Below are 57,671 nucleotides of genomic sequence, written 5' to 3'. Positions count from 1 at the left end.
CCACTGCCGCTCGAAGTCGCGGAAGTCCGGCGGCGGGCCGAGCCTGCTGCCTGCCTCGGCGAGATAGGTCATGCACAGCAGCGGCCAGACGGCGTCGGGCCCGCCGGCGTCGAGCCGCGCGGCGAACTGGCCGGCGGAGTTGATCGCCAGCCGCGCGTCGGGGCCGCCGCACAGCGAGAGGATCATCGCGGTCGCGACGAAGGCCGCGGTCTCCCGGTCGTCGATGTGGTCGACGGCTTCGCGTACCCGGGCGGGCGCCAGATCCGGGTCGCAGTGGAACTCCGCGTGCGCGAGCTGGAGCAGGATCGCCATCCGTTTGCGTTCGCTGAGCCGTTCTTCCAGCGCGCGGAGCAGGAATCGGACCGCGAGCCCGGCGTCCCCGTTGACCACCGAATAGCGCGCGGCCAGCCGGAGGATGTTGACCGCCCAGGGGATCCTGATCGCGGTCGCGGCCAGCAGGTGGGTCGCGATGCGCTCCGGCGGGGCGCCGGCGTCGTGCAGGAGCCGCGCGGCCCGGGAATGGTTGACCGCCCTGGTGGCGAGCGGCATGTCGGCGAGCACCGAATTGCGGACGAAACGGTAGGTGAGGGTGGGTTGGTGGCTGTTGGCCAGCAGGTGCACGCGCACCATCGTGTCGATGGCTTCCAGCGCGGTGATCTCGTCGACCCCGGCGAGCTGCGCGAGCAGATCGAAACTCGCGTCCTCACCGAGGATCGCGACGGCTTCGAGCATCTTCGGCGCGGCGGTGTACTCGTGCATGCGGACGCGCAGGACCTCGCCGATCATCGGCGAACCGGCGGTGTCCAGGTCCATGCCGGGGATCATGCGGCGGCGCAGCGCCCCGAGCAGATACGGGTTGCCGCCGGTCACCTCGTGGCATTGTTCGGAAAACCGGCCCGGGGCGAGGCGGAGGAACTCGGCGACGTGGCGCGGCCCCAGTCCGCGCAACCTGATCGTCGCCGGGGTGCAGCCGGACATCTCCAGCAGGGCGACCTCGCCGGTCTGCAGATGCCCGATCAGCGAGGTCAGCACGATCATCACCGGCAGGTTCTCGACGCGGTGACGGATGTAGGCGAGGCATCGCATCGACCACGGGTCGGCGAGGTGGATGTTGTCGATGCCGAGGAAGACGGGTCCCTGTTCGGCGGCGTGCCGGACGGTGTGGAAGAAGGCGTCGAGCGACTCGGTCTGTTCCTGTTCGTTCCGGGGACGGCGGTCCGGCAGGGATTCGGTGGCGTGCGGTGCCCGCGGCCGCGGCGAACCGGCTTCGGCGGGGGCGTGGGTGAGCCCCTCGACCAGCTGGCGGCCGACACCGCCGCTCAGATGGGTCTCCAGCCGGGACGCGGCGGCGATCGCGACGGTGAAACCCGCCGCCTTCGCCAGCTCACCGGCGGCGGTGAGCACCGAAGATTTGCCCATGCCGAACTCGCCGACCACCACCGCACTGGTGGCGCGCCCGTGAAGAGCGGCCCGGAACAGCCCGGTGATCGTGTCGAGTTCGCTGTCGCGACCCAGTAACCCGGCGGCGCGGCGCTTCGGTACCGAAGGCCCGCCGAAGGGACTCTCGGGATTTACTTCGGTATGCACCGTAGAGACCTTCGTGTCGGCTTGCGGCAGACTACTCGAACGAGAGCGGTAGTGGGAGTAGTCGCTGGTCGCGGCCCTTGTCCGGGGCGCGGTCCAGCTCGTCGTCGAGGGGAGCCGGGGACACGATGCCCGTATGCGAGGCACCCCGCCGGTACCGGCCGCAAGATCGATGCGACGACAGCATGGCCGCGACGACGCACACCAGGATGACCACGACCAGGTTGGCCGCGACCATCGACAGCCGCCCGCAGCGCCGCACCAGGAAGGCGCCGGGCCGCCGCGCGGCCCTGGTCCCGCCTCCCGGCGACAGGTAGCGCAGATCGGCCTTCGCCAGCGCGTCTTCGACCGACGTGAACTCCGCGACCTGGTGGCCGCAGCGCTCGCAGCCCTTCAAGTGCTTTTCGAAGGCGTATGCCTCGGCTTGATCGAGCACACCGAGCACATAGGCCGCGACATCGGTGTGTTTCACCTTTCGCTTCCTCATCGCGAACCCAGCTCTCCTAACGACCGTCGCAATGTCCTCATAGCCGCGTACAGCCGTGATTTGACCGTTCCCTCGGGTATTCCCAAAATCACCGCCGCCTCCCGGACGGTATGTCCGGTCAGATACGTCTCGTAGATGACCGCCTGATATTTGCTGTCCAGATATCGTAGCGCTTCGGAAATGACGAGCGCGGACAGTGACTGATCCGTCCGGTCCGCTATTTCGGCGTTTTCCGAATTTTCCAGCTCCACCTCCTGTGGGCGGGCACGCCGGTTTCGCCAGCCGTCGATCACGATCCGCCGGGCGACTGTGAGCAGCCAACCGCGCAGCATTCCGGGCTCGCGGTTCAAGGTGTCCGAATGCTGCCAGGCGCGGATCAGCGTCTCCTGAACCACGTCTTCGGTCCATTGCTGGTCATGGTTCGTCAGATACATGACCTGACTGAACAAAGTGCCTCGAAAGTCCTTGTACAGCAACGAAATCAGCTCGTCGGACGGGTCGCCGGACATGTCGGTATCCTGACGATCGCGACTGAACTGGCACCCTCTGCCCACTGCTTCCATAAAGCTCGCAACCTCCCAGCGGTGGAGGATTTTCACAGGTCGGACCACCGTAGCGCAGACTATCGGCTTAAGCCATGTGCAGTAGTGCTCCAATTACAATTGGTTGCCCGGTACGTATGGCGGCGATAAACGGTTCTAAATATGTCGTGTGATGCACATCACACCGTCCCGGATGGGTAGAGATCGAACCGCTCAGTCCGGTTCCCCGTACTCCCAGTGAGGCACTTTGCGAACGGGGACGGGTGAAATGATCTTTCGACTGCTGGGATTGGTGATCGCCTGCATGGTGATATGGGTGGGAACTCCCGCCCAAGCCAGTGCAGAAATCGACGCTCATGATCGGGAACTGCTCGTCCGGGTGCGCCAGGCCGGATTATGGGAAGGCCCCGTGAGCCGGCAGGCCGAGCAACGCGGGAACGGGCAGCGGGTGCGCGAGGTCGGTCGCAAACTCGCCGACGACCACGACCGCCTCGACGCCCAGGTACGCGAACTCGCCCCGCGGGTCGGCGTCACCTTGCCCAGCGAGCCCACCGAGGAACAACGGTCCTGGGTGGACGAGATCACCGGTTCCGCCGGAGCCGACTTCGACCGCGCCTACGTCAACCGTGCCCGCGCCGCGCACGGCAGCATCTTCGGCCTGGCGTCCCAGGTCCGGGCGGCCACCCGCGACGACGTGATGCGCTCCTTCGCCCAGACGGCCGTCGACACCGTCATGCGGCATATGACCCTGCTCGAAAGCACCGGCATCGCCGAGACCACGTCGCTGATGGTGGTCTCCACCGACGGCAACACCCTCGACGGAGGCGACGTCGTGCTCGGCGTGATCATGGTCGGGATCGCCGGGGGCGCCACCTTCGCCTTGGTGCGGCTCCTCGGTTCACCGGGAAGGCGCGCATGACGGCGCCACTTCTCGCGGTCATCCAGGCCCCGTCCCCGCACGACAGCGGGGTGCGGGACATCGCCACGTTGTCGGCCCGGTTCGCCTACGTGACGATGTGCCTGACGCTGGCGTGGGGCGTCTTGAGCGCCACAGGCTGGATCCGGCGCGTCACCGGCCATGAGGCGTTGCGCGGCGGTCACGTCGTCCTCGCCACGTTCACCCTCGCCACCGGCGTGGTCCACGGCCTGTCCTATCTCTTCCTCGACGACGAGTCGTTCAGCGTGCTCATGGTGCTGATCCCGTTCGCCGGCGGCGGTTTCGCCCGGCACGCGGCCGGCATCGTCGGGCTGGAACTGTTCCTCGCCGTTTCGATCACCGCCGCGCTGGGCCGCCGGGTGAGCGGCCTCAGCGTGGTCAGCCGCGGCTGGCAGCGGTTCCACCAGGTCAGCTACTTCTCGGTGGGCCTGCTGGCGATCCACTCCTGGCTCGGCGCGGCCGCCAACGGGAACCTCGCGAGTGTCTGGCTCGGCGGGATCACCGTGCTCACCCCGGCCCTCCTGCTCACCGTGCTCCGGGTGCTGCCGCCCCCGGTGCTGGTCCGTCTCGGCCTGCTCGACGGCGAGGGCGGCCGGGCGAAACCGATCCGGGTCACCGTCGACGACAAGAAATGCCACCGCTACGCCATCTGCCAGGCCGAAGCGCCGCAGGTCTTCCAGCTCCAGGGAGACGGCCAGCTGCGCTACCTCCGAAAACCCGGCTCCAAACAGGTGCCGCAGGTCCAGGCCGCGGCCAGAGCTTGTCCGATGCGAGCCATCCAACTGCAAGGGGCGGGTCAATGAGCGAACGGATCGTCATCGTCGGCGGCGGGCTGGCCGGGCTGCGCTGCGCGGAACGGCTGCGGGAACTGCGGTTCGACGGGGAACTGGTGATCGTCGGCAACGAACCGGACCTGCCCTATCACCGCCCGGCGCTGTCCAAGCAACTGTTGACCGGCGGTACCCACCCCGCCGAGATGATGCTCGCCCGGCTCGACGAGATCGACGCCGAATGGCGGTTCAACACCCCGGCGACGCACCTGCAGCCGGGCCGCCAGGTCGTCCACCTGCCCGGCGCGGAGGAACTGACCTACGACGGGCTCGTCATCGCCAGCGGCGTCGAACCGCGGCGGCTGTCCGGTGTGCCGCACGGGCATCCGCGCGTGGTCGTCGTGCGCACCCTGGCCGACGCCGCCGAACTGCGGGACAACCTGGCCGCCGACAACGGTCCGGTCGCGGTGATGGGCAGCGGCTTCATCGGCTGCGAAGTCGCCGCGAGCCTGCGCGAGATGGGCCGCGAGGTGACCATCGTCGGCCGGTCCGCCACGCTGCTCGGCGAGGTCGTCGGCAAGCACATCGGGCAGAAGCTTTCGGCGCTGCACCGGTCGAAGGGTGTCCGGCTCGCGCTGGGCGCGTCCATCGACACCTGGCAGACCACGGCCACCGGGCTGCGGCTGCACTCCTCCGACGGCTGGATCCTCGACGTCTCCTGTGTCGTCGTCGCCGTCGGCACCGTGCCGTCGATCTCCTGGCTGCGCGGCGCCAAACTGCCGCTCGACGACGGCGTCGTCTGCTCGCCCACCTGCCATGTGCTGGGCCAGAACAACATCGTCGCCGCCGGCGACGTCGCCCAATGGCCCAACCTCCGCTTCGACGAGACACCCCGGCGGGTCGAGCACTGGCTCAACGCCGTCGAGATGGGCCGGGCCGCCGCCGAGAACCTCCTGGCCGGGCCGCAGGCCGCACAGCCCTTCGCGCCGGTGCCGCGGTTCTGGTCCGAACAGCACGGCATGCGCATCCAGGCGGGCGGCATCCCGAAGCTGGGCACCGACACCGTCGCGCTCGCCTCACCCATCGGCGGCGAGAAACCCGTCACCGGCTTCGTCCGCAAGGGACGCCTCGTCGGCGTCGTCGGCCTCGACAGCCCGGCGGCCGTCCTCCACTGGACCAACGAGATCGCCGAACAGAACCCCGTGAGCCACCCGGGAGAAACGGAGGCGCCTGATGCGCCGATCGCGGTTGACCATGCTCGTCGTCGTGGCGGCGCTCGTCGTGGGCGCCGCGATGTGGTGGCAGGCGGTTGACTCCGACGACCAGGCCGCGCTGACGGCCGGCGCCCCGGTCACCGAAGCCCTCCCCAGCCCGCGCACCCCGCCGTCGACCACGCCTCGGCGGACCAGCACGAGCCCCCAGGCCCCGACGTCGTCCACCCCGGACGACGTCGGGGCCGGCGAGCCGCCCGCGCAGCTCACAGCCGTCTACATGACGAAGATGGGACAGGCCGTGATCGACGGCGCGGGAGCCGTCCTCTTCCGCTTCGGGCACGACAACCCGCACAAGGCCAAGTCGGCGTGCCTCGGCGAATGCGCCGAGGTCTGGATCCCCATCACCACCGCCGGCACCCCCGAGGTGACCGGCATCGACCCCGCACTCGTCAGCACGATCAAACGCCCTGAGGGCGCCAAACAGGTCACCCTCGCGGGCTGGCCCCTCTACAAATTCGCCAACGCCCGGCCCGGCGAATGGACCGGACAGGGCACCGACCACGCCTGGTTCGTCATCAAGCCCGACGGTGAACGCAACCTGAACTGCCTGCCCGCGCCCGTGCAGTAGGCTTCGCCGTCGGACGAGTCGGCAGGGCGGCCGCGAGCCGGGAAACCGGTTCGAGGAAAGTCCGGACTCCACAGGGCAGGGTGGTTGTTAACGGCAACCCGGGGCGACCCGCGGGACAGTGCCACAGAAAATAGACCGCCCCCGTTCGCGGGGGTAAGGGTGAAACGGTGGTGTAAGAGACCACCAGCGTCCTGGGTGACCAGGACGGCTAGGTAAACCCCACCCGGAGCAAGGCCAAGAGGGAGCCGCGAGGCTCCTGCGCAGACGACCGAGGGCTGCCCGCCCGAGTCTGCGGGTAGGCCGCTCGAGCCCGCCGGCGACGGCGGGCCTAGATGGATGGCCGCCACTCGCGGAGCCGCAAGGCGACGTGAGGACAGGATCCGGCTTACACGCCGGCTCGTCCGTACTCTTGCCGAGCGCTGACGGAGGCATCCCGCAGGGCACAAGCCCCGCGAGATGCCTCCGTCAGCGTGAAGGCGCCTCGTCGCGCTGACTGACGCGAAGGGGCCTTTCCCTGCATCACAAGGGTGCTGTTGGCGAATTGGTGGCCGGGGCAAATGTGCGTCGATGGACGTCACCCGTGTTTGGACGGCGAACTCGCGTGATCAGACGGCGAACTCGGCCGTGGCCGGATTCCGCCGCGAGTTCCGTGTCCCATCACGCGTGATCGCCGTTCAATCACGATTGTTCGCCGTCCAAACACGCGTGTCCTCCCTCAGCTCACGCGGCAACCAGGGGATCTTCCACTCGGCCACGAATAACCAACAGCTTCATCACATGCGCGGAAAGCCCCCTTCACCTCAGGCCCGGCGGGGCGGTAGCAAAGGTCCCTTGCTCCCGAAAGCGGCTCCTTCGGGCACTGCGGCCGATGCCTACTTGCGGGTAGGGTGCCCCCTATGGGTGAAGCGAGTCGGGTCACGGGACGGTTCCGCGGGACGTTCGATGTACTGCATTCCCTCACTTACTTCGCGCCCGAGACGGAAGCCGCGCTCACCGACGCGGGGCTCCGGCCGGGGCGCATGTGCTACTTCGCCGGAAGGGCGGCGCCGATGGGCGCGGTCGGACCGGGCGTCGTCGCCGCCACCTTCTACAACTTCAATCCCGAACTGGTCGCCCGCTACATCCCGCGCGCGTGGACGCTGGCCACCCCGGACCGGATCATCGAGGCCCGGTACGAAGCCGTCGACGCCACGCTGACCAGGCTGCTCGGCAAGGACGTCCTCGACTCCGAAGAAGTCGTCGAAGCGGCCGCGCTCGCCCGCGAGGCGACCGCGGGCTGCGAGGTCGGCGGCCGCACGCTCTTCGCCGGGCATGCCGACCTCGACTGGCCGAGCGAACCGCATCTCGCCCTCTGGCACGCCATCACGCTGCTGCGCGAGCACCGCGGCGACGGCCATATCGCGGCACTCCTCCTCAACGGTCTCGACGGGCTGTCCGCCTTGGTGACCCACACCGCCACCGGCAAGGGCTTCCTGCCGGCCGCGGCCAAGCTGTCCCGCGGCTGGAGCGACGAGCAGTGGGACGGCGCGGCCGCCACCCTCCGCGAGAAGGGCCTTCTCGACGCCGAGGGCGGCCTCACCGAGGCCGGGACCACTCTCCGCGAGCGGATCGAAGCCGCGACCAACGAGTCGTCGACCGGTCCTTGGGCGCATCTCGGCGAGGAGAAGACCCGGCGGCTGCACGAGTTGTGCGGCCCGCTGAGCCGTCGAGCGGTCGAGGCCGGCGCGTTTCCCGCGAATGTGTTCTCCCCGGGCCGTTAATCACGCTATGTAGTGAAAATGCGTGTTAAGTCTTCGCTTTGGGTAACGGACCTATGACTTTCCCTTGATCGGCATCCATGATTTTTGTCGAATCCGAGTTCACTCAGCGGACTCGCGGATAGCCACCGAACGAGTCATGCCACACTGGTCACGGCCGGATTACAGTCCGCCGACCCGTACTCACAGTGAGCAAGCACCTCGCAACCGGGTGAGTCCGGCAGCACACTGCGAAATACGGGTGGCCGGGGTTAAACCAGACGACCCTTGCAACGATGATGGAGACCGAGGATGGTCGTGGTGCTGTGCCTCGCTCTGTGAGAAGTAGACAAACCGATATCTACAGAGCGCGCTTTGACCGCTACCCCTCGTGACGCCATGATGTTCCCAGCACCACCGAGCCAGAACCGCGCGAACCCCCTCTCCGCGCACCGGGAGTAATGCGATGATGACCTTGACCACCCTTGACACGCTGGCCCAGGGCGGAGAGCTCGGCACCGGCAACGTCCGCACTTGGCTGATCGACAACGTCATCCCTCTGGTGCTCCTCGCCGTCGCCCTCCTGCTCCTATGGCTCGGTGGCGGCAAGGGGGACAACGCGGGCGTCATGCGCCGTCTCGCCGGTGTCGTGATCGCGCTGGCGATCATCGGTCTCGCGGTGAGTGGTGCCGGAGTCAACGTGGGCCAGTGGATCGCCGGCCTCTTCACGGGCTGAGGCAGGGCTCGCGTTGCGTATCCGAACCGATGACGAGGTTTACCGGGTCGACGCCGTATGGCTCGGCCCGCCGAAAGCGACTTTTCCCTGGAGAGCCCGCTACGTCGCGTGGCTCATCGGTATCCCGGTCTTCCTGCTGGTGCTCACCGCCGAACGGTGGGCGGGCTGGAGCTTCGGGTTCTTCTCGACCGCCTGGGCTTTCGTCGCCACAATTGTGATCACCAGGTTGATCACGGCCAAGATCAGCCACGAGCGCCCGCTGGGCGCCGTGGCCGCGATGGCGGCGAAAGAGCTCAATTCACCTAGAGAACGGACCACGGGTACGGGTGGCGCCGCCAGCGCATCCCGCGTCCGGGTACGGGCGACCCGCCCGTTGCCGAAGCACCGCAGGAGACGGCAGTACCAGCACCACGGCTACGGCGGCGGCGCCGGAGCTCAGGGAACACCACGAGCGCGTCGGAGCCGTCCTGCGGCTCAGGCCGGGAGGTAGTCGTTGTTCGGTCGCGGCGGAAGCCGAGGAAAACGTGATCGTGACTTGCAGCAAGGGGCCTGGAACCCGCCCCAGCAGGTCCGCTCCGCGCAGCCCAAGAACACCGGCGGCAAGGGAAGGCGGCTGCCCGGCGAGGCGGCGATACCTACCTATACCCCGTCGATCGCCGCTCGAAGCATCGACGGGCACCTGTTACGCACCGGTTATGAGGTGTACGCCTGGTACCGGCTCGCACCCCAGCGCTGGTCGTTCCGCTCGGACTCCCAGCGCCGCGACCTGATCGCGGCCATCGCCGGCCAGTACGCCGAACTCCAGGGCCGCTGGCTGCATCTGCGCGTGACAAACCGGCCGTATCCGATCCGGATGTGGGCCGAGGCCCACGTGCACAACGCCGTCGGCCGTCCCCACGACGTCCAGGGCGCACTCTCCTTCGACGACTACCTCATCGGCGAGCAGCAGCAGCTGATGGGGCGCTCGATGGCCGAGAAGGAGGTCTATCTCGGCGTCCAGGTGCAGACCCGGCGGATGATCGACCGCGCGGTCGAAAGCGCCGCCCCGGTGCTGCGCAAGATCCTGCCCGAGGCCGTGGACGCCGAACTGGCCGCGCTGGACTCCGAGGTCGAGCATCTCGACCAGGTGATCGGCTCGGCAGGCCTCGAAGGCCGCCCGGTGCACGCCGAAGAGATGTCCTGGCTGATGCACCGCTCGTGCTCGCTGGGCCTGCCCGCGCCCCGCAACATGCCCGCCGTCCCGGGCGCCGCCTGGGAGCCCGAAGACCTCGCCAGCTTCACCGACGCGGCGGACTTCCACTCCGAGCCGTACGCGCCGACGGTCACCGTGCGCGGCCGCACCGGCTCGAACGCCGGGGTGTCGCGGCACCTCGCGGTGCTGACGGTCGGCCAGATGCACGGCCTGCAGATCCCCGAGGTCGACGACCCGTGGATCCAGCACGCCGACCGGCTGCCCGCCGCGGTCGAGGTGTCGGCGCGGATCTACGTCCGGCGCCCCGAGGAAGTGGCGGGGGAACTGCAGCGCCAGATGAACAAGGTGCGCTCGCAGGTCAAGCACTACACCGACGAGCACGAACTGGAGCCGCCGCAGTCACTGGCGCGCCAGGCGGGCCGGGTGCTGGAGATCGACGACGAGATGACGTCGGGCTTCACCGCGCTGGCCACCCGGGTGCGGTCGTGGTGGCGGCTGGCGGTGTCCGGGCCGACCGAGCGCGACGCGCTGCGCCTGGCCCAGCAGCTGCTCGACCTCTACAAGCCCAAGATCGCCGTCGAGCATCCCGAGGCCCAGTACGCGCTGGCCCGGGAGTTCATCCCCGGCGAGCCGCTGGCCTCGACGGCGTACATGCGCCGCGGTTCGGTCGTGTGGGCGTCCTCGTCGGTGCCGACGGCGACGGCCGAGGTGGGCGACCGCCGCGGCATCCTGCTCGGCGAGACCGTGACCGCGACCCGGCGCCCGGTGGCGTGGGACCCGTGGATGGCGCAGGAGATCCGCGACGGGTCCGGCCTGACCGCGATGGTCGCCGGCCTCGGTGGCGGTAAGTCGTTCCTCGGCGGCGGCATCGTCTACAAGACGCTCCGCGCGGGCGCGCACTGGACGATCCTCGACCCCTCGGGCCCGCTGTCGAGGCTGTGCGACCTGCCCGAACTGAAGCCGTACGCGCGGAACATCAACCTGCTCAACGCGCAGCCCGGCATCCTCAACCCGTACCGGGTGGTCGCCGAGCCGCAGATCGAACATTTCATGGACGAGGAAGACCCCGAGCGCTCCTGGCGGCGGGAGAAGGCCCTCGCGGGCGCGACGCGCCGCCGTCTCGTGCTCGACGTCCTCACCGGCGTCCTGCCGTACGAGGTCTCGCGGATGGCGCAGACCCGGATCGTGCTGCTGCGCGCCGTCCGCGCGGTCGGCGGCCGGTTCGAGGCCGACCCCGGCCAGGTCATCGACGCGCTGCGCCGGGACTCCAGCGAGCACCACGAGCACGCCGTCGTCGTCGCGGACTTCCTCGACGAGATGCGCGAGCGGATGGCGCTGCTCATCCCGGAGGACGACGCGGACCCGTACGCCGAGACCCGCGACGACCGGATGACCGTGCTGACCATGGCGGGGCTGACCCTGCCCAAGGACGGCGTCCCGCGCGAGTACTGGACGGACGCGGAATCGCTCGGCGTCGAGATGCTGAACCTCGCGGCGTGGCTGACCCAGCGATCCGTCTACGAAAAGCCGAAGGAACTGCGCAAGGGCGTCTGGATCGACGAGGCGTTCTTCCTCTCCGAGGTCCCGACCGGTCGCGTGCTGATGAACCGCTTCGCACGTGACTCGCGTAAGTGGAACGTCCGGGTGCTGCTGTCCTCGCAGATCCCCGCGGACTTCCTGAAGATCCAGGGTTTCGTGGCGCTGCTGGACTCGGTGTTCGTCGGACGTCTCGACGACGACGACGCGCAGGCCGACGCGCTGCGCCTGCTGAAGGTCCCGGTCGGCGTCGGCTACGAACAGGTCGTCGCGGCGCTGGGCCGTCGTCCCGGCTCGTCACGCGATCTCCAGCGGGACGTCGAGCCGCGCCAGTTCATCTTCGGTGACGGCGCCGGCGGCGTGGAGCGGATCCGCGTCGACTTCTCCGGGCCGCACCTGGAACACCTGCGCCGGGTCATGGACACCACGCCGGGATCGCCGGACGCCAAACCGTCGAAGCCGGGCAACGAACTCGCGGTCCCGGCGGAGAAGCAGTTCGTGGCGTCGCCGCCGGAGGAGGACGACTTCGAGCTGGAGGAAGACCTCGAGCTCGCCGCCGAACTCGAGGTCGGGCTCACCGACGAGCAGATGCTCGGCGCGCCCGACCCGCTCGCGTCGGAGACCGGCGAGGTACAGGGCTCCGCCGTCCAAAATGGACACAACGGGGAGAACGGGAACGGGGCACCGGGCGAGCAGCACGCGCGCGCAGGCAAGGGTGGCAACGGCCGGGACGCCGCATGAACACGGTGATCACACTGGCGTGCGTGCTCGCGTTCGCCGCCGGATGGCACGCGCTGCGCCGCCGCCTGAAAGAAGGACCGCGGCCGGGCAAGACCAGACCGAGCCGCCGCGCGACCATGTTCATCGTCATGCTGATCCTCGGTCTGCAGGCCGTGGCGACCGCTCCGGCGGCGTCGGCCGCGGCCTGCGGTGAGGCCCCGAACCCGGAACGTCCGGGCGCGGGCATGGTGGGCGCCATCGATCCGCCGCTCGGGCACGGTGAACCGGGCAGCGCCTACATCGACTACAGCTACGCGGGTCTGGTCTGGGAGACCTTCCAGACCGACTGCAGCCCGATGGCCGGTATCGCCTCGCCCAACTCGACCATCGACACCTGGGCAGGCAGCCAGCTGTTCAACATCGGCAAGAACATCGTCGGTGCCACCAACTCGCTGCACTACACCGTTCTCGAAGGCGGTCTGCTCAACCCGATCTACAGCGCGGTCAAGTCGGGTGCGGAGAAGGTCTACAACAACATCTACACCCAGTTGTTCGGCCTGGTCGCGCTGATCCTGTCGATCATGATGTTCCGCAACATCTGGCGCGGCGATCTGGCCGCGGTCAGCAAGAAGGCCTTGTACGCCTTGGCGGGTGTCTGGCTGGCGGCGTCGTCACTGGCGTTGTTGCGGTACTACGACCCGATCGACAAGGCGATCGTCCAGACCACGACGAACATCCAGGCCGGTTTCGTGGATCCGGACTCGGACCGCATCGTCCGGGACGTGCTTCCCACGGATCTGCACACCCAGGTCGTCTACAACAACTGGCTGCGCGGTGAGTTCGGCACGCCCGACTCCCCGCAGGCCAAGCAATACGGTCGCCCCTTGCTCGACGCCCAGGCCTTCACCCGCAACCAGCTGGTGGCCGGGGACGACGCCAATGTCACTGTGGTCGACAGCAAAAAGGCCGCGTACAAGGACATTTCGACGAAGCTCGGCCCGGCCACCGGGTACTTCACCGGTGAAGACGGCAGCCGCACCGGTGCGGGTTTCCTCGGCCTCGGCCAGAGCCTCGTCTACTCGCTGTTCCAGTTGCTGGCCAAGGCCTCCGTGCTGCTGGCGCAGGTCCTGATCCGGGTGTTCACCCTGACCGCGCCGCTGATCGGGCTGGTCGCGCTGATTCAGCCGGAGATCCTGCGCCGCGTGCTCAAGGTGGCGGGTGCGGTGGCGTTCAACCTGGTCGTGCTGTCGGTGCTGGCCGGAGTCCACGCGGTCCTGCTCCAGGCGATCTTCAACGCGGGCAACAGCCTCTCCATGCTGACCCAGATGGTGATGGCCGGGCTGATCACCGTGCTGCTGTTCATGGTCGGCCGCCCGGTACGACGGCTGTGGCAGATGGTCGAGATGTCGGTCGGCATGGTCGGCGGCGCGGCGCCCACGCCACGCGGCGGGATGTTCTCCCGCTTCCGTAAGAAGAGCAACGAGCCGACCGCGCAGGACGCGTTCTGGCAGAACGTCCGTGACACCGACGACGTCGTCGACGGCGACCTGCGCGGTCCCGTGGGCGCGACCATCGGCGGCGGCCGGTTCCGTCCCGAGGCGACGATCTTCGCCAGCTCCCAGCGGCTCGACAACGGCTCCGGCGCGATCCGGCCGGCGGCCGCCTGGTCCGGCGCGCCGTGGCCGGGTTCGGTTGGCGGTGGCGGCGGGATGCCCGCGCTCCCCGCGGGCGGCGGTGGCGGCGTCCCGATGTACGGCCAGTACAACCCCTCGGCCGGCGGCCCCGGTGACTCCATGTTCACCTCGGGCGGGCGGATCCCGATGCAGCAGCCCAGCCGCCGGGTCGACACCTCGCCGGTCGCCGACCGGCGGTGGAGCGACGAACCGGAACCGGTCGTGGTGCCGTCGCGGATGAATTCCGCCGGCGGCGGCTACACGATCCCGGACCACTCCGGCACCGTGCCGGTGCAGCCAGGGCCGTCGACGCCGCGTCCTCGCCGGGTCGATCCCGAAGTGGTCGCCGGCAAGCCGGTCTTCGTGTTGTACCGGCCGTCGCGAGGGCTCGAGGTCCGTGACGAGGTCCGGGACACCGATCACGTCATGGGGCGGTGACCCATGCCGATCAGGACCAATCGCGGGCGAACCGCGGTCTATCGCAGGCTGTGGGGGTGGCCGCTGCGCTCACCCCGGCATCTCATCGGCACGCTGGTGATCGTCGCGGTGCTGTTCACCGCGCTGGGGATCCTCATGCCGAAGGTCATCGGCAAACCGGGGGACACGATGGTCTCCGGGCCGGGTTCGTCGGCGACGATGACCTCGCGTCCCGGCGTGGCAGCGCCGGTGACCGGGACGTCGACGTTGCCGCCGAGGCTGTCCAGCCCGCCGCCGCCGTCGTCCGTACCGCCTGATCAGGACGGGATCCGGGTTGCCAAGGAGTGGGTGACGGCATGGGCGAACCATCCGGACGGCACGACGACCGAGCAGTGGCTGAAGGGGCTGGAATCCCGCACCGACGTCGAGTACATGGCGGAGCTGTCCTCGGTGGATCCGGCGAACATCGCCGCGACCAAGGTCGTCGGGGAACCGCGGGTCGTCACCTCGGCCCAGGACTCGATGACGGTGGACGTCCAGACGGACAAACCCAAGGTCGAGGTCTCCGTCGTCAAGACGAACGCGGGATGGCGGGTCACCAAGTTCACTCAGGTGGATTGACCCGATGAAGATCGGGATCATCGTCGGCGTGCTGATCGCCGCGGTCTTCGCCGCGGTGGTCACCACGGGCACGGTCGCGAAGGTGGTGACCGACCACACGCAGGCGCAGATGGGCGGCATCACCAACGTGTCCTGCGACGCCGCGATCGGCCCGACCCTGCCCGGCCAGGGCGATCGAGGTGCTTCCGACGCGCAGAAACTGGACGAGGAGCAGCGCGGGATCGTCGCGCTGATCGTCGACATCGGTAAGAAGCGGTCGCTTTCGCCGCGTGCCTGGCAAGTGGCCATCCAGGCCGGCATGACCGAGTCCAAGCTGCGGAACCTGGTCTACGGCGACCGCGACTCGCTCGGCATCTTCCAGATGCGGCCCTCGATGGGCTGGGGCACGGTCGCCCAGGTCACCGACCCGCCGTACCAGGTCAACAAGTTCTTCGACGTGCTGCTCGCGGTGCCGGACTGGGAGAACATGCGTCCCGGCGACGCCGCTCAGCGTGTCGAGCGCTCCGGCTTCCCCGACCGGTATCACAACTGGGAGCCGATGGCGGCGACCCTCGTGCAGAACGTCGGACAGGTCGTCGACGCGGTCGGGTGCGGCCAGACTGTCGGCAGCGTCGTGCCGCCGAGCCAGGCCGCCGCGCAGGCCATCAAGTTCGCGCTCGCCGAGCAGGGCAAGCCGTATGTGTGGGGCGCCACCGGGCCGAATTCCTACGACTGTTCCGGGCTGATGCTGCGAGCCTACGAGTCGGCCGGAATCATTCTTCCGCGTGTTTCCCGGGACCAGTACAAGGCGGGCGGGATGCTGCCGGTCCGCCAGGCGCAGCCGGGTGACCTGCTGTTCCTCGCCACCGTCCCGTCGAATCCGGCGACCATCCACCACGTGATGATGTACCTGGGCGAGGGCAAGATCGTCGAGGCGCAGCAGACCGGGGTCCCGGTCCACATCCGCGACTTCTCCTTCGACGAGTCCGAAGTGGTCGCGCAGGCGGTCCGTCCTGGCGTTTAGCATGGTGAGAGCGATGGTTTCGCGACCGCGAGACCATCGGATTCACCCGAAGTGGTGGCCTGTCCACAGGCAAGCGGCCGCACACTGACAGAGGATGAACAACGTGGCACGGAAATTCGGAAGGAAAGGCAAGCCCGCGGCGGCCCACGGTCCGGAGACCGACCCCCGGGATCTTTTCGGTGCGGCTCAGCCCGCGAGGCAGGCGGCCAGGCCGGCGTCGAGCACGCCGCTGGCGGACCAGCTGAACCAGGGCTGGCCGGGAGTCGACCCCGGTTACGTCGTGCTGCCGCGTTCGCTGGCCGAGGGAATGTCGCTGCCGTGGCAGCAGCAGATGGCCGCTCTGCTGGCCCAGTTCCACCATGAGAACGCCCGGCTCGCCTGGCCGATCTACCGGGTCGTCCCTTCGCGCTACGAAAAGCTCATCGACCTCGACGAGGAGCAACTGGCCGAAGCCGGCTACCTGGTCGAGATGGACACCGAAGGTGAGATGGTCTACCGCGAGCGCAGCGGGCGGAAGATCGACGACCCGGCGAACACGACGGTGCTCGTGTCGTGCCTCGACCCGATCCGCAAACCCGCGCAGCGGCAGGCCCCACCGCCGTCACAGGCCGCCGCCCCGCCCGCGCCCGGGCAGCCTCCGCGCGCTCCGGCGCCGATGAACATCGGGCCCGCCCCGGTGTGGCGGACGGTCCCTCCGGCCGCCGGGCCACCACCGGCGAGTGGTTCTGCCACCGGTGCTCAGGCGCCGCCACGGTCCACTCCGCCAGCCCCGCCTGTCTCACCGCCGCCTGCGTCGTCGAACCCGCAGCCGCCTGCCGCTCCGGCGACCCCTCCGCCGCCTCCCGCGGTGAGCGCGCCTCCCTCGACACCGGAAGTCCAGTCCCCGGCGCCGCCGGCCCAGGCGGAACCGCAGCCTGAACCGGCGCGGGCCGAAACCCCTCCTCCACAGGTCACGCAGCCCTCCGCGGCGAATCCGCCGATGGCCTTACCCCAGCCTTCACGGCCGCCGGTGACGCCGCCCGCGACCAGCCCGGCCGCCGGGCCGCAACCGGTGTCGCCGCCTCAGGGCATTCCCGTGTCACCCGATCCGCCCACCCCGCCCCGGGGTGTCCCGCTGGGTCGCGGCTGGTTCGACGAACTCGCCGATAATGTCCCGGAGAGCCCGAAAGTGGATCCGCCCGAGGGTGGCGGGTTCGGCCCGACCGGCGAGCCCACGGAGATCCCGTACCGCTACCGCAAGTGATGACAGAACGTCCGGGTGGTGTCACGCTGGACCCATGTCGAGCGACCCGAACCCGGACCAAGGCTGGTACTACAACACCAAGACGAACAAGGTCGAGCATCTGGAACGCGGCCGGAGTATCGACCTCCTCGGCCCGTACCCGGACCAGGCGACGGCCCAGCGTGCCCTGGACATCGCCAAGGAACGCACGCGCCAGGCCGACGCCGAGGACGCCAAGTGGAGCAATGACTGAGCTTCACCCGCCGCACCAGCGGAGCAAGGGACCTTTGCTATCACTCTCCCAGAGAGAGTGATAGCAAAGGTCCCTTGCTCTCTTCACGGCTGAAACCGCAGGTCAGGCGTCCTGTCGGTCCCGCGCCTGCCCGAGCACGAACTCCGGATCCACCTGAGCCGAGAGATCCTCACCGGCTCGTCCGCTGCCCCAAGCGCGTGCGTTCCGAAGGTGGAATTCGACGCCTTGGCGCTGGTACCGCGCCCAGTCGCGCTGTTCGGCGTCGACGCTCGCGAGCATCGAGGCCAGTGTCCCGAGGTTGTGCGCCTCGAGTTCGGCGATCGGGCGCGCGCGGCCGCGTTCGGCGGCGCGGACGTGCCGCGAGTTCTCCATCCAGCCCAGCAGCGCGTCGCCGACCTCGTCGCGCAGGAACTCGATGTCCTCGTCCTCGGTCACCTTGTTGCCCACGACGACCAGCCGCACGCCGAAGTCCCGCGCGTAGTCGGCGTACTGCCGGTACACGCCGACGCTGCGTACGGTCGGCTCGCACACCAGGAAGGTCACGTCGAACCGCGTGAAGAGGCCGGACGCGAAGGCGTCGGCACCGGCGGTCATGTCCATGACCACGTACTCACCCGCGTCGTCGACCATGTGGTTCAGCAGCAGTTCGGCCGCGCCGATCTTCGAGTGGTAGCAGGCGACCCCGAGGTCGTCCTCGTCGAACTGGCCGGTGACACCGAGCCGCACACCGCCGAACTCGCGGAAACAGGCCTGGAAGATCGGATTTTCCTCGAACGGCCGGACCAGCCGCGACCCGCGCCCGGGCGGGGTCGTCTTGATCATCGAGGCCGCGTCGGCGATCCGCGGGTTGTCGCCGCGCAGGTAGTCCTTGATCAGGCCCATGTTGTCGCCCAGCGTCGGCCACGCGATGGCCTCTTCCTCGCTCGCGCCGAGCGCGACGGCGAGGTGCTGGTTGATGTCCGCGTCGATCGCCAGCACCGGTTTCCCGGCACCGGCCAGGTACGCGGTGAACAGCGACGCCAGCGTGGTCTTGCCACTGCCGCCCTTTCCGACGAACGCGATCTTCACGCTTCGGCCCTTCCTGTCGTTTTGAAAAGGGTATCGGTTTTCATTTCTGTCCGTAACGTACACCCGACCGGCCCGCACCCGAACGGGCGATCAACGGCGCCGGATCGGGATAGGGTTGTGTGGTGCCTCCACTCGTGATCAGGACACACACGGCCGGAGGGGACTTCGGTCACCTGCGAGCCGAGTTCGTGCTGCCGGAGTCGTTCGGCCCCGACGTGCTCGCGGAAGCGGAGGCGGCGGTCGTCGATCCGCTCGAGTCGGCAGGGGAACGCGAAGACGCCACCGGTCTGCCCTTCGTCACCATCGATCCGCCCGGTTCCAAGGATCTCGACCAGGCCGTGCTGATCGAACGCGTCGACGGGGGCGGGTACCGGGTCCACTACGCGATCGCCGACCTGGCCGCGTTCGTCCCGCCGGGCGGCGCGCTCGACAAGGAGGCGCGGCGCCGAGGGCAGACGCTCTACCTGCCCGACGGCAACGTCCCGCTGCACCCGCCGGTGCTGTCCGAGGGCGCGGCGAGCCTGCTGCCGGGGGAGACCCGGCCCGCCGTGCTGTGGACGATCGACGTCGACGCCCAGGGCGAGCCGACCGCGACCCACGTCCGCCGGGCGCTGGTCCGGTCCACCGAGCAGTTCGACTACGAGACCGTCCAGGCCTCGATCGACGCCGGCGATCCGCATCCGTCCGTCGCCGCCTTGCCGGAACTGGGCCGCCTGCGGCGGGAACTCGCGGTCCGGCGCGGCGCGGTCGAACTGCAGTTGCCGGAGCAGGAGATCAGCGGGGATCCCGACGGCGGCTGGGCACTGATCCAGCGGCCGCGCAACGACGTCGACGCGTGGAACGCCGAAATCTCGCTGCTCACCGGGATGGCGGCGGCGAAGATCATGATCGACGCCAAGATCGGCGTCCTGCGCACCCTGCCCGCGCCGGAGGCCGAAGCGATCGAGTGGCTGGGGCGGTCCGCGCACGCGCTGAACATCGACTGGCCCGAAGGCAAGACGGTGTCGGAGTTCCTGGCCGCGCTCGACCCCGGACAGCCCGCCTCGATGGCCCTTTTCGCCGACACCACAAGGCTTCTCCGCGGCGCCGGGTACACCGCGTTCGACGGCGAACTACCGGAACTGACCACGCACGCCGGGATCGGCGGCGCGTACGCGCATGTCACCGCGCCGATCCGGCGGCTGGTCGACCGGTTCGCCACCGAGATCTGCCTCGCCGTAAGCGCCGGCCGCGAGGTGCCGGCGTGGGTGCGGGCGGCGCTGTCCGAGGTGCCGGAACTGATGACCGCGTCCGACACGCTGGCGGCCAAGGTCGAGCGGGCCTGCATCGACCAGGTCGAGGTATGGGTGATGGCCGAGCACATCGGCGGCGAGTTCAGCGCGATCGTGCTGCGGGCGGAGGAGACGAAGGCCGAGATCCTGGTCGAGGATCCGCCGGTGATGTCGAAGTGCACCGGCGAGAAGCTCCCCGAAGGCGAGCGGATCCGCGTCCGGCTCACCGCGGTGGACGTCGACAAGCGAAAACTGTCCTTCGAGCGGGCATGAAGGCTTTGCATCTGACCGACGACCTCGGCGAGGAGGTCCCGCTGCGTGCGCCGGCGTCGCGGGTGGTCTCACTCGTGCCGTCGCTGACCGAGGCCGTCGAAGTGAGCGCGCCGGGCAGGCTCGCGGGTGCGACGGACTACTGCACCCATCCGGTCGAGCTGGACGTTCCGCGGGTGGGCGGCTCGAAGTACCCGAACGTGGACAAAGTGCTCGAACTCGAGCCTGATCTGGTGCTGGCCAACTCCGAGGAGAACCGCCCGGACGACGTGGAACGCCTGCGCGCCAACGGGATCCCGGTCTGGGTGATGGAGGCGTCGGCGACGGTGCCCGGTGCGCTGGGCTCGCTGCGGCGGATCCTGACCCAGGCCTACGACCTCGCCGAGCCGGACTGGCTGGTCGAGGCCGAAGAGGTGTGGCGGGAGACGCGGCCGGAGCGGTTCCGGGCGGTGGTGCCGGTGTGGCGGAAGCCGTGGATCGTGCTCGGCAGGGACACCTTCGGCGGCGACGTCCTGCATCGTGTCGGAATCGGCAATGCCTACTCGGAGAGCGAAGAGCGCTACCCGCGCCCGAAGCTCGACGAACTCCAAGCGCGCTTCGCGGACGGAGACGCGAACCTGCTCGTACTGCCCGACGAGCCGTACGAGTTCACGGCGGACGACGGTCCCGAAGCGTTCCCCGGCGCGAAGTACGTCCTGGTCTCCGGGCGTCACCTCACCTGGTACGGCCCTTCGCTCGTCGAGGCCCACACCCACCTCACGCAATTCGTCCTCTAGTTGCGGTAGTTCGCGCCACGAACCACCGCAACTAGAGGACGAAACGCGAGGGTTCAGAGGGTCAGGCCGGTCAGGACGGTGACGCGCTCCTCGGTGAAGTCGGCCATCGCCGAAGCCGGGCCTTCCCGGCCGACGCCGGAGTCCTTCACCCCGCCGTACGGCATCTGGTCGGCCCGGAAGCTCGGGACGTCGCCGACGAGCACGCCCCCGACGCGCAGCTTCGCCGACACGTCGAACGCCGTCGGCAGGTCGCGGGTGAACACGCCCGCCTGCAGCCCGAAGCGCGAGTCGTTGATCCGCCGCACCCCGTCGTCCACCGACTCGACGCGCGTGAGCGACACGACCGGCCCGAAGACCTCGTCGGCCATCACCGCGGCGTCCTCCGGCACGTTCGCGAGCACGGTCGGCTCGACGGTCGCGCCGTCGCGCTTGCCGCCGGTCAGCAGTTCGCCACCGGCGTCGACGGCGGCCGCGACCCACGACTCGACCCGCTCGGCCGCGGCGGTGTTGATCAGCGGCCCGACGTCCACACCGTCCGTCCGCGGGTTACCGGTCCCGAGCGCGCGCACCTGCTCCAGCACCTTCGCGCGCAGCTCGTCGTAGACGTAGGCGTGCGCGTACACACGCTGCACCGAGATGCACGACTGTCCGGCCTGGTACATCGCGAACGTCGCGATCCGCTGCGCCGCGAAGTCCAGGTCCGTCCAATCCGGACAGACGAGAACCGCCGCGTTGCCACCGAGTTCGAGCGCGACGTGCTTGCGCGGGACGCTGTCGCGGATGCCCCAGCCGACCGGCACGGAACCGGTGAACGACACGACCGGCAGCCGCGGGTCGGCCACCAGCTTGGCCGATTCCTCATTGCTCACCGGGAGAATCGACCAGCTTCCGGCGGGCAGGTCCGTCTCGGCCAGGATCTCGCCGAGCAGCAGCGCGGTCAGCGGCGTCGCGGGCGCGGGCTTGAGCACGATCGGCGCACCGACCGCGATCGCCGGCGCGACCTTGTGCGCCACCAGGTTCAGCGGGAAGTTGAACGGCGTGATGCCCAGCACCGGGCCCTTCGGCACGCGGCGCACCAGCGCGAGCCGTCCGGTGCCACCCGGGTCGGTGTCGAGCCGTTGCAGGTCACCGGAGAACCGGCGCGCCTCCTCGGCGGCCCAGCGGAACGTCGACGCCGCCCGTCCGACCTCGCCGCGCGACCACTTCAGCGGCTTGCCCGACTCGGCCGTGATGAGCTGAGCGATCTCTTCGGACCGCTCACCCAAGACTCGGGACACGTGGTCCAACGCGCCGGCCCGGACGTGCGCGGGCAGCGTCGCGAACTCGCCGGAGACGTCGTGCGCGGCCTGGACCGCGGTCTCGATGTCCGAAGTGGACGGAACGTGGTGAGAGCCCGCCTCGCTCCCGTCGAAGGAATGGCGGACGACGGCGGTCTCGCCGCTGGTGACCGGCTTTCCGGCTACCCAGTATGGAAAAGTGGTCACAGCGAAGCCTCCGTGCGGACAGCGTGCTCGAGAACGGACAGGCCCTCGTCGAGCAGTTCGGTGGACAGGGACAGCGGCGGCAGCAGGCGGACGACGTTCCCGTAGGTGCCGCAGGTGAGGACGACGACGCCGGCCTGGTGGCAGGCCCGCGCGACGCGTTTGGTCAGATCGGCGTCGGGTTCGGTGGTGCCCGGCTTCACGAACTCGGCGGCCAGCATCGCGCCGCGTCCGCGGACGTCGCCGATCACGCCGGTCTCCTCGGCCAGGGCCCGCAGTCGCGGCAGCACTGCGTTCTCGATGCGCTTCGCCGACGCCGCGAGGTTCTCCTGCCGCATGGTCTCGATCGAGCCGAGCGCCGCGGCACACGCGATCGGGTTACCGCCGTAGGTTCCGCCGAGCCCGCCCGGCGGCACGGCGTCGAGCAGTTCCGCGCGGCCGGTGACGGCGGCGAGCGGGAGCCCGCCCGCGATGCCCTTCGCGGTGGCGATCAGGTCGGGTACGACCTCCTCGTGCGTGGAAGCGAACCACTCGCCAGTGCGGCAGAAGCCGGTCTGCACCTCGTCGGCGACGAACACGACACCGTTTTCGGTGCACCAGCGGGAAAGCGCGGGCAGGAAACCGGGTGCTGGCTCGATGAACCCGCCCTCACCCTGGACCGGTTCGAGCACGACCGCGGCGACCTGGTCGCCGCCGATCTGCTTCTCGATCCGGTCGATGGCGATGCGCGCCGCCTCGGGGCCGGACAGGCCGTCGCGGTACGGGTACGACCCCGGCACGCGGTAGACCTCGGGCGCGAACGGGCCGAAACCGTGCTTGTAGGGGACCGACTTCGCGGTCAGCGCCATCGTCAGGTTGGTGCGGCCGTGGTAGGCGTGGTCGAACACGACGACCGCCTGGCGGCCGGTCGCGGCGCGGGCGATCTTCACCGCGTTCTCGACGGCCTCGGCGCCGGAGTTGAACAGCACCGAACGCTTCTCGTGGGTGCCCGGCGTCAGCTTGTCGAGTGCTTCGCACACCTCGACGTAGCCCTCGTAGGGCGTGACCATGAAGCACGTGTGGGTGAACTGCCCCACCTGCTCACGGACGCGGTCCACGACGGCGGGGGCGGCGTGGCCGACGTTGGTGACCGCGATGCCGGAGCCGAAGTCGATCAGCACGTTGCCGTCGACGTCGGTGAGCAGGCCGCCCTCGGCCGAGGCGATGTAGACGGGCAACACCGAACTCACGCCCGCGGCGACGACGCCGGCGCGGCGGTCCTGCAGGGCACGCGAGGCGGGGCCGGGGATCTCGGTGCGCAGCCTGCGCTGGGTTTCGGTGGTGACGGTCACGGCCAACTCCTGCGGTCGCGAGGGACGGGGATCACCCTCCAGGATGAGAGCCGCGCCGGTCCGAGTCAGCTCGACATCTTGTCGATATCGGGGCGTAGAATTGGACAACATGGCACTGACGTTGCGCGCACTCTCGGCCGAACGGTCGCTCGGCCTTCGCGTGCGTGCCGCCGAGGCCGAACTGGACCGGCCGATCGGCTGGGTCCACCCGACGGAACTGACCGACCCGCAGGCCTTCCTCGAAGGCGGCGAACTGCTCCTGACCACCGGCCTCTCCCTCGACGAGGAAAACTCGCCCGGCTACATCCGGAGACTCGTCGACGCCGGCGTGGCGGGGCTCGGATTCGGCGTGGGGCTGAGCCACGACACCATTCCGCAGTCCCTTGTGGACACTGCCGCGGACGTCGGGCTTCCGGTACTCGAAGTGCCGAGGAAGACGCCGTTCATCGCGATCACGCGGGCGGTTTCCCGAGCCGTCGCGGCCGACGAGTACGCCTCGCTCGTGCGCACCGGCAAGGGGCAGCAGGAACTGACCCGGACCGCTGTCGGCAAGGGCGGTCCGGGTGGCGTGGTGCGCAAGCTGGCCAAGCTGATCGACGGCTGGGTGCTCCTGCTGGATTCCGCGGGTGCTGTCACCGAGGCTTCGCCGGCCTCGGCCCGGCACTCCGCCGACGATGTGCGAGAAGACCTCGCCCGCTTGCGTGCGGGCACGCTGGTGACGGCGGTGGGGGAGTACGAGGTCGTGCTGCAGACGCTCGACACGCGCGCGCGTGGCGTGCTCGTGGTCGGCACCCGTGAGTCTCTCGACGCCGCGGAGCAGCACATCGTCAACACCGCGGTGTCGCTGCTTTCTCTTGCGCTGGAACAGAATCGCGAGCATGTCGTCGCGCTGCGGCAGCTGAGGTCGGGGCTCTGCGATCTGCTCGCGGCGGGCCGGACCGAGCTCGCGGTCAGGACGATGAAGACCTTGTGGGGTGGCGTTCCGGAGGCACCGTGGTCGGTCCTGGCTGTCGCCGGGCCCGCCGGAGCGCGTCGTGCGCTCACCGACGCGCTCGATGCGGAAGCACTGGGGGAGAAGGTGTTCTTCGGTGAGTCGGGATCGTTCGTGATCGCGCTGGGAGCCGTGGAGACCGTTACCCGGCTGGCGTTCCGGGTCGGTGGACTGCATACCGGGGTCTCCGATCCGGTGTCCATAGTGGACTTTCCGGTAGGACTACGCCAGGCGAGACAGGCGGCGGAAGCGGCGAAGTCCGAGCGGGCCCAGGTCGTCCGCTACGCCGACCATGCCGGGCGAGGGTTCCTGGAAATGGTCGATTCCCAAGCGGCGCAGGCGTTTTCGGACAGCCTGCTGGCGCCTTTGCGACAGCACGACGAAACCGGCCGGGGCGAACTGGTCGCTTCGCTGACGTGCTGGCTCGAACACCACGGTCACTGGGATCTGGCGTCGGCGCGGCTCGGCGTGCACCGGCACACCCTGCGCAATCGCATGCGCAAGGTCGCCGAGCTGACCGGCCGCGACCTCGATTCCCCTGGTGTGCGCGCCGAATTCTGGCTCGCGCTGCAGGTCAGCGCTCGGACCTGACCAAAGCGATCGGCGAGTCGCCGCACCGCCGGAGTTCGGTGCCGTTCTCGGTCCGGACGGGCTCCGCGCCGGACGACCACCAGGCCGGTACGTCGACTTCTCGCACCAGCGACCCGGTCGCCTGCCGCGCGTTGTTCGACACGATTACCCGGCCCTGCGCGTTCACCAGCGCCGCGCGGCCGCCGAGCGCGCGCAGCTTCGGCTGCAGCATGCGCTCGACTTCGCGCACGTAGATGTCCGCGCCGACGACACCCGCGAACGACCCGCCCCGCTGGACCGGGACGGTGAAGGTCAGCGTGTACTCGTCGGTGCAGAGGTAGTCGACGTACGGGCCGTTGATGTGGCGGCGGCCGGTGTCGCGCGGCACGGTGAACCACGACTGGCGGGTGTAGTCGAGGAAGTTGTCGCTGTCCGGGTCGAGGCTGATGATCAGCTGGGCCGGATCGGCGCCCGCGGCGTCGGTCCACCATTCGAAGCCGAATTCCTGGTCGGCCAGGGTATTCGGCGCGCTGACGAACCCGGCGCCGACGACCAGGCCGCCGAGGACGTCGAAGACCTGCGGCCGGAGCCGGGTCAGGTCGTCGGTGGTGACGGCGTCGGCCAGCAACCCTTCGGCGCCGGTCAGTACCGGCTTCAGTCTGCCGAAGACGTCCTCGACCAGGGTGGAAACCTGTTCGACGACCTCGGAACCGGCGGACGGCGTGTCGTTCACAATGCTCACCTCGGATGCGCGGATGCCGCAGCTTAAGGGGCCAGAAGGTCTAAATGCACGTCCGCCAGCCGGTCTATCGCCTCGAGGATGTGCTCCTCGGTGAGCTTTCTGGCCAGCTCGCCGTCGCCCTGTGCGATGGCGGCGGTGATCGCACGGTGTTCGGCGTAGGCGTTCTCCCGCGTGCCGTGCGGTTCGAGCGGCAGCCAGAGCAGGCCGCCGCGTTCGCTCTGCAGCTGCACCTCTTCCCTGGTCAGCCGCGGGGACTGCGCGGCGGCGGCGACCTCGAGGTGGAATTGGCGTTCCGCCCGGGAGGCCTCCGTGCCGGTGGCGACGCGGATGTCTTCGGTCGCCAGCTCGAGCCGCTCGATGTCCTCGGGCGAAGTGCGCTCGGCGGCGAGTTTGGCGGCGGCGCCGGCAATGGCCAGATAGTGGTCGCCGACGTCGCGCAGATCGGACAGCGAAACCGTGCGAAGCCGCTCTCGCCACGAAGCGGCCGAAGGGTTCGCCGGCGTCTTCACGAAGCTTCCACCGCCACGGCCCCGCCGGGTTTCGACGAGGCCCTGTTGCCGCAAGGCGACGAGCGCTTCGCGAACGGTCACGGTGGAGACGCCGAACTGGGCGGCCAGTTCGGCTTCGCTGGGCAGCTGTTCGGAGTCGGCCAGCAGGCCGAGCGTGATGGCGTCGACCAGCCTCGCGGTGACCGCTTCCGCCCGGCCGATCTGGCCGAGCGGCGCGAACATCGCTGATCGCGCGCTGTGCGACATCCCCTTACGCATGGTGGCCCTTCGCCCGTACCGCTACCCGATGGAACCAATCTTGCCCCATCGTCTTGTCATCTAACCTATGGACTTATATGTTTTAGCTCTCTCGCCGCCCCAAAAGGGAGCAAGGGACCTTTGCTATCGCCTCACGCCCCCAGGCCCCTGGAGGTCTCGTGCAGCAGTTGAAGCACTTCATCGGCGGTGAGTACGCCGGATCCGCGTCGGGCAAGGTCTCCGACGTCGTCGATCCGGTCACCGGCCGTCCGTACTGCACCGCCGCCGTCGCCGGAGGAGAGGACGTCGACCGCGCGCTCAAGGTCGCGGCCGCCGCCTTCGAGGAATGGCGCGACACGACCCCGGCGCAGCGGCAGCTCGCGCTGCTGAAGATCGCCGACGCCGTCGAGGCGCGGGCCGACGGCCTCGTGCTCGTCGAATCGGCGAACACCGGCAAGCCGATCGCGCTCACCGCGGCCGAAGAACTGCCGATGATCGTCGACCAGTTGCGGTTCTTCGCGGGCGCCGCGCGTGTCCTGGAAGGACGGTCGGCAGGCGAATACATGGAAGGGCATACCTCTTTCGTCCGCCGAGAACCGATCGGCGTGTGCGCGCAGGTTACGCCGTGGAACTACCCGCTGCTCATGGCGGTCTGGAAGATCGCTCCCGCACTCGCGGCCGGCAACACCATCGTGCTCAAACCGGCCGACACCACGCCCGCCTCGACGCTGCTCCTCGCCGAGATCTGCGCCGAATTCCTGCCGCCGGGCGTGTTCAACGTGATCTGCGGCGACCGCGACACCGGACGGGCGCTCGTCGAGCACGACATCCCCGCGATGGTGTCCATCACCGGCTCCGTCCGTGCCGGGATCGAGGTCGCCGGTTCGGCGGCGAAAGACGTCAAGCGCGTACATCTCGAACTCGGCGGCAAGGCCCCCGTGCTGGTCTTCGCCGACGCCGACATTGAAGCGGCCGCCGAGGGGATCGCCGCCGCGGGGTATTTCAACGCGGGCCAGGACTGCACCGCGGCGACCCGGGTGCTCGTGGCCGACGAGGTCCACGACGCCTTCGTCGCCGCGCTCACCAGACAGGCCGAGGCGACCACCACCGGCAGACCCGACGACACGTCGGTCACCTACGGGCCGCTCAACAACGCCGCCCAGCTCGAACGGGTCGCCGGTTTCGTCGACCGGCTCCCCGCACACGCGACAGTCCACTGTGGAGGTGAACGGAATGGGAACGAGGGTTACTTCTATGAACCGACGGTGATCTCCGGCGTCCGGCAGGACGACGAGATCAGCCAGAAGGAGGTATTCGGCCCGGTCATCACCGTGCAGCGCTTCGGCTCAGAAGGAGAAGCGCTCACGGCGGCCAATGGTGTCGACTACGCGCTCGCGTCTTCGGTGTGGACCACCGATCACCGGCGGGCGATGCGGCTGGCCGGGAAGCTCGATTTCGGCTGCGTGTGGATCAACACGCATATCCCGCTGGTCGCCGAAATGCCGCACGGCGGCTTCAAGAAATCCGGCTACGGCAAGGACCTCTCGCTCTACGGCCTCGAGGACTACACCCGCGTCAAGCACGTGATGAGCGCGCTGTGACGACCACCGAAAGGCACGCCATGCCGCATCAAGCGCCCGCGGGGGAGCAAGGGACCTTTGCTACCGCCTCGCCCGGCGACGGGGGTCCCGCCATCCGGCTCCGCGGGCTGCGCAAGGAGTTCGGCCAGGTCCAGGCGGTCGACGGCGTCGACCTCGACATCCCGCCCGGCGAATTCTTCTCGATGCTCGGCCCGTCCGGCTCCGGGAAGACGACCGTGCTCCGCATGATCGCCGGCTTCGAACTGCCGACGGCGGGCACGATCGAACTGCACGGCCGCGACGTCAGCCGCCTCGCCCCGTTCGACCGTGACGTCAACACCGTCTTCCAGGACTACGCGCTCTTCCCGCATATGTCGGTGCGCCAGAACGTCGAATACGGCCTTCGGGTGAAACGCGTTCCGCGGGCGGAACGTCGTCAGCGCGCGAAGGAAGCACTCGAAACGGTGCGGCTCGGTGAGTTCGGCGAGCGCAAACCCGACCAGCTCTCCGGTGGCCAGCGCCAGCGGGTCGCGCTCGCCCGCGCACTGGTCAACCGCCCCAAGGTGTTGCTGCTCGACGAGCCGCTCGGCGCGCTCGACCTGAAACTGCGCCACACCATGCAGACCGAGCTCAAGCAGATCCAGCGCGACGTCGGCATCACGTTCATCTTCGTCACCCACGACCAGGACGAGGCGCTGACGATGAGCGACCGCATCGCGGTGTTCAACGCCGGCCGCATCGAACAGGTCGGTTCGCCGGTCGAGGTGTACGAGCGGCCCGCGTCGGCGTTCGTCGCCGGTTTCGTCGGCACCTCGAACCTGCTCAGCGGAAGCGGCGCCGAAAACATCATCGGCAGGCCCGGCGTCTTCAGCATCCGTCCCGAAAAGATCCGCATCGACGCCGATCTCTCGAAGTCGGCGGAAGCCGGCGAGACCAGCGCCACGGGCACCGTCACCAACACCGTCTACGCCGGTGCCACCGTCCGTTATGAGGTCACGCTCGACGCCGGCGGCCAGCTCTCCGTGGTCCGGCAGAACACCGCCGAGCCCGCGGATTTCGCGGGCGGCCGCGTCCGCCTGAGCTGGCGGCACGAACACAACTTCCGAGTCCCCGAAGCCGGTCAGCCGTCCCCGCACCGAAAGGTTGTTCAATGAAGAACAGGAAACTCGCGCTCGCCGGGCTGCTCGGCGCCGGCCTGCTCGTGGCCGCCTGCGGCACCTCCGGTTCGAACTCCACCGCCGCCGCTCCCGGCGGGCAGGGCTTCACGCCGCCGAAGCTCGACGCGCTCGCGCAGCTCGGCCAGCCTGAGGGAGAAGTCAACGTGCTGGCCTGGCCCGGCTACGCGGAGAACGGCTCGAACGACCCGGCCGTCGACTGGGTCACGGGCTTCGAGAAGGAGTCCGGCTGCAAGGTCAACGTCAAGGCGTTCGGCACCTCCGACGAAGCCGTGAGCCTGATGAAGACCGGCCAGTACGACGTCATTTCCGCCTCCGGGGACGCCTCGCTGCGGCTCATCGCCTCCGGCGACGTCGAACCGGTGAACACCGCGCTCGTGCCGAACTACGCCGACGTCTTCGACTTCCTCAAGAACCGCCCGTGGAACAGCGTGAACAACGTGGCCTACGGCGTGCCGCACGGCTGGGGCGCGAACCTGCTCACCTGGCGGACCGACAAGGTGACCCCGGCGCCGACGTCGTGGTCGGTGATGTTCGACGCGAACAGCCCGTACAAGGGCAAGATCTCCGCCTACGACTCGCCGATCTACATCGCCGACGCCGCCCTGTACCTGCGGACGCACAAGCCGGAACTCGGCATCAAGAACCCGTATGCCCTGGACGACAAGCAGTTCCAGGCCGCGGTCAATCTGCTCAAGCAGCAGCGGCCGATGATCGGCGAGTACTGGTCGGACTACCTCAAGGAGAGCCAGGCGCTCAAGAGCGGCGATGCCGTCGTCGGCACCGCCTGGCAGGTGACGGTGAACCTGACCAAGAGCGAGGGCGCGCCGGTCGATTCGGTGCTGCCGTCCGAAGGCGCGACCGGCTGGTCGGACACCTGGATGGTGTCGGCGAAGTCGCCGCACAAGACGTGCTCCTACAAGTGGCTGAACCACATCGTCAGCCCGAAGGCCAACGCCCAGGTCGCCGAGTACTTCGGTGAGTCGCCCTCGAACCCCAAGGCGTGCACCGAAACCAAGGACAAGGCGCACTGCGACACCTTCCACGCCGGTGACGCCGCCTACGCCGCGAAGATCGCCTATTGGACGACGCCGATCGCGCAGTGCCTCGACGGTCGCACCGACGTCAAGTGCAAGGACTACGGCGAGTGGACGCGCGCCTGGACCGAGATCAAGGGCTGATCCTCCTGAACTCCGGGAGCGGCCGGTGGCGCCCCCCAACGCCGGCCGCTCCCGGTCCCATCGCTCAGTAGGCGGAGATGATGACGACCACGCTCGAATCGCCGAGGCGGAAAGCTTCCGCCTTTCTGTACCGCAAACCCCAGCTGCGGCTGGGAATGCTGTTGTCCGCGCCGATGCTGTGGCTCGGTCTCGCCTACCTCGGCGCGCTGGGCGCGTTGTTCGTGACCGCGTTCTGGCACACCGATGTCTTCACCGGCCAGGTCGTCACCGAGTGGTCGCTGGACAACTTCGCGACCCTGTTCAGCGACGCGGTCTATCGCACGATCACGCTGCGGACGGTCGGAATCGCCGCGCTGGTCACCGTGATCACCGCCGTCATCGCCTTCCCGATGGCGTTCTACATGGCGAAGTTCGCGTCACCGAGAGCGCGACGGCTCCTGGTGATCGCCGTGATGACCCCGTTGTGGGCGAGCTACCTGGTGAAGGCCTACGCGTGGCGATCCATGTTGTCCGGCAACGGAGTCCTGCACTGGCTGCTCACCCCGTTCGGCCTCGACACCCCCGGCTACGGCGTGCTCGCCACCGTGATCACGCTGTCGTATCTGTGGCTGCCGTACATGATCCTGCCGATCTACGCGGGCCTGGAACGGCTGCCCAATTCCCTGGTGGACGCTTCCGGCGACCTCGGCGCCCGGCCGTTCCGGACGTTCCGCTCGGTCGTGCTGCCGGTGACCTTCCCCGCCGTCGTCGCCGGGTCGATCTTCACGTTTTCGTTGTCCTTGGGCGACTACATCGCGGTGAAGATCGTCGGCGGTACCTCGCAGATGCTCGGCAACGTCGTCTACGACAACATCGGCGCGGCCAACAACCTGCCGTTCGCGGCGACCGTCGCCACCGTGCCCGTGGTGATCATGCTCGCCTACCTCGCCGCCGTGCGCCGCACGGGCGCGCTGGACAACCTGTAGGAGCGCGAGATGCGGCTTTCCAGGACGACCAAGTACCTGCTGCTCGCGGCACTAGTGCTCGGGCTCGCGGTGATCTACTTCCCGCTGCTGGTGGTGCTGCTCAATTCTTTCAACGCGGACACCACCTTCGGCTGGCCGCCGTCGAGTTTCACCCTCGAATGGTGGGCCCGGGCCGCGGAGAACGAGGGCGCGCTGAACGCACTGGGAACGAGCGTCCAAGCAGGACTCGCGGCGACCGCGATTGCCTTGGTGCTGGGCACGATGGCGGCCTTCGCGCTGCAGCGGTACCGGTTCTTCGGCCGTAACCAGGTGTCGCTACTGATCATCCTGCCGATCGCGCTGCCCGGCATCGTCACCGGTATCGCCTTGAACAACGCCTTCCGGACGATCCTCGGCATCGACCTCGGCCTGTTCACCGCCATCGTCGCGCACGCGACCTTCTGCATCGTGGTGGTGTTCAACAACGTCGTCGCGCGCCTGCGGCGGATGGGCGGCAACCTCGAAGAAGCGTCGATGGACCTCGGCGCCGACGGACTCACGACGTTCCGGCTGGTGACGTTCCCGATGCTGCGATCGGCTTTGCTGGCCGGCGGCCTGCTGGCGTTCGCGCTGTCGTTCGACGAAATCATCGTCACGACCTTCACCCTCGGGACCGGGCTCGAAACTCTGCCGATCTGGATCCTGAACAACCTGTTCCGGCCCAACCAGGCACCGATCGTCAACGTCGTCGCGGCGGTGCTGATCCTGGCTTCGACGATCCCGGTCTATCTGGCACAACGGCTTTCCGGCGACACGACTTCTGGTGGTCGGTTATAGAAAAGCGCCGGTGCGGCCCGAAAGCCGCACCGGCGCCTCGATTCACTCAGTACCGACGGTCCACTACCGCCCCGGTCGCAGACGTGAAGACGACGTAGCCGTTCTGGAAGTCACTGCGCTTGCCACCTGGAACATCGTATTCGCCGCTGGTCGGGAAACCGAGATACGAGGTCTCCCAGCCGAGTTGGCGCCAGCGATTCCGGATCGCGCCCCGCACATCGAACGCGGCGGTCGTGCCGAACCGCCAGTAGATCGAGTGCTCCTCGTTCCCCTTGCGGAAGTGGTTGTACTTGCCGCTTCCCTGCGGCGTCCACGTCTCGTCGGTGACGGGGTAGCCGACGCCGTTTTCCCAGCCCACCGCTGCCCAGCGGTCACGAATCCATCCATGGACTTCGTAGGCACCGGTCGACGGCGTCCAGTAGATCGAGCCGACTCCGCTGAAATGGTTGAACCTGCCCACCCCGTCCGGGGTACCGGTTTCGTCGGTGGTGGGGTAGCCGAAGAACCTCTCCCAGCCGAGTGCCCCCCACTTCTCCCGGATCGCGCCCTTGACGAAATGCGCGCCGGTCTGAGCCGTCCAGTAGATCGACGAGTTGACGAAATGGTTGTACCGGCCGACCTGGTCCGGCGTCGACGCCTGGTCAGTGGTCGGGTGGCCGAGAACACCGGCTTCCGCTCCGGTCTCGAGCCACTTGTCGCGGATGGGGCCGTAGATCGCTGCGGCACCGGAAGCCGGCGTCCAGTAGATCGTCCCCTCGCCAGTGGTCGGCCCGCCGTCGAAATGGTTGAAACGGCCGTTGCCCGCTTTGCCCGGGTACTCATCCGAGCTTGGAGCCCCGAGGAAGGCGTGTGCGCCAAGGGCGAGGTATTTCTCATGGATCCGGCCTTGGACAGCGGTCACGTCAGTTCGCGAGGTCCAGTAGAGACGACCGTTGGCGTAGGCCTGCCAATGTCCGGGGCTTTCAATGACCTCGCGTCCCACAGCTGCACCTAGCGCGGTGCGCAGGGTCGGCTCGTCGGCATAGCGCTTTTCGATGGGCGACCGGTAGTCCGCGCGGAGCATGAGATCGGCGCCGGGCATCCGGATCTCCCGATGCCGGGCGGTGCCCTGTGTATCCGCCCACCGCCAGAACGCCGCACCGTTCAGTGCGGTGGTGGGCGCCGAGATCCTCAGTGGCGAGCCGACGGTCACCAAGCGGTTGGCGGTTCGATCCGGCTCGACGGTGAACTGAGCGGGGTGTGTGCCGACGACCGTGAGCTGGGCGAGGCGTGGCTGGGCGACGTATCTCGCAGCGGCTATGACGTTGCGGCTGTTCGTCACGGTCCCAGTGAGCACGAGCCTGCTGTCGGTCTCCTCCGGGAAGTCCAGCTTGACCGTCGAGCCTGAGCCGTGGCGCACAAGTGTGGTCGTACAGCTGTTGTCGGCGGGACAGCGCAACTGCTCCGCCCGCCAGATGACGGTGATCGGCCCATCAACGGGATCGTCCGATTCCGCGGACACCGAAACCGTTTCCCTCGACGAGAACACCGTGCCCGGGTTAGGCGGGAGCAACGTGATCACCGGGCCGGCACTGCCCGGCGTGATCGCCTGGCTCGAACTCGCCACCGTGCCGTGGACGTCTTTCACGGTCAGGGTGGCGGTCGCCGTGTACCCGGGTCTGTAGGTGTGGTCCGACGTGCGCCCGGTGCCCGTTTCGCCATCACCGAAGTCCCATTGATAGGTGAGATCGTCGAAGTCGGGGTCCGTGGACATACTCGCGTCGAACGAAACCGTGCGAGTGGAGGGATCGATGGTGGCGTTGAAGGCCGCGACCGGGGCCTTGTTGGCGGGCCGGTAGCTCAGCCGTCGCAGGGCTGAGGTTTCCGCATCGGCCACCACGATGTCCCCGTTGCGGGCGGTCGTTATCGAGACGGGGCTACCCAATGCGGAGGCGAAGACTTTGGGTGAGTTGATCACTTGTGCCGAATCCGTGAAGCTGAGCGTCGACAGAGATCCCGCGCCTTTGTCGGCCATGAAGTGACTTTCGCGGTACGACTCGGGATAGGCCTGCCCGCCGTACCGGACGCCGCCGACGATGGAGCTGTTGTCACCGTGGGTGGTTTCGATCAGTGGAGCGGTGTTCATGACGTTGCGGCATTCGGGCAGGTCCCGGTACCCGGGTGTCTTCGCTGCCCCTTCCCAGCAGGGCCATTTCATGCTCTGGCCGGGGAACGCGATGTTCACTTCGTCTTTTGCCGTCCGGCCGGTGTCCGTGACTATCACTCCGCCACGGGGGTCGAGCGTGACGCGGGGATCGTGCAGACCGCTGAGATAGTTGCGGCTTCGCCAGGAATCCCGCTCTGTGGGGTCGAAGAAGGGGTTGTCCGCGACGCCGAGTCCGCTCGGGTCGACTCGCAGGATCTTGCCGGTCGGCTGGTTCAGGTCCAGCGCACGCAGTGCGAAATTATCGACGATGTCGTCGGTGGCGTTGTCGCCGACCGCGATCCAGAGGGACCTGCCCGTCGGATCCACCGCGAGGTCCTGGATCCCTCTGTGGTCGGAATTCGCCGCGAATTCGAGGACGACCGATTCGCCGGTGAGCCCGGTGGGTGCCTCGGTACCTTGTGCATGCCATTTGCTGACACGGAGAACACGATCGCCGCTGCCGGTCGATACCGCTTGCGTGGTGTAGATCGTCCGGCTGGTGGCGTAATCCGGAGCCACCGCGATACTCGTCAGGCCGAGTGATCCGCCGGTATAGACGGGAATCGATGCGACTTCGCTCGGCTGGCCGCCATTCGGGGTCCAGCGCACGGAGCCGCGCTTGCCCGTGGTCAGCACACTGCCATCGGGCAGATATGCCGCGTCGGTGAGTTCGCCGGACGGCTGCCCCGATGGCGTGTCGGTCAAGACGAACCCGGATGGCAGTACGGGTGCCGCTTCGGCGACAGGTGCCGTGACGCCGAGAGCGGTCAAGACTGCCGTCGCGGCGGCGATGGACGTTCGAAGAACGCATGAGAACCTGCTTTCTTCGAACGAAGAGAGCTCCAGAAGTCGCGGAATCGTGCGCGGGCCGGGGTGGAGGCGCGAAAACGGCACCGTCGCGGCCACGGCATGGTGCTACACGACGATCAAGACACCCGGATCCCCCCAAGGACGATGATCAAGAGGAACGTTATTGGTCTGGACCCGGCTTGTCATCGGCCATCTGCCGGAGTCAGCGAAGCCGGAAAGAGTCCGTCGCGGCCCGGATCGCGGCCAGCATCCCCGGGTCCGTCACCGCGTGGCCGGCCGCCTCCACCAACTCGAGCTTCGAGTCCGGCCAAGCCTGATGCAGTTCGTAAGCCGTCACCGGCGGGCACACGGCGTCGTACCGCCCCTGAACGATCACGCCAGGAATTCCCGACAGCTTCCCGGCCTCCCCGATCAGCTGCCCGTCCTCGAGCCACGCCCCATGGCAGAAGTAGTGCAGAGCCAGCCGCGCGAAGGTGACGGCGAAGTCGGGCGACGCGTACTGGTTGTGGAAAGCCGGATCCGGGCGCAGGCACACTGTCGCGCCTTCCCAGGTACTCCAAGCGATCGCCGCGCGCTCCCGGATCGCCTGATCGGGGTGATAGACCAGTTCGCGGTAGGCCGACATCGGGTCGTCGCGACGTTCTTCGGGAATCGGGGCGAGAAACGCCTCCCACTCGCGCGGGAAGAGGTTCGCCGCGCCGCCGCCGTAGATCCAGTCGAGTTCGCTGCGGCGGACGGTGAAGACGCCGCGGAGGATGAGTTCGGTGACCCGGCTCGGGTGGGTTTCGGCGTAGGCGAGTGCGAGTGTCGCGCCCCACGAGCCGCCGAAGACCTGCCATTGCTCCAGATTCAGCCGTTCGCGCAGCTTCTCCATGTCCGAGACGAGGTGCCAGAGGGTGTTCACCGACAGGTCGACGTCCGGCTTGCTGATATGCGGAGTGCTCTTACCGGTGCCGCGTTGGTCGAACAGGATGATCCGGTAGGCCTCGGGGTCGAAGTGCCGCCGAGCCATGGGGGAGATGCCGCTACCAGGGCCTCCGTGCAGGACGACCACCGGTTTTCCGTCCGGGTTTCCCGCCTCTTGGCAGTAGATCCGGTGCCCGTCGCCGACGTCGAGCATGCCTTCGGCGCGCGGCGGGATCGATGGATACAGGTCGTCCATAGGGACACTCTGCCCGAATCGGCGAGTGTCCGGAGGGTGGGGGCCCGCCCCCGCCGCCGGGCTGAGCGGGCCCCCGGTCTCGGTCGCGTCAGCAGCCCGCCGTGGCGGTCACGTTCGCGAATCCCTTCCCGGCACCGGTCACCTTGTTGCTCGCGCAGACCTTGTTCCCCGTAGCGGCCTTCACGAGGTAGAAGCCGTACGCGTATGAGGACTGCACGTCCGCGGTGTTGCCGGAGAAGGTGTTGTCGCGGCCCCAGCCGTCGAGCTGGACATGGACCTCGAAGCCGCCGTAGGTCGCGTTGTGCACGAAGACCTTGCTGCCCCGGTTGTCCGCGACCACGTAGTTGTTGCCCTTCATGTCCACCCAGCTGTCAGCGAAGTGCTCGCCGCTCTGCCCGGTCCCGTCGAAGACGTTGCCGCGCAGTTCGCCGCCGGTGGTGCCTTCCTTGATGTCGATCGACTCGGCTCGCACGTTCGGGCCGATCTTGTTGCCGATCGCCTTGTTGCGGTCGCTCCGGTCGGGCGTGCCGCCGGGCCAGTTGCTCTTCGCGGAACCGAAGTAGATGCCTTCGCCGTAGCCCGCGTACTCGCGGCCGGTGTCGGTCACCTCGGAGTTCTTCACGACGTTGTCGGTGCTCGTGTACTGGAAGTGGATGCCTTCGTGGCCGACGCCGGTGACCTTGATGCCATCGACGACGGTGTTCTTGACGCCGGTGGCCATGAGGCCCTTCTGGCCGCCGGTGACGGTGAACCCGGTCAGGTTCCAGTAGCTTCCGGTCAGCTCCAGCGTGCGGCCGGCCGAGGCCTTGATGACGGCGCTTCGCGGACCCCTCAGCGTGATGCGGCTGCTGGACGTCCCGCTCTTCGCCGCTTTGAAGTTGCCGGTGAAGGTCGTGTTGGCCGCGAGTTCGATGATGGTCCCTGGAGTGACCGAAGCGAGTGCGGACGTCAGTTCCGCCGAAGTCCCTACGCGGACTGTCGCGGCTTGCGCGGGGTACGCCGCTAGGGTCGACAGCAGGGCGGCACCGGTCGCGATGGCCAGAACCCGCTCACGAATACGCATCCGTGGTCCTCCTCGTCGAGGGATCGAAGCTCAGTCGTGGCGGCGACGGGCTAGACGTTAAGCCTCTTTACGAATGCTAGTCAAGGACATGATTGAAGTTCATATACGTGAACGACTAAAGGAGGGTTGGCACGCAGGGGGCGTCCGGAAATGAGAGCAAGGGACCTTTGCTACCGCCCTTCAGGAGCGGGCGATAGCAAAGGTCCCTTGCTCTCTTTCTGCAGGTCGGGTGTGGGTCAGTCGTGGAAGGAGTGCTCCGCGGCCGGGAACTCGCCGCGCCGCACGTCTTCCGCGAACGCCGCCGCAGCGCCGGACAGAACGCCCGCGAGATCGGCGTACTGCTTGACGAACCGCGGAGTCTTGCCTGTCCGGAGTCCGGCCATGTCCTGCCAGACGAGCACCTGCGCGTCGCAGTCGGGACCGGCGCCGATGCCGACGGTCGGGATCTTCAGTTCGTGCGTGATCCGCTTCGCGGCTTCGGCGGGCACCATCTCCATGACGACCGAGAAGGCGCCTGCCTCCTCGAGAGCCAGTGCGTCGGCGAGCAGCGCTTCGGCCGCTTCGCCGCGTCCTTGAACTCGGTAGCCGCCCAGATTGTGTTCACTCTGTGGGGTGAATCCGATATGTCCCATCACAGGGACGCCGGCCGAAGTCAGTGCCTCGACGTGCGGCGCGAACTTCCGGCCACCTTCGAGCTTCACCGCGTGCGCGCGGCCTTCCTTCATGAACCGCACCGACGTCTCCAGCGCCTGCTGGGGCGAAAGCTGATACGAGCCGAACGGCAGGTCGGCCACGACCAGCGCCCGCTTCACCGAGCGAGTCACCGCGCGGCACAGGGGGAGCAGTTCGTCCACGGTCACCGGCAGTGACGTGTCATAGCCGAAGACGTTGTTGGCCGCGGAGTCGCCGACGAGCAGCACGGGAATGCCGACCTCGTCGAACAACGCGGCCGTGTACATGTCGTAGGCGGTGAGCATCGGCCAGGTTTCGCCGCGGTCCTTCATCTCGCGAAGGTGGTGTACGCGGACTTTCCTCCCAGGTGTGGCCTGGGGTGCGGCGCCGGTCCCGTACGGAGCGGCGAGTTCACCGGAGTCCTTTTCGGTGGCAGACATCTTTGTCGACCGTCCTTCCCTCGAGGCCTCGAAGAGGTCCCCGGGTCGTGGAGCTGAACACCTCAAAGCGTGACACGGGTGGATTGCGCTCCCAAGGCCCTGCGACCAGCTTCACACCTCGGTGTCGACGCAGCGTCACGCCCGCGAACGAGAAGATTCGCGACCGGAGGATGATGTTCGGTGACAACCACACGGGGTTGTGTGACGTCAAGTAGTAGCAGCTGTCGATCACCTGTGAGCTCCGCGAAAGGCCAGTATGGGAAACCCAGCGAGCCGTGTCTCGCCGTGGAAGGCGAGGGCTGGCGGAATCGTCGCCACTCTCGTGCAGCTCGCGGCCGTTTTTTCGGTGATTCTCCTACTCGCCGGCGGCGTGCGGGGGCCGGTGCTCAAAGGGGGCGACCTCGCGTTCTCCACGCTGAGCATCCCGACGAACGCGAGCCTCGTGATCGTCCTGCTGCTCGTCGTCCTCGGCTCCGCGCTCCGTCGCCGCAAACGCGCCGCCCTCTACACGTTGCTGTTGTTCCAGTTCGGCGGCCTGGCGATGACCCTGGCCTTCCAGGCCGCCTTGCTGTGGTGGCCTGGGCTGCTGAACCTGGGGCCGTGGCAGGCCCGGCACATCCCGCATCAGCTGTGGGTGCTGACCATCGCCGACCTGATCTCGATCGGCATGATCGCCCTCCTCTGGAAACTGCGGCCCGCGTTCCCCGCCCGCCTGGCGCCGAGCGCGTGGCGCGACGGCTTCACCGTGCTGCTCGGCGGCCTCGCCGCGGTCATCCTCGTCGGCTGGGGCCTGAGCGAAGCGTTCCCCGGGCGCCTCGCCGACACATGGGAGCGGTTCGCGTGGGTCGTCAACCACACGACCGGTGAGAATTTCCAGCTTCGCCGGGTCGGCATCTCCGAAGGGCCCGCCTGGCTCGACCTCGTGCTCGACCTCAGTGCGACGGCCGTCGCGACAGCGGCGTTGTACACGCTCTTCCGCGGAGTACGCAGCCGTCGCTTGAGGACGGACGAAGAAGAACTGCGGGTACGCCGTCTGCTCGCCGAACACGGCGAAGACGACTCTCTGGGCTATTTCGCCACCAGGCGCGAGAAGAGTGTCGTCTTCGCACCCAATGGGCGCGCGGCGGTGGCCTACCGTGTGCTCGCCGGTACCAGTGTCGCGAGCGCCGATCCGATCGGCGACCCCGACGCCTGGCCGGACGCGGTCCGCGCCTGGCTCAACGAATCGCGCACCTACGGCTGGACCCCCGGTGTGCTCGGCGCGAGCGAACGCGGCGCGAAGGCGTACGCCGACGCGGGATTGCGGGCACTGGAAATCGGGGACGAAGCAGTCCTCGACGTCCGCGACTTCAGCCTCGCGGGGCCGGAACGCCGGTCGGTCCGGCAAGCGGTCAAACGGATCGAACGGGCCGGATACACCACCAAAGTCCGGCGACACAGCGAAATCCCGATCGACGAAATGGCGGCGCTGTTGCTGCAAGCGCAGCAATGGCGCGGCGCGGAGACCGAGCGCGGGTTTTCGATGGCACTCGGCAGGCTCGGCGATCCGAGCGACGGCCGCAGCGTGATGGTGGAGGCGTACGACGCTCAAGGCGAGCTTCGCGGAATGCTGTCGTTCGTCCCGTGGGGGCGCCGGGGCCTGTCCCTGGACCTGATGCGACGCGACCGCGACGCCGAAAACGGGCTCAACGAGTACATGATCGCGGAGGTCGTCGCGGCGAGCTCGCACCTGGGCGCACAACGGATTTCGCTGAACTTCGCGATGTTCCGCGCGGTCTTCTCCGAAGGCGAGCGGATCGGCGCGGGCCCGGTGCTGCGCGCGTGGCGCGGTGTCCTCAGCATGGCGTCCCGGTTCTTCCAGCTGGAATCGCTCTACCGGTCCAACGCCAAGTACGGACCCGACTGGGAACCGCGTTTCCTGTGCTATTCCTCGGCTCGACGGCTGCCGCGCGTCGGCATCGTGGCCGGCGCGCTCGAAGGATTCGTCCCGACCGGACGGTCCGGCAGGGCACTGAAACTGGAGACGGTGACCGACGAATTCGTCGCCGAGGTCCACCGCATCGACGCGAGCGCGGCCACCCCCGCGCCGAAACAGGTACGGCGCCCGGACCAGGTCCGGGTCCGCATGGCCAAGCTGGATCGCCTGCGTGAAGCCGGAATCGACCCTTACCCGGTCGGTTTCGCCCGGGAGGATCTGCTCGGCGACATCGTCGACAAATTCGGTGACCTGGGCCCGGACAGCAACACCGGCCACCGCGTCCGGATCGCGGGGCGCGTGCTCGCGATGCGCAACCTCGGCGGGCTCTGTTTCGCGCGGGTCAAGGACTTCAGCGGTGAGATCCAGCTGATGCTCGACGCCACCGTGCTCGACCTCGGCGGTTGGCGGCGCGGTGTCGACCTCGGTGACCACGTCGGTGTGAGCGGGCAGGTCACGACGTCGCGGCGTGGCGAGCTTTCCGTGCTCGTCGACGAGTGGACGGTCACCGCGAAAAGCCTGCATCCGTTGCCGGACAAGCGAAAGGGCCTCACCGACCCGGAGACCCGCGTGCGGCAGCGCTACCTCGACCTCGCGGTCAACCCGGATTCGACGGCGATGCTGCGAATGCGGTCGACGGTGGTGCGCGCGGTGCGGGAACGACTGCACCAGGGCGACTACCTCGAAGTCGAGACGCCGATGCTGCAGACCGTGCACGGCGGCGCCAACGCGCGCCCGTTCGTCACCCACATCAACGCCTACGACATGCGGATGTACCTGAGGATCGCGCCCGAGTTGTACCTGAAGCGGCTGTGTGTGGCCGGGGTCGAGCGGGTCTTCGAGCTCAACCGGAATTTCCGCAACGAAGGTGTCGACGCGACGCACAACCCCGAATTCACCATGTTGGAGGCGTACCAGGCGTACGCCGACTACAACACGATGCGGGCACTGACGCGCGAACTCGTGCAGCACGCGGCGGAGGCCGCGTACGGCGCACAGGTGGTGCGCCGGCCGGGACCGGACGGGACGATCGTCGAGTACGACATCTCCGGTGACTGGCCGGTGATCCCGGTTCACGAGGCGGTTTCCACGGCGCTGGGGGAGAAGATCGACGCGGGCACTCCGGTTTCCGAACTCCGGCGACTGTGCCGGGCCGCGGGGGTGCCGGTGAACGAGGACGCCGGGCACGGCGATCTCGTGCTGAAGGCGCACGAGCACCTCGTCGAAGGCGCGACGGTGCTGCCGACCTTCTACACCGACTATCCGACCGACGTCTCGCCGCTGACCAGGCAGCACCGCACCGATCCGCGGCTGGCCGAACGCTGGGACCTGATCGCGTTCGGCTCCGAGGTCGGCACGGCCTACACCGAACTGACCGACCCGCTCGAACAGCGGCGGCGGCTGGAGGCGCAGTCGCTGCGCGCGGCGAGCGGTGACGTCGAAGCGATGGAACTGGACGAGGACTTCCTGCTCGCCCTCGAACACGGCATGCCGCCGACCGGCGGGCTCGGTATCGGCATCGACAGGCTGCTGATGATGCTGACCGGCGCGTCGATCCGGCAGACGGTGCTGTTCCCCTTCGTGCGGCCGCAGTCGTAGCGGGAGCAAGGGACCTTTGCTCTCGCTTACTTAGCCTGCCTAAGCGAGCGGTAGCAAAGGTCCCTTGCTCTCTTCCTGGGGATCGGCTGCGTCGAATCGCCCCGGAGCGCCGGGTCCGGATGTAAGGATCCTTCCCGACGGAAGGAGCCACCATGGCTGGAAACGTTCCCCCGGTCGCCGACGAGCGCGAGGGTCTCCTCGCCTACCTCGAGCAGCAGCGACACGTTCTGCGCATCGCCGCGCACGGCCTCAGCGAAGAACAAGCCCGGGCTGTCCCGACGAGAAGCACACTGAGCGTCGGCGGCCTGATCAAGCACACGGCCGGCGTGGAAAACGGCTGGATCGACATCATTCTCCAAAAGCCTTCGAAGCCGTTGGAAGAGGCGATGAAGGACTACGAAGCCGACTACGTGATGGCGCCGGAGGAGACGGTCGAAAGCGTTCTCGCGCGCTACGACGACGTCGCCCGCCGCACCGCGGACGTCATCGCCGGGATCGCCGACCTCGGCCAGCCGGTCCCGGTGCCGAAGGGCGTGCCGTGGTACCCGCAGGACGTTGACGCGTGGTCGGTCCGCTGGGTGCTGCTCCACGTGATCGAGGAGACCGCACGGCATGCCGGGCACGCCGACATCATCCGCGAGCACATCGACGGCGCGACCGCCATCCCGTTGATGGCCGCCGCGGAGGGCTGGCCGGAGACGCCTTGGCTCAAGCCCTGGTCACCGGTCCAGTAGAACGTTCAGAACAAAGTCGGTTCGTCCGCCAAAGCGCCTTCGATGACCAGCATCCGGCGCTTGGTGGCGACCCCTCCGCGCGCGGAGAATCCACCGTCCTTGCCGCCCGCGGCGAGCACGCGATGGCACGGAACGATGATCGGGAACGGGTTGCGGCCCATCGCCTGCCCCACGGCCTGCGCCCCGCCGGGCATGCCGAGGATGTTCGCGATGTCGCCGTAGGTCAGGGTCTTGCCCGCCGGGATCGTGCGGATGAATTCATAGACCCGGTGGTGGAACTCCGGCACGCCTTCGTAGTCGAGCGCGACGCCGATGAGGTCGGTGCGCTTGCCGTCCATCAGCGAAACGATGCTGTTGATCGCACGCTGAACGTCACCTTGTGGTGTGGCCTCCACGGCTTCGGGCAGCCGCGCGGTGAGGCGTGCCCGGGTCTTCGCTTCACTGCCTTCGGGTAGCTGGACCGCGATGACCCCGCGTTCGTTCCACGCGATGCCGCAGTCGCCGATCGCGGTGCCGAACACGGCGTATCCCGGTGCCGTCATGAGACCCAGGGTACGAGACCGGTCCGACAGTTTCGGCTTCGCCGCTATTCGGGCGACACCGCCACACCGCGGTGCCGCGAACGAGGCCACTGCGGTAGGAGTAAGGGCATGAGTGACCTCGTTCTCGACCACCTCGTCTACGCCGGGCCGAACCTCGAAGAGGCCGTCGCGCGCGTCGCGGACCTGACCGGTGTCACGCCTGTACGCGGCGGCAGGCATGTCGGGTTCGGTACGGCCAACTACCTGGCCGATCTCGGCGCCGGTGCGTATCTCGAGGTGGTCGGGCCCGACCCGGATCAACCCGAGCACGTCGGGCCGCGGCCGTTCGGCATCGACGATCTGACCGAACCCGCTTTGCTCACCTGGGCGGCGCGAGTGGACGGCATCGACGAGGCGATCACCGAAGCGCGCGAACGCGGTTACGACCCGGGGGAGGCGTCCGAGATGTCGCGCGCCACCGACGACGGTGAACTGCTGACCTGGCGCCTCACCGGAGCCGGCGGCCTGGACGGGCTCGCGCCGTTCCTCATCGACTGGGGGAACACCCCGCATCCGACGACGCGAGGCCTTCCGTCGATCCCGCTGCTCATGGTCACCGGTGTCCACCCCGAGCCCGCCGCGGTCGAAACCGCGGTCCGCGCGCTCGGGATGGACATGCTCGTCCGCAGGGACGGCAAGCCCGGCCTGGTGGCCGTGCTCCTGAACTCAGCGGGGAATCAGATCGCGCTGAGCTGAGCGGACCACGACTGTGCCCTCGCGCCAGCCGTTGGTCATCGGCAGCCGCCGGTCCCGCCCGAACGCCTTGAACGTGATCTTGGTGCCCGGCGGGTACTGGCGGCGTTTGAATTCGGCCTTGTCGACCATGCGCACCACCCGGTCGATGGTCTCCGGCTCGAAGCCCGCGTCGACCAGATCGACATAGCCGCGATCGCCCTCGATGTAGTCGTCGAGGATGTCGTCGAGCATCAGGTAGTCGGGCAGCGAGTCGCTGTCCAGCTGCCCTGGCCGAAGCTCGGCCGACGGCGGCTTCGTGATCGAGTTCTCCGGGATGGGCGGGGTCTCGCCGTTCTTCTCCGCCTCGGCGTTGCGCCACTTGGCCAAATGCCAGACATGCGTCTTGAACAGGTCCTTGATCGGCGCGAAGGCACCGACGGCGTCGCCGTAGATCGTCGAGTAGCCGACGGCGAGCTCGGTCTTGTTGCCGGTGGCGAGCACCAGGTGACCGTCCTGATTGGACAGTGCCATCAGCAGCATGCCGCGGACGCGGGCCTGGATGTTCTCCTCGGCGAGGCCGGTCAGCCGGAGCTGGTCCACGTAGATCTTGACCATGCCGGCGATCGGCTCGACCCGGTAGTGCGCGCCGATGCGGCTCGCGAGGTCTTCCGCGTCGCCCTTCGAGTGCTCCGAGGAGTACTCCGAAGGCATCGAGACGCCGTAGACGTTGTCGCCACCTAGGGCATCGGCAGCCAGCGCCGCGACGACCGCCGAGTCGATGCCTCCGGAGAAGCCGAACGTGACCGACGAGAAGCCGTTCTTGTGCACGTAGTCGCGCAGGCCGACGACGAGCGCGTGCCACACCTCGGCCTCGTCCGAAAGGGGTTCGCTGATCGCCGACTCGGTGCGCGGGGTGTACGCCGGGAGCGGGTCCTCGCTGAGCACGCGGCGCGTGACCCGCAGACCTTCGAACTCCCCCTCGGCGGTGTGCCCGCCCGCGGCGAGATCCATGTCGACGACGAGCAGGTGCTCGACGAACTGCGGCGCGCGCGCCAGCAGCTTGCCGTCCGCGCCGACGACGATCGAGTCGCCGTCGAAGACCAGGTCGTCCTGGCCGCCGATCTGATTCGTGTACACCAGCGGCGCGCCCGCTTCGGCCGCGCGGCGCGCGATCAGCGGCTGGCGGATGTCGTCCTTCGCGCGCTCGTACGGCGAGGCGTTGGGCGCGACCACGAGATCGACCCCGGCCTTGCCCAGCGCGGAGATCGGGCCGCCGTCCTGCCAGACGTCCTCGCAGATCACCATGCCGACGTCGACACCGTGGAAGCGGACGATCTCGAGAGCCTGCCCGGGCTTGAACCACCGGTGCTCGTCGAAGACGCCGTAATTGGGCAGGTGGTGCTTGAACTGCCGGGCGACCACCTCGCCGCGGTACAGCGCGGCCGCCGCGTCACGCGGGCCGGTCTCGTCGAGGTCGAGATAGCCGATGTAGGTGAGCACCTCGCCGCAGCCTGCCTCGTCGAGGCGGCGGGCGAGGGCTTCGACCATCTGCTTGGAGGCGGACGCGAAGGTCGGGCGCAGGGAGAGATCCTCGACGGGGTAACCGGTGAGGGACATCTCCGGGAAGACCACGATGTGGGCGCCTGCTTCGGCGGCCTTGCGGGTCCACTCGACGGTGATTTCGGCGTTGCCCTCGAGGTCGCCGACGGTGGTGTTGACCTGGGCCAGTGCGATGCGCAGTTGCGGCATGCCGACATTCTCACTCACGCGCGCTCGCGGGGACGAGCAGATGTGCCGAATCGCCCACCTGTGTCAGCGCCCGGGCGATCACATCCGGATCGTCAGCCAGATCGCCGCCGCCAGCGGCAGCAGCGCGACCACGACCGCGAACAGGAGCTGGCCGGTGAGCAGCGCGCCGACGCGGAGCCGCAGCCGGTCCATGTCCTCGTCGGTCTCGGGGAAGAACCTCGTGCCCGACCAGATCGCCACGGCCAGGACCGCCCAGAACGCGAGCACCCCGATCGCGAGGATCACCACCCGCGCCGTCCCGCGGCCGCCGCCGCCGAGCAGGCCGTCCAGCGCCAGGAACTCGGCCGCCACGCCCAGCGCGAGGGAAAGCAGCACGATCATGCTGTAGATGAGCCGGAACGCTCCGGGCTTCACCTTCTCGCGGTCTTCCTTGCGCTCGGCCGGACGCTGGGTCAGGACGAAGGCAAGCAACAGGGCGGGGATGACTTGGGCGGTGGTCGCCCAGAACTCCGTGGTGATCGGCACGGCGGAAGAATGCCGTAGCCCGCGTCGCGAAAAGAGAGCAGGGGACCTTTGCTATCACTCTCCGGGAGAGAGTGATAGCAAAGGTCCCCTGCTCCGTTCTTGGACCTGACCGGCTACTTCCGCTTGATCATGCTCCGCACCTTCTTGATCGTCTGCTCGAAGTCGGAGTCGAACGGGTTGTCGTGCACCAGGTAGGTCCACGTCGTGTTCGCCCGCCGCACGCCGGCGTCGCCGAGGTCGATCCCGTCATCGGTGATCTCGGCGTCCTCGAGCGTCTTCGCCGACCGCTCCGCCGCCTCCGGGATGATCTTGTGGAACTCGGGGATCGCCGCGCGGTGGAACTCGTCGATCGGCGTTTCCCGCGCCAGCGCCCGCAGGTGGATGCTCTCCCGCACGTCGGTCAGGAACGCCAGGTGGTCCGACCACAGCTGGTCGATGTGGAACAGCATCACCTCGCGGGCGATCTGCTCCACCTTCGCCTCGTCGTCGACCTTCTCCGCGAGCTCCTTGAACTTCTCCGGATGCGCCTTCTCCAGCACCTCCGCCGCGTGCCCCGTCCGCAGCGCCTTGTCGCGGTGCTCGAGCAGCTCGCCGCGCTGCCGCTCGATCAGCCGCGTGTAGCGCCACGTGTTCCGGTGGATCTCGAGGTCGACACCCTCGGCGACGCGCTGCGCGTGGTTGATCTGCCGCAGCGCCGCCGGATCGGTGATCTCGCCGCTGCCCACGTCGGAGCTGATGCCTTCGGGGATGTCCGGCGCGTTCGACAGCACGAGTTCGTCGTTCAGGCTGGCGAAGAACACCGCGCTGCCCGGGTCGCCCTGCCGTCCGGACCGGCCGCGCAGCTGGCCGTCCAGCCTGCTCGACGGGTAGCGGGCGGTGCCGATCACGTGCAGCCCGCCCAGCTCGACGACCTCCTCGCGGCCGTCGCCGTCCTTGCCACCGAGCCGGATGTCGGTACCGCGGCCGGCCATCTGGGTCGAAACGGTGACCGCGCCTTTCTTACCGGCATCGGCGATGATCGAGGCTTCCTGAGCGTCGTTGCGGGCATTGAGCACGATGCATTCGAGCTCGACCTTCGCCAGCTTCTCGGCCAGTTCCTCCGATTCGGCGACGTCCTGGGTGCCGACGAGGATCGGCCGCCCGGTCTCGTGCACCCGCCGGATCTCCTCCTCGATCGCGCGCAGTTTCTGCGACGGCGATCCGAACATCCGGTCTTCCTGGTCCTCGCGGATGTTCGGCGTGTTCGGCGGGATGACCGCGACCTCGAGTTTGTAGAACTCGCGCAGCTGCTCGGCGACCGCGACCGCGGTACCGGTCATGCCCGCGACCTCGGGGTAGCGCGCGAGCAGCGCCTGCACGGTGATCGAGTCGAGGATTTCGCCCCGGTCGGTCGCCTTGACCTGCTCTTTCGCCTCGACGGCGGCCTGCAGGCCGTCCGGCCAGCGCTGCAGTTCGGCGACGCGGCCGCGAGCGGCGTTGATCAGCTGCACCTTGCCGTCGCGAACCAGATAGTCGACGTCGCGGGTGAGCAGCGCGTGCGCGTGCAGCGCGACGTTCACCGCCGGCAGCCGGTCCGAGCCGGTGTCGTCGTAGAGATTGATGTCGCCGCCGAGGGCCTTCTCGACCACCGAAGCGCCGGCCTTGGTCAGCCAGGCGTTACGGCCGTCGGAGTCGGTCTCGTAATGCAGCCCGAGCCGCAGCCGCCGGACGATGTTCGCGACTTCTTCGTCGGCGTCGGTGTGGTCGATCGAACCGGCCATCACCAGCGGCACGCGGGCCTCGTCGACCAGCACGGAGTCCGCCTCGTCGACGATCGCGACCTCGGGCGCGCGCTGGACCAGATCCTCTTCGCGAGTCACCAGCCTGTCGCGTAGTACGTCGAAGCCGATCTCGCTGACAGCGCCGTACGTGACCTCCTTCGCGTACGCCTCGCGGCGCTCTTCGCGGGAGTGACCCGGCTCGATCCAGCCGACGGAGACGCCGAGCAGGTCGTAGATCGGGCCCATCCATTCCGCGTCACGGCGGGCGAGGTAGTCGTTCACCGTGACGACGTGGACGTGCTTGCCGCGCAGGGCGTACCCGGCTCCGGCCAGCGCACCCGCCAGCGTCTTGCCTTCACCGGTCTCCATCTGCACGATATGCCCGCTGAGCAGGCCCATCGTGCCCAGCAGCTGGACGTCGAAGGCGCGCTCGTCGAGCGCGCGCCGCGCGGCCTCACGGCCGAGCGCGCAGACCTCGATCAGCTCGTCGTTGCCGAAGGACTTGGACTCGCGAAGCTTGCCGGCCCGCTCTGTCAGCCCGTCGTCGGAAAGCTTCTCCAACTCGGGCTCGAGCTTCTCGATGGCCGGCAGCAGCGCCTCGTAGCGAGTCAGCTCGACGCTGCCCGGCCGCTGAATGATCCGGCGCAGCTTCTTGCCCACCCGGCTGATCAGTGCTGCCACCCCTGTGCTCCCGTCTGTTCCTCATGCCGTCGCACCCGTACCACCAACGCGGTGGTGGTGCGGCCGAGTTCCCTGGCCGATGGCACGATCCAACCGTGTCCACTCATGTCAGCGCCAGGTCCCGTGCCCGCCGAATCGTCGCGATCTCGCTGTCCGGCCTGCTCACCGTCACGCTTGCCGCGTGTACATCGGGCGAGGGTAGAACCCAGCCACCGGCTCCGGTGACCGAGTCGCACGCTCCGTCCGGACAGGTGCCCATAGGACTCGAGAAGTTCTACGGGCAGAGTCTGACCTGGGCCGACTGTGCACCCTACGCGACATCTGATGACGCAAAAGCGGCGTTCCGGGTGAAGGACGCACAGTGTGCACGCCTGACCGTCCCGCTCGACTACGCGAAGCCCGAAGGCGGCTCGATCACGCTCGGATTGCTGCGCCGGAAGGCGCTGGAAACCGACGAAAGGATTGGCTCGCTCGTGGTCAACCCCGGTGGCCCGGGTGCCTCGGGCATGGTGGCCGGCGCCGGGCTCGCCTCCCGGACCGCGACGAACGAGCTGGGTAAACGCTTCGACATCGTCGGTTTCGACCCGCGCGGCATCGGCGCGAGCGAGCCGCAGATCAAGTGCCTCACCGACGACGAACGCGACGCGGACCGCGCGGACGACAGCGAGACCGACGGATCACCCGACGGGGTGAAAAAGCAGGAGACCGAGTCCCAGCAGTTCGCGGCCAAGTGCTCCGAGCGGACCGAACACGGTTCCTCGATGCTCGCGAACGTGGGCACCCGGGACGTCGTCAAGGACATCGACATCCTGCGATCGGTCCTCGGCGACCCGAAGCTGAACTACGTCGGCTACTCGTACGGCACCCGGATCGGCTCCGCCTACGCGGAGGCGTTCCCCACCAACGTCCGGGCCTTGGTGCTCGATGGCGCCGTCGACCCCGAACAGGACGCGGTGGAGTCGCTGGTCGCGCAGGGAGAGGGCTTCGGCAAGGCGTTCGGCGAGTTCTCCAACTGGTGCGCCGCACGGGAGGACTGCGCGCTCGGCCGCGACGCCGCGGGCGTGACGAAAGCGTTCCAGGACCTGGTGCGGCCGCTGATCGACTTCCCGGTCCCCGTGAGCGACGGCCGGAAACTGTCGTACGAGGATGCCACCACCGGCGTGATACAAGCCCTCTACCAGGAAGATCTCTGGGAACCGCTGAACTCCGCGCTCAACGACCTGAAGCGCCAGCGCGGCGACGGCCTGGAAAAACTGGCCGACCTCTACAACGAGCGCGGCGCCGACGGCCGCTACGGGACGACGCAGGACGCGTTCGTCGCGATCCGGTGCGTTGACGATCCGCGGGTCACCGATCCGGCGAAGATCCTGGACGCGCAGCAGCGCTACGCCCAGGCGGCGCCTTTCCTCGACGACGGCAAGCCGGACGGTTCCGCGCGTGACGCCTGCGCCTTCTGGCCGGTGCCTAACACCTCGGAGCCCCACCAGCCCAACGTCGGAGGCCTGCCGAAGACCCTGGTCATCTCGACGACCAACGACCCGGCGACCCCGTATCAGGCCGGGGTCAACCTGGCGAAAGCGATCAAGGGAGCTTTGCTGACGTTCGAGGGCAACCAGCACACGGTGTTCATGCAGGGCGTCTCGTGCGTCGACCAGGTCGGGATCAAATACCTGGTGGACGGCGCGGTGCCGGAGGACGGCAAGCGCTGCACGGCGAAGTAACGAGTTCGGCGCGAACGCCCGTGACCGGCCGGGACGCTGCGAAGATCGCGAGATGAGCCTTCGCCGCGTCCCGGCCGTGCTCGTCGTCGCCGCGTTGGCCGCTTCGTGCACGAGCTCGCCGCCGCAGCCCACGCCGTCGGCACCTCCGCCGGCTCCGGTGACTTCGGCGTCGCCGACTCCCGACCCGAAGGCACTCGAAAAGTTCACCGATCAGAAGCTCGCGTGGGGTTCGTGCACGTCGTTCGCGGATTCGCAGTCGGCGAAGCGGGCCTTCGCCGACAAGGCGTACGACTGCGCGAAGCTCACCGTGCCGCTCGACTACCTGAAGCCGGACGGCGAGACCATCACGATCGGCGTGCTCCGGCATAAGGCGAAGAAGGCTGCCCAGCGGATCGGCTCGCTCGTCATCAATCCCGGCGGACCAGGCGGCTCGGGCGTCTCGTCCGCGGCGCGCATCGCGAAGTCCCCGGCCGCGGCCACGCTGGCCGCCAGGTTCGACATCGTCGGCTTCGACCCGCGCGGTGTCGGGACCAGCGAACCCAGACTTGTCTGCCTCACCGATGCCGAGCGTGATGCGGACCGCGCGGAGGATTCGGAAAGCGACACGAGCCCCGGCGGTATCGCGAAGCAACTCGCCGACGCCAAGGCGTACAGCGCCCGATGTGCCGAGCGCACGAAACACGGCCAGGAGATGCTGGCCAACATCGGGACCCGAGACGTCGTCCGCGACCTAGACGTCCTTCGCGCGGTACTCGGCGACGAAAAGCTCACCTACCTGGGCTATTCGTACGGCACGCAGATCGGGACCGCGTACGCCGAGGCCTATCCGGACAAGGTGCGGGCGCTGGTCCTCGACGGCGCGGTCGACCCCGAACTCGACACCGCCGAGTCTCTGGTGACGCAGATGGCCGGCTTCCAGAACACGTTCACCGAGTTCGGCAAGTGGTGCACGGCGCGCGAGGACTGCGCGCTCGGCCGGCTCCCGGGTGCGGTGACGAAGGCGTTCCTGGACCTGGTCCAGCCGCTGATCACCAAGCCGGTGCCGGCGGGGGACCGGAAACTGTCGTTCGAGGACGCCATCACCGGGACGAGCGCCGCGCTGTACTCGCAGGACGCGTGGAAGTTCCTCAACGACGGGTTCGCCGAGCTCAAACGGGGGAGCGGTAAGACCCTGGTCGCGCTCGCCGACAATTACTACGGCCGCGAGCCGGACGGCCGGTACACCGGGATCCTCGACGTGTACTTCGCGGTGCGCTGCGTCGACAGCACCAGGGTCACCGACCGGAAGGTCATCGACGGCGCCCACGAACGGATGTTCCAGGGCGCACCGTTCCTCACCGGCGGCACGCCGGACATGAGCGAACTCGACATCTGCTCGGTCTGGCCGGTGCCCGCGACCTCGGAAGTCCACCGTCCGGACATCGAGGGCCTGCCGCGCCCGCTGGTCATCTCGACCACCAACGACCCGGCGACCCCGCACGCGTCCGGCGTGAACCTCGCGCGCGACCTCAAGGGAGCTTTGCTGACGTTCGAGGGCGCCCAGCACACCGTCTTCCTCGACGGCAACGAGTGCGTCGACAAGGCCGGCTTCGCGTACCTGATCGACGGCGAACTACCCGCCCCCGACGCCCGCTGCACCTAGCGCGGGAGCAAGGGACCTTTGCTATCGCCCGTCCCCGACGACCACCGCGTTATGCCTGGTCAACGCCAGCTCCAACATCACCGCGAACTCTTCGGGCCGGGTCGGCGGCACCTGCAGCCACACCCGCATCAGCTGCCGCGGCTCGGCCTTCGACACCCACAGCTTCACGAACACGTCGGCCTTGATCTCCGGCACGATCCCGCTGATCACCGCGGCGGGCACCTTCGCGCTGATCCGGATCGAGTCGGTGTCCTGCACCCGCTCCCACCGCTCGCCCCGCAGCTCGGTCGCCCCGGTCAGCAGCCGCCGAAGCCCGCCGTCGGCGCCCAGCATCGCCCGAGGCGTGTACGGCGCCGAAGCCGGAATCACCCGCTCCGCGTCAGGGCCACTGAGCGTGATCTCCTCGCCGGACAGCCGGTACTCGACTTTCACCCGTTCAAAGTCATCTTGCAGATCGGCCTTACCGACCGCACTCCCGTCTCGGCCACCCTCAAGAGTGATCTCGCCGTCGAGCCCCCGCACGGGTAACCCGGTGACGACGCCGTTCACCCCGAGCGTGAACCGCACGCTGCGCAACGAGGTGAGGGAGTCGGCAGCCGCGCTCACTAGTTCCGGAGCGGAGGGCAACGGGGGTGACCCCGCGCAGCCGCCGAGGAGCCCGATCGTGAGCAGCAGGGCCGGCACGAGACGACGGCAGCGCATGGGTCAGAGCCTATGGCCTTGGCCCGAATCTTTCGCACGGTGTCCTTCAAGCCGCTTTCGGTGGCCGCCGTGATCGATGACGCTGTTTCCGTGGAACTTGAAACCCGTTCGCCCCGACTCCACCGTGCGTGGTTCGTCGCCGCAGCCGCGTTCGTCGCCCTCCTCGCCGCCGCGGGTTTCCGCGCGGCCCCCGGCGTCCTGATCGACCCGCTCCACAACGAGTTCGGCTGGTCGCGCGCGACGATCGCTTCGGCCGTCTCCGTGAACCTCGTGCTCTACGGTCTCTTCTCGCCCTTCGCTGCCGCACTGATGGAGCGCTTCGGCATGCGACGGGTCGCCGCGACGGCGTTGTTCGTGGTCGCGCTCGGCGCGGGCGGCACGGTGTTCATGAGCTCGAGCTGGCAGCTCATCCTCTGCTGGGGCGTACTGGTCGGCGTCGGCACCGGCTCGATGGCGATGAGCTTCGCCGCGACGGTCGCCGCCCGCTGGTTCGTGCGCAGCCGCGGCGTCGTCACCGGCGTCCTCACCGCCGCGGGCGCCACCGGCCAGCTGATCTTCCTTCCGATCGTGGCCAACCTCGCCGTCGACGCCGGCTGGCGGACGGCCTCCCTCGTCATCGCCATCGCGGCCTTGGCCGTCGTTCCCGTCGTCCTGCTCCTCGTCCGCGATCACCCTTCCGACGTCGGGACGACCGCCTACGGTGCCGAACCCGGCGTGGTGCCCCCGCCCGTCCGCGCCGGCGGTTCCGCCCGCCGCGCGCTTTCGGTGCTCGGCTCGGCGGCGCGCACCAGGACGTTCTGGCTGCTCGCAGCCGGTTTCGCGATCTGCGGTGCCACGACGAACGGCCTGGTCAGCACCCATTTCGTTCCCGCCGCGCACGACCACGGCATGCCGCAGACCACCGCCGCCGGGCTGCTCGCCCTCGTCGGGATCTTCGATGTCGTCGGCACGATCGCCTCCGGCTGGCTCACCGACCGGGTGGATCCGCGCATCCTGCTGGGCGTCTACTACGCCCTCCGCGGTGTTTCGCTCGCGTTGCTTCCGCAATTGCTGAGCGGATCGGTGGAACCGAGCATGTGGGCGTTCATCATCTTCTATGGCCTCGATTGGGTGGCCACGGTTCCGCCCACGGTCGCGCTCTGTGTCCGCCAGTTCGGCGACGCCGGGCCGATCGTCTTCGGCTGGGTTTTCGCAAGTCACCAGCTCGGAGCCGGTCTCGCGGCCTTCGGCGCCGGCGCGATCCGCGACTCCTCCGGGAGCTACGCCCTCGCCTGGTACATCGCCGCCGGCCTCGCCGTGCTCGGTTCGGTCGCCTCGCTGTCGATCAAGAAGGCCGTCAAACCCGAGCCGGTTCCAGTCGGGTGATCCATCACTTCCGGGCTATCGGCGCGTCGCGAAACATGTCGTTAACACGGTCTCGTTAGGGTGCGGCCATGGATCGCCAGCAGGAGTTCGTGCTCCGTACCTTGGAAGAGCGCGACATCCGTTTCGTCAGGCTCTGGTTCACCGACGTGCTGGGGTTTCTCAAGTCCGTCGCTGTAGCGCCGGCTGAGCTCGAAGGTGCCTTCAACGAGGGGATCGGCTTCGACGGGTCGGCCATCGAAGGGTTCGCGCGCGTCTACGAATCCGACATGGTCGCGAAGCCCGACCCGGCCACCTTCCAGGTACTGCCCTGGGAGACCCCGGACGGCGGCCCGTACTCGGCGCGCATGTTCTGTGACATCGCGATGCCGGATGGCTCCCCGTCCTGGGCGGACCCCCGGCACGTGTTGCGCAGGCAGCTCTCGAAGGCGGCCGAAGCGGGTTTCACCTGCTACGTCCACCCCGAAATCGAGTTCTTCCTGCTCTCCACCCTGCCGGATGACGGAAGTGAACCCGAGCCTGCGGACAACGGCGGCTACTTCGATCAGGCCAGTCACGCCACCGCGACGCATTTCCGCCGTCACGCCATCGAGACACTCGAAGCGATGGGGATCTCGGTCGAGTTCAGCCATCACGAGGGCGCACCGGGCCAGCAAGAGATCGACCTCCGGTACGCCGATGCGCTGACCATGGCCGACAACGTGATGACCTTCCGTTACGTCGTCAAGGAGGTCGCGATCACCCAGGGTGTCCGCGCCACCTTTATGCCGAAGCCGTTCACCGATCAGCCGGGTTCGGGGATGCACACCCACGTCAGCCTGTTCGAAGGCGATCGCAACGCCTTCTACGACGCGGAAGACCCGTACGAGCTGTCCGCGACCGGCAAGGCCTTCGTGGCGGGGCTGCTGCACCACGCGAAGGAGATCTCCGCGGTCACCAACCAGTGGGTGAACTCCTACAAGCGGCTGATCAGCGGCAGTGAGGCACCGACGACCGTTTCGTGGGGCCGGGCCAACCGTTCCGCCCTGGTCAGGGTGCCGATGTACTCGCCGGGCAAGGCGTCGTCACGCCGGGTGGAGATCCGCACGCTCGACTCGGCCTGCAACCCCTATCTGGCTTACTCGGTCATCCTGGCCGCCGGCCTCAAGGGCATCGAAAAGGGCTACGAGCTGCCGCCGCCCGCCGAAGACAACATCTGGCAGCTCTCGGACTCCGAACGCCGCGCGGCCGGATACTCCCAGCTCCCGCAGAACCTCGGCGAGGCGCTGGCCGAGATGGAGAAGTCAGAACTACTCCCCGAGGCACTGGGTGAGCACGTTTACGACTTCTTCCTGCGCAACAAACGTGTTGAATGGGATAACTACCGCAGCGCGGTGACCCCGTACGAGCTGCGGACCCTGCTTCCGGTTCTCTAGACGAAGGAGACCTGATGGTGCGGCGACCGGTGTTCCGAATACTGACGGCACTGGTCGCCGTGACCATCACGATGAGTACCGCCGCAGCGGCATCCGCCACCGGTAGGCCCCTCGATCTCGACGCCGCCGACATCCCCGCGCTTCAGACGAGGATGTCGTCCGGGCGGCTGACCGCCGTGGGCCTGACCTCGGCTTACCTCGATCGCATCCGCAAGGTCGACCGGAAAGTGAACGCGGTCCTCACGGTCAATCCGGCCGCACTCGCCCAAGCTGCTGAGAGTGACGCACGGCGTCGCGCCGGCAAGACCCTAGGGCCGCTCGACGGCATCCCGGTACTGGTGAAGGACAACGTCGACACCCGGTCGATGCAAACGACCGCGGGTTCCCGGGCCCTGCGCAGCAAGCCCACGAAGGACGCAACGCTGATCCGCCGTCTGCGTGATGCGGGCGCGGTCCTGCTCGGCAAGGCCAACTTGTCCGAATGGGCGAACTTCCGTGCCGCCAAACCCACGTCCGGGTGGTCCGGCGTCGGTGGGCAGACGAACAACCCGTACGTGCTCGACCGCAATCCTTGTGGGTCATCGGCCGGATCCGCCGTGGGCGTCGCCGCATCACTCGCCCAGGTCGCGATCGGCAGCGAGACCGACGGCTCGATCGTCTGCCCGGCCGGGATGACCTCGACGGTGGGGCACAAACCGAGCCTCGGCCTGGTGAGCCGGACAGGTGTGGTGCCGATTTCGGCGGAACAGGACACCGCCGGGCCGATGGCCAGGCACGTCGTCGACGTCGCGCTGACCATGTCCGCCCTCCAGAGCCGCGACCCGAGCGACCCGGCCACCGGCGCGTACCCGCCGGATCAGCCGACCGACTACGCGGCACACCTGCGGCCGGGCGTGCTGAAGGGCGCCAGGATCGGGATCTGGCGGTTGCCGGTGCTGGGCCCGGACGTCGACGCGGTCGTCACCCGGACCAAAAACTCGCTGGTCAAGGCCGGTGCCGAGGTCATCGAGGTCACGCCGCCCTATATGGCGAGGCTCGGTGAACTGGAGTTCCCGGCGCTGCTCACCGAGTTCCACCGCGACATCGATCGCTACCTGGCCACTCGTCGTGAAGGGCCCCGCGACCTCGCCGGGCTGACCGCCTATAACCGTTCCGACCCGCTCGAGCAGACCTGTTTCGCCGGCCAAGAACTCTTCGAGCAGGCGCTCGCCGCTCCCGGTCCGCATGATCCCGGCTACCTGGCCATGCGCCATGAGCTGACCGACCTCGCGAAACGCTCGATCGACGAGACCCTCGCCCTCCACCGTCTCGACGCCATCGCCGCGCCGACGAACCCGCCCGCCTGGAAGACCGACTGCAAGACCGGCGACAACGACGTGATCCCGTCGTCGACGCCCGCCGCGGTCGCGGGCTATCCCGACGTGACCGTCCCCGCCGGGTTCGCCGGCGAGCTCCCGGTCGGGATCTCCTTCATGGCCGGCCGGTGGGCGGACGCCCGAGTGCTCGCCTACGCGGCCGATTTCGAACGCATCGTCCCGGCGCGGAAACCGCCCCGCTACCTGAAGACCGTCGGATGAGGGGTCCCTGCACCGGCTGACCTGCGGCGATGTCGTTAAGTGACCCCCCTGTTTTCGGGGGGTTCCGGGGCATGTAATCTTCTCTTCGTCGCCAAGAACACCGGGCCACCGGGGCCGAAAAGCCCCAGGCCAGGAACAAGGGCCGAGCGGGTTGACACCGCGAATCGGACCAGGTAACGTTCAGCGTCGGCCCACGAGCGGCCGCCGACCCCCTACGACTAAGACCGTAGGATTCGGCATGCTCGACCAAAAGCTTGTGAATATCGCTTTGAAACAAAGCGTGTTGCTTGAGAACTCAACAGTGTGCTAGTGAACTAAGCCAGTAGAGCTTATGTATTTGAACCTCGTTTGAGGTTCCTTTGAGTGCATTAAATTGCCTCGATCAAATTTGACATTGTTGGAGAGTT

At 68.3% G+C, this 57,671-nt stretch carries 46 protein-coding genes and 1 other RNA gene (1 of these 47 running past the window's edge); 30 read left to right on the top strand and 17 right to left on the bottom strand.

The window, feature by feature from the left end; translation table 11 throughout:
• The 3 genes in view from ACLJRL_RS39200 to ACLJRL_RS39190 are tightly spaced (at most 31 nt apart) and all read right to left on the bottom strand, a layout consistent with a single transcriptional unit that may run on beyond the window.
• On the bottom strand, nt 1-1,587 hold the 5' portion of the coding sequence (locus ACLJRL_RS39200) for an AAA family ATPase (protein ID WP_410661468.1). It extends 1,239 nt beyond the left edge of the window; only the first 1,587 of its 2,826 coding nucleotides appear in the window; the start codon lies at nt 1,585-1,587; the stop codon falls past the left edge of the window.
• 31 nt (nt 1,588-1,618) lie between these two features.
• The gene (locus ACLJRL_RS39195) at nt 1,619-2,056 is read right to left on the bottom strand and encodes a zf-HC2 domain-containing protein (RefSeq protein ID WP_410661467.1); all 438 of its coding nucleotides are present in this window, start codon (nt 2,054-2,056) and stop codon (nt 1,619-1,621) included.
• Nucleotides 2,057-2,067: 11 nt separating this feature from the next.
• The gene (locus tag ACLJRL_RS39190) at nt 2,068-2,634 is read right to left on the bottom strand and encodes a sigma-70 family RNA polymerase sigma factor (RefSeq protein WP_410661500.1); all 567 of its coding nucleotides are present in this window, start codon (nt 2,632-2,634) and stop codon (nt 2,068-2,070) included.
• 247 nt (nt 2,635-2,881) lie between these two features.
• Between ACLJRL_RS39190 and ACLJRL_RS39185 the strand changes: the two genes are divergently transcribed.
• The 14 genes from ACLJRL_RS39185 (at nt 2,882) to ACLJRL_RS39120 (ending at nt 17,271) form a co-directional block, all read left to right on the top strand.
• Nucleotides 2,882-3,532, top strand: coding sequence for a DUF4142 domain-containing protein (locus ACLJRL_RS39185; protein ID WP_410661466.1), 651 nt, complete (start codon nt 2,882-2,884; stop codon nt 3,530-3,532).
• A complete protein-coding gene (locus ACLJRL_RS39180; RefSeq protein WP_410661465.1) occupies nt 3,529-4,353 on the top strand; it encodes a ferredoxin in 825 nt (274 codons plus the stop codon). Before ACLJRL_RS39185 ends, ACLJRL_RS39180 begins: the two co-directional genes overlap by 4 nt.
• Entirely contained in the window at nt 4,350-5,633 is a 1,284-nt protein-coding gene (locus tag ACLJRL_RS39175; RefSeq protein ID WP_410661464.1) for an NAD(P)/FAD-dependent oxidoreductase, read from the top strand. Before ACLJRL_RS39180 ends, ACLJRL_RS39175 begins: the two co-directional genes overlap by 4 nt.
• Nucleotides 5,554-6,162, top strand: coding sequence for a hypothetical protein (locus tag ACLJRL_RS39170; protein ID WP_410661463.1), 609 nt, complete (start codon nt 5,554-5,556; stop codon nt 6,160-6,162). Before ACLJRL_RS39175 ends, ACLJRL_RS39170 begins: the two co-directional genes overlap by 80 nt.
• A 14-nt stretch (nt 6,163-6,176) precedes the next feature.
• An RNA gene (gene rnpB / locus ACLJRL_RS39165) (RNase P RNA component class A) lies at nt 6,177-6,566 on the top strand.
• A 492-nt stretch (nt 6,567-7,058) separates the two neighbouring features.
• Nucleotides 7,059-7,922, top strand: a complete 864-nt coding sequence (locus ACLJRL_RS39160; RefSeq protein WP_410661462.1) for an SCO6745 family protein — start codon at nt 7,059-7,061, stop codon at nt 7,920-7,922.
• Between the two features lie 442 nt (nt 7,923-8,364).
• A complete protein-coding gene (locus tag ACLJRL_RS39155) occupies nt 8,365-8,634 on the top strand; it encodes a hypothetical protein (RefSeq protein ID WP_410661461.1) in 270 nt (89 codons plus the stop codon).
• A 13-nt stretch (nt 8,635-8,647) separates the two neighbouring features.
• Entirely contained in the window at nt 8,648-9,124 is a 477-nt protein-coding gene (locus ACLJRL_RS39150) for a hypothetical protein (protein ID WP_410661460.1), read from the top strand.
• A 3-nt stretch (nt 9,125-9,127) separates the two neighbouring features.
• On the top strand, nt 9,128-12,103 hold the full coding sequence (locus tag ACLJRL_RS39145; RefSeq protein WP_410661459.1) for an ATP-binding protein: 2,976 nt from the start codon (nt 9,128-9,130) through the stop codon (nt 12,101-12,103).
• Nucleotides 12,100-14,193 carry a magnesium transporter gene (locus ACLJRL_RS39140; RefSeq protein WP_410661458.1) on the top strand — a complete coding sequence of 698 codons (2,094 nt, stop codon included), beginning with the start codon at nt 12,100-12,102 and terminating at the stop codon, nt 14,191-14,193. Before ACLJRL_RS39145 ends, ACLJRL_RS39140 begins: the two co-directional genes overlap by 4 nt.
• 3 nt (nt 14,194-14,196) lie before the next feature.
• The gene (locus ACLJRL_RS39135) at nt 14,197-14,793 is read left to right on the top strand and encodes a hypothetical protein (RefSeq protein WP_410661457.1); all 597 of its coding nucleotides are present in this window, start codon (nt 14,197-14,199) and stop codon (nt 14,791-14,793) included.
• A 4-nt stretch (nt 14,794-14,797) separates the two neighbouring features.
• Nucleotides 14,798-15,796 (top strand): C40 family peptidase, encoded by a 999-nt coding sequence (locus ACLJRL_RS39130; RefSeq protein ID WP_410661456.1) that lies wholly within the window; start codon nt 14,798-14,800, stop codon nt 15,794-15,796.
• A gap of 103 nt (nt 15,797-15,899) precedes the next feature.
• Complete coding sequence (locus ACLJRL_RS39125) at nt 15,900-17,039, top strand: hypothetical protein (RefSeq protein WP_410661455.1); 1,140 nt, start codon at nt 15,900-15,902, stop codon at nt 17,037-17,039.
• A 34-nt stretch (nt 17,040-17,073) separates the two neighbouring features.
• The gene (locus ACLJRL_RS39120) at nt 17,074-17,271 is read left to right on the top strand and encodes a hypothetical protein (RefSeq protein ID WP_410661454.1); all 198 of its coding nucleotides are present in this window, start codon (nt 17,074-17,076) and stop codon (nt 17,269-17,271) included.
• Between the two features lie 102 nt (nt 17,272-17,373).
• Here the strand turns inward: ACLJRL_RS39120 and ACLJRL_RS39115 are convergent, their stop codons facing one another.
• Nucleotides 17,374-18,339: an AAA family ATPase gene (locus ACLJRL_RS39115; RefSeq protein WP_410661453.1), complete on the bottom strand. Its 966-nt coding sequence runs from the start codon at nt 18,337-18,339 to the stop codon at nt 17,374-17,376.
• 134 nt (nt 18,340-18,473) lie between these two features.
• On the opposite strand from ACLJRL_RS39115, the gene ACLJRL_RS39110 reads away from it, so the two are divergent.
• Nucleotides 18,474-19,883 carry an RNB domain-containing ribonuclease gene (locus tag ACLJRL_RS39110; protein ID WP_410661452.1) on the top strand — a complete coding sequence of 470 codons (1,410 nt, stop codon included), beginning with the start codon at nt 18,474-18,476 and terminating at the stop codon, nt 19,881-19,883.
• The gene (locus ACLJRL_RS39105; RefSeq protein ID WP_410661451.1) at nt 19,880-20,656 is read left to right on the top strand and encodes a helical backbone metal receptor; all 777 of its coding nucleotides are present in this window, start codon (nt 19,880-19,882) and stop codon (nt 20,654-20,656) included. Before ACLJRL_RS39110 ends, ACLJRL_RS39105 begins: the two co-directional genes overlap by 4 nt.
• Before the next feature lie 53 nt (nt 20,657-20,709).
• Here ACLJRL_RS39105 and ACLJRL_RS39100 read toward each other — a convergent pair whose 3' ends face one another.
• Together ACLJRL_RS39100 and gabT are read right to left on the bottom strand one after the other, a co-directional pair.
• Nucleotides 20,710-22,140, bottom strand: a complete 1,431-nt coding sequence (locus tag ACLJRL_RS39100) for an aldehyde dehydrogenase family protein (RefSeq protein WP_410661450.1) — start codon at nt 22,138-22,140, stop codon at nt 20,710-20,712.
• The gene (gene gabT / locus ACLJRL_RS39095; RefSeq protein ID WP_410661449.1) at nt 22,137-23,468 is read right to left on the bottom strand and encodes a 4-aminobutyrate--2-oxoglutarate transaminase; all 1,332 of its coding nucleotides are present in this window, start codon (nt 23,466-23,468) and stop codon (nt 22,137-22,139) included. Before gabT ends, ACLJRL_RS39100 begins: the two co-directional genes overlap by 4 nt.
• 109 nt (nt 23,469-23,577) lie before the next feature.
• Between gabT and ACLJRL_RS39090 the strand changes: the two genes are divergently transcribed.
• Entirely contained in the window at nt 23,578-25,050 is a 1,473-nt protein-coding gene (locus ACLJRL_RS39090; protein ID WP_410661448.1) for a PucR family transcriptional regulator, read from the top strand.
• Here the strand turns inward: ACLJRL_RS39090 and ACLJRL_RS39085 are convergent.
• Both ACLJRL_RS39085 and ACLJRL_RS39080 read right to left on the bottom strand, forming a co-directional pair.
• Nucleotides 25,034-25,762: a hypothetical protein gene (locus tag ACLJRL_RS39085; protein WP_410661447.1), complete on the bottom strand. Its 729-nt coding sequence runs from the start codon at nt 25,760-25,762 to the stop codon at nt 25,034-25,036. The genes ACLJRL_RS39090 and ACLJRL_RS39085 overlap by 17 nt on opposite strands.
• Nucleotides 25,763-25,794: 32 nt before the next feature.
• Nucleotides 25,795-26,538, bottom strand: coding sequence for a FadR/GntR family transcriptional regulator (locus tag ACLJRL_RS39080; protein ID WP_410661446.1), 744 nt, complete (start codon nt 26,536-26,538; stop codon nt 25,795-25,797).
• A gap of 158 nt (nt 26,539-26,696) precedes the next feature.
• Here ACLJRL_RS39080 and ACLJRL_RS39075 point away from each other — a divergent pair, with 158 nt between their 5' ends.
• The 5 genes from ACLJRL_RS39075 to ACLJRL_RS39055 all read left to right on the top strand — a co-directional run bounded on the left by ACLJRL_RS39075 (nt 26,697) and on the right by ACLJRL_RS39055 (nt 32,234).
• On the top strand, nt 26,697-28,118 hold the full coding sequence (locus ACLJRL_RS39075) for a gamma-aminobutyraldehyde dehydrogenase (protein ID WP_410661445.1): 1,422 nt from the start codon (nt 26,697-26,699) through the stop codon (nt 28,116-28,118).
• A 20-nt stretch (nt 28,119-28,138) separates the two neighbouring features.
• A complete protein-coding gene (locus ACLJRL_RS39070) occupies nt 28,139-29,251 on the top strand; it encodes an ABC transporter ATP-binding protein (RefSeq protein ID WP_410661499.1) in 1,113 nt (370 codons plus the stop codon).
• The gene (locus tag ACLJRL_RS39065; protein ID WP_410661444.1) at nt 29,248-30,453 is read left to right on the top strand and encodes an ABC transporter substrate-binding protein; all 1,206 of its coding nucleotides are present in this window, start codon (nt 29,248-29,250) and stop codon (nt 30,451-30,453) included. The genes ACLJRL_RS39070 and ACLJRL_RS39065 overlap by 4 nt, the downstream gene beginning before the upstream one ends.
• Before the next feature lie 80 nt (nt 30,454-30,533).
• The gene (locus tag ACLJRL_RS39060; RefSeq protein ID WP_410661443.1) at nt 30,534-31,418 is read left to right on the top strand and encodes an ABC transporter permease; all 885 of its coding nucleotides are present in this window, start codon (nt 30,534-30,536) and stop codon (nt 31,416-31,418) included.
• Between the two features lie 9 nt (nt 31,419-31,427).
• On the top strand, nt 31,428-32,234 hold the full coding sequence (locus ACLJRL_RS39055; protein WP_410661442.1) for an ABC transporter permease: 807 nt from the start codon (nt 31,428-31,430) through the stop codon (nt 32,232-32,234).
• A gap of 46 nt (nt 32,235-32,280) precedes the next feature.
• Here ACLJRL_RS39055 and ACLJRL_RS39050 read toward each other — a convergent pair whose 3' ends face one another.
• From ACLJRL_RS39050 to panB, 4 genes are all read right to left on the bottom strand, one after another.
• Nucleotides 32,281-35,124, bottom strand: coding sequence for a PQQ-dependent sugar dehydrogenase (locus ACLJRL_RS39050; RefSeq protein ID WP_410661441.1), 2,844 nt, complete (start codon nt 35,122-35,124; stop codon nt 32,281-32,283).
• 307 nt (nt 35,125-35,431) lie between these two features.
• Nucleotides 35,432-36,391: a prolyl aminopeptidase gene (pip, locus tag ACLJRL_RS39045; RefSeq protein WP_410661440.1), complete on the bottom strand. Its 960-nt coding sequence runs from the start codon at nt 36,389-36,391 to the stop codon at nt 35,432-35,434.
• 88 nt (nt 36,392-36,479) lie between these two features.
• On the bottom strand, nt 36,480-37,454 hold the full coding sequence (locus ACLJRL_RS39040; RefSeq protein WP_410661439.1) for a hypothetical protein: 975 nt from the start codon (nt 37,452-37,454) through the stop codon (nt 36,480-36,482).
• Between the two features lie 236 nt (nt 37,455-37,690).
• Nucleotides 37,691-38,566 carry a 3-methyl-2-oxobutanoate hydroxymethyltransferase gene (gene panB, locus ACLJRL_RS39035; protein ID WP_410661438.1) on the bottom strand — a complete coding sequence of 292 codons (876 nt, stop codon included), beginning with the start codon at nt 38,564-38,566 and terminating at the stop codon, nt 37,691-37,693.
• A 256-nt stretch (nt 38,567-38,822) separates the two neighbouring features.
• On the opposite strand from panB, the gene lysX reads away from it, so the two are divergent.
• The gene (gene lysX / locus ACLJRL_RS39030) at nt 38,823-42,140 is read left to right on the top strand and encodes a bifunctional lysylphosphatidylglycerol synthetase/lysine--tRNA ligase LysX (protein ID WP_410661437.1); all 3,318 of its coding nucleotides are present in this window, start codon (nt 38,823-38,825) and stop codon (nt 42,138-42,140) included.
• A gap of 152 nt (nt 42,141-42,292) precedes the next feature.
• Nucleotides 42,293-42,874 carry a DinB family protein gene (locus ACLJRL_RS39025; RefSeq protein WP_410661436.1) on the top strand — a complete coding sequence of 194 codons (582 nt, stop codon included), beginning with the start codon at nt 42,293-42,295 and terminating at the stop codon, nt 42,872-42,874.
• Nucleotides 42,875-42,879: 5 nt separating this feature from the next.
• On the opposite strand, the gene ACLJRL_RS39020 is transcribed toward ACLJRL_RS39025, so the two are convergent.
• The gene (locus tag ACLJRL_RS39020; protein WP_410661435.1) at nt 42,880-43,416 is read right to left on the bottom strand and encodes a methylated-DNA--[protein]-cysteine S-methyltransferase; all 537 of its coding nucleotides are present in this window, start codon (nt 43,414-43,416) and stop codon (nt 42,880-42,882) included.
• 108 nt (nt 43,417-43,524) lie between these two features.
• Between ACLJRL_RS39020 and ACLJRL_RS39015 the strand changes: the two genes are divergently transcribed.
• Nucleotides 43,525-44,151: a VOC family protein gene (locus ACLJRL_RS39015; protein ID WP_410661434.1), complete on the top strand. Its 627-nt coding sequence runs from the start codon at nt 43,525-43,527 to the stop codon at nt 44,149-44,151.
• Here the strand turns inward: ACLJRL_RS39015 and ACLJRL_RS39010 are convergent.
• The 3 genes from ACLJRL_RS39010 to secA2 form a co-directional block, all read right to left on the bottom strand.
• Nucleotides 44,122-45,879 (bottom strand): NAD+ synthase, encoded by a 1,758-nt coding sequence (locus tag ACLJRL_RS39010; protein ID WP_410661498.1) that lies wholly within the window; start codon nt 45,877-45,879, stop codon nt 44,122-44,124. The two genes, ACLJRL_RS39015 and ACLJRL_RS39010, sit on opposite strands and share 30 nt — an antisense overlap.
• Before the next feature lie 78 nt (nt 45,880-45,957).
• Nucleotides 45,958-46,404 carry a hypothetical protein gene (locus tag ACLJRL_RS39005; protein ID WP_410661433.1) on the bottom strand — a complete coding sequence of 149 codons (447 nt, stop codon included), beginning with the start codon at nt 46,402-46,404 and terminating at the stop codon, nt 45,958-45,960.
• A 113-nt stretch (nt 46,405-46,517) separates the two neighbouring features.
• A complete protein-coding gene (gene secA2 / locus ACLJRL_RS39000) occupies nt 46,518-48,845 on the bottom strand; it encodes an accessory Sec system translocase SecA2 (protein ID WP_410661432.1) in 2,328 nt (775 codons plus the stop codon).
• A 95-nt stretch (nt 48,846-48,940) separates the two neighbouring features.
• Here secA2 and ACLJRL_RS38995 point away from each other — a divergent pair, with 95 nt between their 5' ends.
• On the top strand, nt 48,941-50,566 hold the full coding sequence (locus ACLJRL_RS38995) for an alpha/beta hydrolase (RefSeq protein WP_410661431.1): 1,626 nt from the start codon (nt 48,941-48,943) through the stop codon (nt 50,564-50,566).
• Nucleotides 50,567-50,618: 52 nt separating this feature from the next.
• Complete coding sequence (locus ACLJRL_RS38990; RefSeq protein ID WP_410661430.1) at nt 50,619-52,208, top strand: alpha/beta hydrolase; 1,590 nt, start codon at nt 50,619-50,621, stop codon at nt 52,206-52,208.
• Nucleotides 52,209-52,229: 21 nt separating this feature from the next.
• On the opposite strand, the gene ACLJRL_RS38985 is transcribed toward ACLJRL_RS38990, so the two are convergent.
• Nucleotides 52,230-52,910 (bottom strand): LppX_LprAFG lipoprotein, encoded by a 681-nt coding sequence (locus ACLJRL_RS38985; protein ID WP_410661429.1) that lies wholly within the window; start codon nt 52,908-52,910, stop codon nt 52,230-52,232.
• A gap of 90 nt (nt 52,911-53,000) precedes the next feature.
• Here ACLJRL_RS38985 and ACLJRL_RS38980 point away from each other — a divergent pair, with 90 nt between their 5' ends.
• From ACLJRL_RS38980 to ACLJRL_RS38970, 3 genes are all read left to right on the top strand, one after another.
• Nucleotides 53,001-54,275 (top strand): MFS transporter, encoded by a 1,275-nt coding sequence (locus tag ACLJRL_RS38980; protein ID WP_410661428.1) that lies wholly within the window; start codon nt 53,001-53,003, stop codon nt 54,273-54,275.
• A gap of 68 nt (nt 54,276-54,343) precedes the next feature.
• Nucleotides 54,344-55,687: a type I glutamate--ammonia ligase gene (gene glnA / locus ACLJRL_RS38975; RefSeq protein WP_410661427.1), complete on the top strand. Its 1,344-nt coding sequence runs from the start codon at nt 54,344-54,346 to the stop codon at nt 55,685-55,687.
• A gap of 14 nt (nt 55,688-55,701) precedes the next feature.
• Nucleotides 55,702-57,264 (top strand): amidase, encoded by a 1,563-nt coding sequence (locus tag ACLJRL_RS38970; protein WP_410661426.1) that lies wholly within the window; start codon nt 55,702-55,704, stop codon nt 57,262-57,264.
• Nucleotides 57,265-57,671: the final 407 nt, after the last annotated feature.

It is taken from the genome of Amycolatopsis sp. lyj-112, assembly GCF_046549055.1.
In the GTDB taxonomy this organism is placed as follows: Bacteria; Actinomycetota; Actinomycetes; order Mycobacteriales; family Pseudonocardiaceae; genus Amycolatopsis.
The sequence above is the reverse complement of the archived record's forward strand: the minus strand, read 5'-3'. Positions and strand labels throughout refer to the sequence as shown.

Excerpts from the sequence above, each read along its gene's own strand:
- ACLJRL_RS39190 (WP_410661500.1), bottom strand. The coding sequence starts at position 2,634 with ATGGAAGCAGTGGGCAGAGGGTGCCAGTTCAGTCGCGATCGTCAGGAT.
- ACLJRL_RS39185 (WP_410661466.1), top strand. The coding sequence starts at position 2,882 with ATGATCTTTCGACTGCTGGGATTGGTGATCGCCTGCATGGTGATATGG.
- ACLJRL_RS39180 (WP_410661465.1), top strand. The coding sequence starts at position 3,529 with ATGACGGCGCCACTTCTCGCGGTCATCCAGGCCCCGTCCCCGCACGAC.
- ACLJRL_RS39175 (WP_410661464.1), top strand. The coding sequence starts at position 4,350 with ATGAGCGAACGGATCGTCATCGTCGGCGGCGGGCTGGCCGGGCTGCGC.
- ACLJRL_RS39170 (WP_410661463.1), top strand. The coding sequence starts at position 5,554 with ATGCGCCGATCGCGGTTGACCATGCTCGTCGTCGTGGCGGCGCTCGTC.
- ACLJRL_RS39160 (WP_410661462.1), top strand. The coding sequence starts at position 7,059 with ATGGGTGAAGCGAGTCGGGTCACGGGACGGTTCCGCGGGACGTTCGAT.
- ACLJRL_RS39155 (WP_410661461.1), top strand. The coding sequence starts at position 8,365 with ATGATGACCTTGACCACCCTTGACACGCTGGCCCAGGGCGGAGAGCTC.
- ACLJRL_RS39140 (WP_410661458.1), top strand. The coding sequence starts at position 12,100 with ATGAACACGGTGATCACACTGGCGTGCGTGCTCGCGTTCGCCGCCGGA.
- ACLJRL_RS39135 (WP_410661457.1), top strand. The coding sequence starts at position 14,197 with ATGCCGATCAGGACCAATCGCGGGCGAACCGCGGTCTATCGCAGGCTG.
- ACLJRL_RS39130 (WP_410661456.1), top strand. The coding sequence starts at position 14,798 with ATGAAGATCGGGATCATCGTCGGCGTGCTGATCGCCGCGGTCTTCGCC.
- ACLJRL_RS39120 (WP_410661454.1), top strand. The coding sequence starts at position 17,074 with ATGTCGAGCGACCCGAACCCGGACCAAGGCTGGTACTACAACACCAAG.
- ACLJRL_RS39105 (WP_410661451.1), top strand. The coding sequence starts at position 19,880 with ATGAAGGCTTTGCATCTGACCGACGACCTCGGCGAGGAGGTCCCGCTG.
- ACLJRL_RS39090 (WP_410661448.1), top strand. The coding sequence starts at position 23,578 with ATGGCACTGACGTTGCGCGCACTCTCGGCCGAACGGTCGCTCGGCCTT.
- ACLJRL_RS39080 (WP_410661446.1), bottom strand. The coding sequence starts at position 26,538 with ATGCGTAAGGGGATGTCGCACAGCGCGCGATCAGCGATGTTCGCGCCG.
- ACLJRL_RS39070 (WP_410661499.1), top strand. The coding sequence starts at position 28,139 with ATGCCGCATCAAGCGCCCGCGGGGGAGCAAGGGACCTTTGCTACCGCC.
- ACLJRL_RS39065 (WP_410661444.1), top strand. The coding sequence starts at position 29,248 with ATGAAGAACAGGAAACTCGCGCTCGCCGGGCTGCTCGGCGCCGGCCTG.
- ACLJRL_RS39060 (WP_410661443.1), top strand. The coding sequence starts at position 30,534 with ATGACGACCACGCTCGAATCGCCGAGGCGGAAAGCTTCCGCCTTTCTG.
- ACLJRL_RS39055 (WP_410661442.1), top strand. The coding sequence starts at position 31,428 with ATGCGGCTTTCCAGGACGACCAAGTACCTGCTGCTCGCGGCACTAGTG.
- pip (WP_410661440.1), bottom strand. The coding sequence starts at position 36,391 with ATGGACGACCTGTATCCATCGATCCCGCCGCGCGCCGAAGGCATGCTC.
- ACLJRL_RS39040 (WP_410661439.1), bottom strand. The coding sequence starts at position 37,454 with ATGCGTATTCGTGAGCGGGTTCTGGCCATCGCGACCGGTGCCGCCCTG.
- panB (WP_410661438.1), bottom strand. The coding sequence starts at position 38,566 with ATGTCTGCCACCGAAAAGGACTCCGGTGAACTCGCCGCTCCGTACGGG.
- lysX (WP_410661437.1), top strand. The coding sequence starts at position 38,823 with ATGGGAAACCCAGCGAGCCGTGTCTCGCCGTGGAAGGCGAGGGCTGGC.
- ACLJRL_RS39025 (WP_410661436.1), top strand. The coding sequence starts at position 42,293 with ATGGCTGGAAACGTTCCCCCGGTCGCCGACGAGCGCGAGGGTCTCCTC.
- ACLJRL_RS39020 (WP_410661435.1), bottom strand. The coding sequence starts at position 43,416 with ATGACGGCACCGGGATACGCCGTGTTCGGCACCGCGATCGGCGACTGC.
- ACLJRL_RS39015 (WP_410661434.1), top strand. The coding sequence starts at position 43,525 with ATGAGTGACCTCGTTCTCGACCACCTCGTCTACGCCGGGCCGAACCTC.
- ACLJRL_RS39010 (WP_410661498.1), bottom strand. The coding sequence starts at position 45,879 with ATGCCGCAACTGCGCATCGCACTGGCCCAGGTCAACACCACCGTCGGC.
- ACLJRL_RS38990 (WP_410661430.1), top strand. The coding sequence starts at position 50,619 with ATGAGCCTTCGCCGCGTCCCGGCCGTGCTCGTCGTCGCCGCGTTGGCC.
- ACLJRL_RS38985 (WP_410661429.1), bottom strand. The coding sequence starts at position 52,910 with ATGCGCTGCCGTCGTCTCGTGCCGGCCCTGCTGCTCACGATCGGGCTC.
- glnA (WP_410661427.1), top strand. The coding sequence starts at position 54,344 with ATGGATCGCCAGCAGGAGTTCGTGCTCCGTACCTTGGAAGAGCGCGAC.
- ACLJRL_RS38970 (WP_410661426.1), top strand. The coding sequence starts at position 55,702 with ATGGTGCGGCGACCGGTGTTCCGAATACTGACGGCACTGGTCGCCGTG.